At 46.0% G+C, this 57,671-nt stretch carries 38 protein-coding genes (2 of these 38 only partly in view); 31 read left to right on the forward strand and 7 right to left on the reverse strand.

Features of this window, described 5'->3' with window-relative positions; genetic code table 11:
• The 7 genes from AC58UX_RS03305 to AC58UX_RS03335 all read left to right on the forward strand — a co-directional run.
• Positions 1–1,635 carry the 3' portion of a sensor histidine kinase gene (locus AC58UX_RS03305; RefSeq protein ID WP_497249665.1) on the forward strand. The gene continues 102 nt to the left of window position 1, outside the view, so the window shows 1,635 of its 1,737 coding nt (coding positions 103–1,737); the start codon falls outside the window, past its left edge; the stop codon is at positions 1,633–1,635.
• Entirely contained in the window at positions 1,636–3,300 is a 1,665-nt protein-coding gene (locus AC58UX_RS03310) for a response regulator transcription factor (RefSeq protein ID WP_497249666.1), read from the forward strand.
• A gap of 106 nt (positions 3,301–3,406) precedes the next feature.
• Entirely contained in the window at positions 3,407–5,071 is a 1,665-nt protein-coding gene (locus tag AC58UX_RS03315) for an extracellular solute-binding protein (protein ID WP_497249667.1), read from the forward strand.
• A 103-nt stretch (positions 5,072–5,174) separates the two neighbouring features.
• Positions 5,175–6,068: an ABC transporter permease gene (locus AC58UX_RS03320; RefSeq protein WP_497249668.1), complete on the forward strand. Its 894-nt coding sequence runs from the start codon at positions 5,175–5,177 to the stop codon at positions 6,066–6,068.
• Positions 6,069–6,082: 14 nt separating this feature from the next.
• Complete coding sequence (locus AC58UX_RS03325; protein ID WP_497250040.1) at positions 6,083–6,964, forward strand: carbohydrate ABC transporter permease; 882 nt, start codon at positions 6,083–6,085, stop codon at positions 6,962–6,964.
• 49 nt (positions 6,965–7,013) lie between these two features.
• Positions 7,014–8,669 carry an MGH1-like glycoside hydrolase domain-containing protein gene (locus tag AC58UX_RS03330; protein ID WP_497249669.1) on the forward strand — a complete coding sequence of 552 codons (1,656 nt, stop codon included), beginning with the start codon at positions 7,014–7,016 and terminating at the stop codon, positions 8,667–8,669.
• A gap of 24 nt (positions 8,670–8,693) precedes the next feature.
• The gene (locus AC58UX_RS03335) at positions 8,694–9,584 is read left to right on the forward strand and encodes a glycoside hydrolase family 43 protein (RefSeq protein ID WP_497250042.1); all 891 of its coding nucleotides are present in this window, start codon (positions 8,694–8,696) and stop codon (positions 9,582–9,584) included.
• A gap of 909 nt (positions 9,585–10,493) precedes the next feature.
• Here the strand turns inward: AC58UX_RS03335 and gdhA are convergent.
• Positions 10,494–11,864 carry an NADP-specific glutamate dehydrogenase gene (gdhA, locus tag AC58UX_RS03340; RefSeq protein ID WP_497249670.1) on the reverse strand — a complete coding sequence of 457 codons (1,371 nt, stop codon included), beginning with the start codon at positions 11,862–11,864 and terminating at the stop codon, positions 10,494–10,496.
• 234 nt (positions 11,865–12,098) lie between these two features.
• On the opposite strand from gdhA, the gene AC58UX_RS03345 reads away from it, so the two are divergent.
• From AC58UX_RS03345 to AC58UX_RS03390, 10 genes are all read left to right on the forward strand, one after another.
• A complete protein-coding gene (locus AC58UX_RS03345; RefSeq protein ID WP_497249671.1) occupies positions 12,099–12,683 on the forward strand; it encodes a TetR/AcrR family transcriptional regulator in 585 nt (194 codons plus the stop codon).
• 146 nt (positions 12,684–12,829) lie between these two features.
• On the forward strand, positions 12,830–13,810 hold the full coding sequence (locus tag AC58UX_RS03350; protein ID WP_497249672.1) for an aldo/keto reductase: 981 nt from the start codon (positions 12,830–12,832) through the stop codon (positions 13,808–13,810).
• Positions 13,811–14,197, forward strand: a complete 387-nt coding sequence (locus tag AC58UX_RS03355; protein ID WP_497249673.1) for a MerR family transcriptional regulator — start codon at positions 13,811–13,813, stop codon at positions 14,195–14,197.
• Between the two features lie 207 nt (positions 14,198–14,404).
• A complete protein-coding gene (locus AC58UX_RS03360; protein ID WP_497249674.1) occupies positions 14,405–15,529 on the forward strand; it encodes a glycoside hydrolase family 88 protein in 1,125 nt (374 codons plus the stop codon).
• Entirely contained in the window at positions 15,502–15,846 is a 345-nt protein-coding gene (locus AC58UX_RS03365; protein ID WP_497249675.1) for a hypothetical protein, read from the forward strand. Before AC58UX_RS03360 ends, AC58UX_RS03365 begins: the two co-directional genes overlap by 28 nt.
• 173 nt (positions 15,847–16,019) lie before the next feature.
• Positions 16,020–16,346 (forward strand): hypothetical protein, encoded by a 327-nt coding sequence (locus AC58UX_RS03370; RefSeq protein ID WP_497249676.1) that lies wholly within the window; start codon positions 16,020–16,022, stop codon positions 16,344–16,346.
• Positions 16,347–16,663: 317 nt separating this feature from the next.
• Positions 16,664–17,650, forward strand: coding sequence for an ABC transporter permease (locus AC58UX_RS03375; RefSeq protein WP_497249677.1), 987 nt, complete (start codon positions 16,664–16,666; stop codon positions 17,648–17,650).
• Positions 17,651–17,703: 53 nt separating this feature from the next.
• A complete protein-coding gene (locus AC58UX_RS03380) occupies positions 17,704–18,579 on the forward strand; it encodes a carbohydrate ABC transporter permease (RefSeq protein WP_497249678.1) in 876 nt (291 codons plus the stop codon).
• Positions 18,580–18,703: 124 nt separating this feature from the next.
• Positions 18,704–20,377, forward strand: a complete 1,674-nt coding sequence (locus tag AC58UX_RS03385; protein ID WP_497249679.1) for an extracellular solute-binding protein — start codon at positions 18,704–18,706, stop codon at positions 20,375–20,377.
• 106 nt (positions 20,378–20,483) lie between these two features.
• Positions 20,484–24,047: a polysaccharide lyase 8 family protein gene (locus tag AC58UX_RS03390; protein WP_497249680.1), complete on the forward strand. Its 3,564-nt coding sequence runs from the start codon at positions 20,484–20,486 to the stop codon at positions 24,045–24,047.
• 61 nt (positions 24,048–24,108) lie between these two features.
• On the opposite strand, the gene AC58UX_RS03395 is transcribed toward AC58UX_RS03390, so the two are convergent.
• Both AC58UX_RS03395 and AC58UX_RS03400 read right to left on the reverse strand, forming a co-directional pair.
• The gene (locus AC58UX_RS03395) at positions 24,109–25,677 is read right to left on the reverse strand and encodes an MGH1-like glycoside hydrolase domain-containing protein (RefSeq protein WP_497249681.1); all 1,569 of its coding nucleotides are present in this window, start codon (positions 25,675–25,677) and stop codon (positions 24,109–24,111) included.
• 131 nt (positions 25,678–25,808) lie between these two features.
• On the reverse strand, positions 25,809–26,702 hold the full coding sequence (locus tag AC58UX_RS03400; protein WP_497249682.1) for a helix-turn-helix domain-containing protein: 894 nt from the start codon (positions 26,700–26,702) through the stop codon (positions 25,809–25,811).
• 128 nt (positions 26,703–26,830) lie between these two features.
• Here AC58UX_RS03400 and AC58UX_RS03405 point away from each other — a divergent pair, with 128 nt between their 5' ends.
• The 12 genes from AC58UX_RS03405 to AC58UX_RS03460 all read left to right on the forward strand — a co-directional run bounded on the left by AC58UX_RS03405 (position 26,831) and on the right by AC58UX_RS03460 (position 50,157).
• Complete coding sequence (locus tag AC58UX_RS03405; RefSeq protein ID WP_497249683.1) at positions 26,831–28,558, forward strand: FAD-dependent oxidoreductase; 1,728 nt, start codon at positions 26,831–26,833, stop codon at positions 28,556–28,558.
• Between the two features lie 139 nt (positions 28,559–28,697).
• Positions 28,698–29,732, forward strand: a complete 1,035-nt coding sequence (locus AC58UX_RS03410; RefSeq protein WP_497249684.1) for a GDSL-type esterase/lipase family protein — start codon at positions 28,698–28,700, stop codon at positions 29,730–29,732.
• Positions 29,733–29,811: 79 nt separating this feature from the next.
• A complete protein-coding gene (locus AC58UX_RS03415) occupies positions 29,812–31,602 on the forward strand; it encodes a cache domain-containing sensor histidine kinase (protein ID WP_497249685.1) in 1,791 nt (596 codons plus the stop codon).
• Complete coding sequence (locus tag AC58UX_RS03420; RefSeq protein WP_497249686.1) at positions 31,580–33,073, forward strand: response regulator; 1,494 nt, start codon at positions 31,580–31,582, stop codon at positions 33,071–33,073. Before AC58UX_RS03415 ends, AC58UX_RS03420 begins: the two co-directional genes overlap by 23 nt.
• Positions 33,074–33,564: 491 nt before the next feature.
• Positions 33,565–34,428, forward strand: a complete 864-nt coding sequence (locus AC58UX_RS03425) for an ABC transporter permease (protein WP_497249687.1) — start codon at positions 33,565–33,567, stop codon at positions 34,426–34,428.
• Positions 34,422–35,279, forward strand: coding sequence for a carbohydrate ABC transporter permease (locus tag AC58UX_RS03430; RefSeq protein ID WP_497249688.1), 858 nt, complete (start codon positions 34,422–34,424; stop codon positions 35,277–35,279). Before AC58UX_RS03425 ends, AC58UX_RS03430 begins: the two co-directional genes overlap by 7 nt.
• A gap of 61 nt (positions 35,280–35,340) precedes the next feature.
• Complete coding sequence (locus AC58UX_RS03435) at positions 35,341–36,888, forward strand: type 2 periplasmic-binding domain-containing protein (RefSeq protein ID WP_497249689.1); 1,548 nt, start codon at positions 35,341–35,343, stop codon at positions 36,886–36,888.
• 174 nt (positions 36,889–37,062) lie between these two features.
• The gene (locus AC58UX_RS03440) at positions 37,063–40,632 is read left to right on the forward strand and encodes a polysaccharide lyase 8 family protein (protein WP_497249690.1); all 3,570 of its coding nucleotides are present in this window, start codon (positions 37,063–37,065) and stop codon (positions 40,630–40,632) included.
• 142 nt (positions 40,633–40,774) lie between these two features.
• Complete coding sequence (locus tag AC58UX_RS03445; RefSeq protein WP_497249691.1) at positions 40,775–42,268, forward strand: glycoside hydrolase family 28 protein; 1,494 nt, start codon at positions 40,775–40,777, stop codon at positions 42,266–42,268.
• A complete protein-coding gene (locus AC58UX_RS03450; RefSeq protein ID WP_497249692.1) occupies positions 42,268–44,706 on the forward strand; it encodes an alpha-L-rhamnosidase-related protein in 2,439 nt (812 codons plus the stop codon). The genes AC58UX_RS03445 and AC58UX_RS03450 overlap by 1 nt, the downstream gene beginning before the upstream one ends.
• A gap of 155 nt (positions 44,707–44,861) precedes the next feature.
• Positions 44,862–47,075, forward strand: coding sequence for a helix-turn-helix domain-containing protein (locus AC58UX_RS03455; RefSeq protein WP_497249693.1), 2,214 nt, complete (start codon positions 44,862–44,864; stop codon positions 47,073–47,075).
• A 28-nt stretch (positions 47,076–47,103) separates the two neighbouring features.
• Positions 47,104–50,157, forward strand: a complete 3,054-nt coding sequence (locus AC58UX_RS03460) for a glycosyl hydrolase (protein ID WP_497249694.1) — start codon at positions 47,104–47,106, stop codon at positions 50,155–50,157.
• A gap of 44 nt (positions 50,158–50,201) precedes the next feature.
• Here AC58UX_RS03460 and AC58UX_RS03465 read toward each other — a convergent pair whose 3' ends face one another.
• Positions 50,202–51,023 carry a helix-turn-helix domain-containing protein gene (locus tag AC58UX_RS03465; protein ID WP_497249695.1) on the reverse strand — a complete coding sequence of 274 codons (822 nt, stop codon included), beginning with the start codon at positions 51,021–51,023 and terminating at the stop codon, positions 50,202–50,204.
• Positions 51,024–51,144: 121 nt separating this feature from the next.
• Between AC58UX_RS03465 and AC58UX_RS03470 the strand changes: the two genes are divergently transcribed.
• A complete protein-coding gene (locus AC58UX_RS03470) occupies positions 51,145–53,178 on the forward strand; it encodes a beta-galactosidase (protein WP_497249696.1) in 2,034 nt (677 codons plus the stop codon).
• Between the two features lie 64 nt (positions 53,179–53,242).
• On the opposite strand, the gene AC58UX_RS03475 is transcribed toward AC58UX_RS03470, so the two are convergent.
• From AC58UX_RS03475 to AC58UX_RS03485, 3 genes are all read right to left on the reverse strand, one after another.
• A complete protein-coding gene (locus tag AC58UX_RS03475; RefSeq protein ID WP_497249697.1) occupies positions 53,243–54,796 on the reverse strand; it encodes an ABC transporter substrate-binding protein in 1,554 nt (517 codons plus the stop codon).
• Positions 54,797–54,862: 66 nt separating this feature from the next.
• On the reverse strand, positions 54,863–55,744 hold the full coding sequence (locus AC58UX_RS03480; RefSeq protein WP_497249698.1) for a carbohydrate ABC transporter permease: 882 nt from the start codon (positions 55,742–55,744) through the stop codon (positions 54,863–54,865).
• A gap of 11 nt (positions 55,745–55,755) precedes the next feature.
• Positions 55,756–56,676: an ABC transporter permease gene (locus AC58UX_RS03485; protein WP_497249699.1), complete on the reverse strand. Its 921-nt coding sequence runs from the start codon at positions 56,674–56,676 to the stop codon at positions 55,756–55,758.
• A 217-nt stretch (positions 56,677–56,893) separates the two neighbouring features.
• Here AC58UX_RS03485 and AC58UX_RS03490 point away from each other — a divergent pair, with 217 nt between their 5' ends.
• Positions 56,894–57,671, forward strand: the beginning of a protein-coding gene (locus tag AC58UX_RS03490) for an AraC family transcriptional regulator (RefSeq protein ID WP_497249700.1). 1,478 nt of this gene lie beyond the right edge of the window; 778 of the gene's 2,256 nt are visible here — the first part of the coding sequence; its start codon is at positions 56,894–56,896; the stop codon falls past the right edge of the window.

The following is a 57,671-nucleotide window of genomic DNA, read 5'->3' on the forward strand; positions in this document are numbered from 1 at the left end:
TACAATTGGGGCATTCAAACGTTACAAGACGAAATATCCAAATCCATGATCTCGCAAGTATCGGGGTATTTTAGCGGATTGGAGGAGGAGTTCAAACGTATTCAAACGTTGCAGTACGATGTCTTAAGCGATGACAATTTAAACGCATTAGGAGCGATTCCAGATTCTTTGAATGAAATTGAGAAAATGCAAAGTATCCTAAGACTCCAGCAGCGGCTTAATGCCATTCGAAACAGCTCCACCTATATTAAGGATGTGTACGCTTACATCCCTGCGATCCAGAAAAACGTGTCCGCTTTGACGATTTCGGCTTTTAATCAGCAAGAATTTCAAGATTTGAGGAACATTCCGTTGACGCTGGATTCACAAGTGATGAACGTGAACGGCAGGATGATTCTAAGCGCAGTCTATCCATTCTCTACACCTAGCAGCAAAAGAGGACCATTATTCATCGTGGCGATCGAACTCTCTAAGGATAAGCTTGAAGAGCATTTGAAGTTGATGATTAATTCCCAGGAAGAGGGATTGATTTTTAATAGCTCCCAATTTGTCATTACAACGAGTCATGATGCATCTTTTGATAAAGAGATCACAGCCCATATGACCAATAGTTCAAATGCTGGCAACGCGCAAAAACTCGTGATCCATGGCAAGCATTATCTTGTCGTGTACACATCCTCTCATTTTTTTGGCGCCGTGCTAAGTAAATATGTGCCTGAAAATGCCGTGTTTCAACCGCTCCAAAAATATAGAAGTTGGTTCGTCTTACTAGCAGCCGTAGCCCTCATTATTATTGTTATCTATTCGCTATACGTCTATAAGTACATTCACAAACCGCTGGATAAGCTCGTCAAAGCGTTCCGTAAAATCGAATATGGCGATTTCGATGTACAGATCGAGCATACGATTAACGATGAGTTTCAGTACATTTATAAACGGTTCAATGTGATGCTCGGGAACTTGAATTCATTGATTGACCAGGTGTATAAGCAACAAATTTTGACCCAGAAGGCGGAGTTGAAGCAGCTGCAGTCGCAGATTAATCCGCATTTTCTGTACAATAATCTCTTTATTCTTAGCACGATGGCCCGTCTTGGCGATTATGAGAATCTCGAGCAATTTACGAATCAGCTGGGTGAATATTTCCAGTTTGTTACGCGGAATAGTTCGGATGAGGTACCGCTCTGGAAAGAAGTGAATCATGCCAAAGTGTATGCGGAAATTCAAGCTATGCGCTTCTCCAATCGACTGAAGGTTGAATTTGATGAGCTGCCAGAGCATATTGGGCATGTCATGGTGCCGCGGTTAATTTTACAGCCGATCATCGAGAATGCTTTCGAGCATGGACTGGAGCGGAAGCCTGCCAAAGGCATTTTACGTGTTCGACTTTTGAAGAATGCGAACGAGATTCAAATGATCGTGGAAGATAACGGTGAGGAGCTGGATGAAGCGCGCATCGAGAAGCTCCAAGACGCATTAACCGACCAAGAAGGGTTGGAGATGACTGGTGTTTTGAATATCCATCAACGGATTCGGTTGAAATTTGGACAGACCAGCGGTTTACATGTAGAACGAAGCGAATGGGGCGGCTTAAAGGCAACCATTTTAATTGATTTAACGAATGGAGGCGTATAAATGTACAGGGTTCTTGTCGTTGACGATGAGATGATTATTGCAGACGGGTTATATGAGGTGCTTCAAAATATTCCTGGGCTGGAGCTGGATGTGTACAAAGCTTATTCCGGCATGGAAGCGGTCAAGCAATTCGATCGGACTCGGTTTGATATCGTGCTCACAGATATTCGGATGCCAGGTCTCGATGGATTACAGCTGCTGGAGAAAATTCGCGAGAGATGGCCCCAGTGCAGGGTTATTTTCCTAACGGGCTACAATGAATTCTCCTATATTTATTCAGCGATCCAGTACGAAAGGGTCAGCTATTTACTAAAGACCGAAGGCTATGAGAAGGTCATCCAAATGGTTGAACATACCGTCTCTGAGATTGAAACGGAGTTAAAGGCGCAGTCATTGCTGAAGATCGCGCAAGAGCAGTTAGATGATATGCGGGGGATGCTGCAGAACGATTATATGAAGCAGATATTGAATGAGCAGCTCGACGTGCGCGAGATTAATCAAGAACAATTCGACGAGCTGGCTATTTCGCTTCGCGCGGATCGACCCGTACTTATCATGCTGGGGAGAATCAATAGCTTATCTAACAAAACGACATATTCCGAGAAGTCGCGGCAGCTATACAAAATTAAGCTCATCGCCGAGCAGTATATGTCTTCGCATGTTTCTTTTGTCGCTGCTGTTAATGAGCGTATGGACCTTATTTGGTTGATTCAGCCGCTTCAGGGTAACAACGAAACAGAGGGATGGGATCGAACCCTGACGTTTGTGAAAGGAAACTTAGAGTTGGTACAAGCTGCCTGCCGCGAGTCCGTCGGTGAGCTGCTTTCGTTCGTCTTAGATGACAGCACGGTGGCATGGGGAGAAGCTGCGGAGCGATTCGCTACGTTAACAATGCTGATGAATTATCGGATTGGACAAGGCAGCGGCATGCTGCTGTTAGATAAGCAAATGGTTGCGCAAGAGCTTCAGCAATCGGACGGGAGTCAGCGTGAGAAGTCGCACATTCGGCAGGCAAAATTGGATCAACTCGCCGATCAATTGGAGCACGGGCAGCGAGCGGAATTTAACCATACGTTGCGCACTTGTGCTGACTCGCTGAAGGATATTGACAGTATGCATGATGTACCTGCGCAAGAGCTGTATTATTCCATCGGGTTAGTATTCCTATCGTATATGAACCGCTGGAATTTAGTAGAGACGGTTGCGACGCAAATCGGCTTACACAAGCTTATGCAGCCAGGCGAGCATGAATCTTGGTCGTCCGCATTTGAGTATCTGGCACGTGTAGAGGAAATTCTGTTCAACCTTCAGAACCAAGAGGAAGAAAGAAGGGCAAATGCGATTATTTTCCTCATACAGAAGCATATTAAGGATCATCTTCACAACCCCGATGAGGTCTCGCTCGTCAGATTAGCGGAATTGGTCTATTTCAATCCATCGTATTTATCACGATTATTTAAACAGGTAACTGGAACTAATCTATCTGACTATATTTCCACGACACGCATGGCCAAAGCGAAAGCACTATTAGAAAATCCGAATATTAAAATCCAAGAGGTCGCCGAATTAGTCGGTTATGGGACAGCGACGAACTTTACGAGGTATTTCCGCAAGGTTGCGCACATGACGCCACTGGAGTATCGGACTTCGATATTCAACAAGTAAACAACTGATTCAAATGTAAAGACATGAATATTGAATGCCGGTTGGCTGAGAAGTACCATTAGAGATAGCAAAACTCTAATACATTCAGACTTTCGGGGAGGTTCACATGAGAAAAAGAGATAAAGCAAAATCAGCCGTTATTCTCTCAGCAGCAGGACTATTAGTGCTCTCGGCTTGTAGTTCAGAGGGTTCGAAAGACAGCGCATCAACGACGAAACCTGCGAGTTCATCCGTACCTGCAGCGAACTTGATGGCGAAGTACGAAAAACCTGTCGATATTACAGCTTGGCGCTTCACCGAATCTACCTATAAATACGAGAATGGCGATACGATTGAAAATAACATTTGGACAAAAGCGTATGCCAACGATCTTGGCATCAACCTGAAATATCAATGGGCTGTGCCTACCGAGCAGTTCGATCAAAAGCTCAATGTAGCGATTGCCGCGGGAGATTTACCGGATCTGATGTGGTTGAAAAACAAACAACTTACAGATTTGGCAGAAAATGATATGCTTTATGATTTGACAGAGCTGTATGAAAAGTATGCATCGCCGATTGCGAAAAGCATCCTGCAGCAGGATCAAAAAGCTTTCAACACAGCTAAAATCGGCGGCAAGCTGATGGCTATTCCACAAACAGCATCCGCTATTGATGGATTACCGCTCATGTATGTTCGCGCAGATTGGTTGGCCAAGCTGGGGCTTTCCGAGCCGAAGACGATGAAGGAAGCTCTTGCGGTTGCTGAAGCATTCACCAAGAAGGATCCGGATGGCAATGGGAAAGATGACACCTTCGGGATGGCATTTACGAAAACGTTCCTTGCCGATACGCAGTTTGGAACATCGGGCTTCTTCTCCGGTTACCATGCTTATGCACGTAAATGGGTGAAGGATGCATCCGGTAAAAACCTCGTTTATGGAAGCGTTCAGCCAGAAGTGAAAACAGCATTGAAGCAGCTTCAAGATATGTATGCGCAGGGTTTGATGGATAAGGAATTTGGCGTTAAAGATCGTGCTAAGGTGACGGAATCCGTCGTTGGCGGCAAAGTAGGCGTCTTCTTCGGTACGATGTCCGCTCCGCTGTCGATCATTCAGAAAAATATTGATAACGATCCGAAAGCAGATTGGAAAGCGATTCCGTTGGTATCGATCGACGAGAAAAAGGCAACACCAATCGGTATTATGCCAATTCAACGTTATTATGCGGTTAGCAAGAAGAGCAAGAATCCAGAAGCGATTATTAAGCTCCTTAACTACGCGATGGATGGGTATGACGAGAGCAAGAAGCCTAATCCTGAGATGAGCTTCAGCAAAACAAACGTTCCAGTTTACTTCTACAGCTACATGAATCCAGAGCCTGCGAACAAAAACCTAAACGCACATAACAATGCGCTTAGCGCGATTACTTCCAACGATCCGTCCAAGCTTACGACGGAAGAGAAGGGCTACTACGATAAAATTCTTGACTACCGCAAAGGCAACAATGCGAACTGGGGAACTGAGCGCGTATTCGGTACGCCGAGCAGCTTTGATGTGATCAGTAAATATGTGAAAGACGATAACTATTTGCTTGATGCTTTCTACGGTGCGGCGACTCCTGCTATGGTTGAGAAAAACGCCTCCCTGCAAAAATTGGAAGAAGAAGTATTTACGAAAATCATTATGGGACAATCCATTGATACCTTCGATAAGTTCGTTGAGGACTGGAAAAAGCTTGGTGGAGACCAAATTACGAAAGAAGTTAACGAGTGGTACGCGAAAAGTAAATAGGTTAGCAGACAGCTTATAAAGAGATTAGAGCCTAGGGGAAAGCGGTCGAACACTGCTTTCCCCTTTTATTCTTGAATGCAAACGGAGAGGAGTCAAAACAAAAATGAATAAAAAGCTGCAGGAAATTCCTTTGCATCTCATGTTGTTACCTGGTGTTATTCTTGCTCTCATTTTTAGCTATGTTCCCATCGCAGGGATCGTCATTGCGTTTCAAAAATTTGTCCCATCCAAAGGAATCTTCCATTCCAAATGGGTCGGCTTGGACAATTTCCGCTATATGCTGGAGATGCCCAATTTTACGAGTGTGCTCTGGAATACTGTTTTTATCGCGGTCATGAAGATCCTTGTGCACTTAATTGTTCCTGTTATTATTGCCTTGCTATTGAATGAGGTCTTACACACTGGCTTTAAACGGACCGTTCAAACGATCATTTATTTCCCTTACTTTTTGTCTTGGGTTATCTTGGGAGGCATTTTGATTGATATTCTCTCGCCTTCAAGCGGGATTGTGAATCAATTGCTTGGCTTTGTAGGTATTAAGCCTATTTTTTTCCTTGGCAACGAAAACTGGTTCCCTTTTACAATCGTCGCTTCCGACGCTTGGAAGGAGTTTGGATATAGCACGATCGTGTATATTGCTGCTTTGACGGCGATCGATCAAAGTTTGTACGAAGCTGCTGTCATGGACGGCGCGAATCGTTGGAAACAGACGCTTCATGTGACCATTCCCGGCATGCTCCCTATTGTCACGCTGATGACTGTTCTGAGCTTGGGAAATGTGTTGAACGCTGGTTTCGATCAGGTGTTCAATTTATACAGCCCAATGGTCTACAGCACAGGAGACATTATTGATACGATGGTTTACCGGATCGGTTTAGTGGATGCACAATACGGTGTTGCGACAGCGGTAGGATTGTTTAAGTCTGTCATTGCTCTCATCTTAATTGCCACGTCGAATAAGCTTGCCAATCGGTATACCGGCTATCGGATATTTTAGGGTAAGGGGGAAAAATCGTGCAAAAAGTTTCGATGAGCAGAAAAATATTTCTGTTAAGCAATTATATATTTTTAGCTTTGATGGCCTTCTTTTGTCTATTGCCGCTTATTAATGTGCTTGCGATATCATTTAGCTCCAGCAGCGCAGCGGCAGGGGGATTCGTAAAGCTTTGGCCTGTAGATTTCACCATTTCTTCGTATAAGCATGCTTTATCCAAGCCTGAGTTTGTGCAAGGGATGTTTGTTTCAGCGCAAAGAGTGGTGCTAGGTTATGTGATTAACATGGTGATCACCATTCTGATCGCGTATCCGCTATCTAAAGAAACGTCCGCACTTCGTGGCAGGAACGTGTATGCTTGGTTTTTTATCATTACGATGCTCTTCCATGGCGGGTTAATTCCTAGCTATATGACGATCAAAGCACTCGGTATGCTCGACACGATATGGGCCTTGGTACTCCCAGGAGCCGTTCATGTCTTTAATATGATTTTGCTGCTTAACTTTTTCCGTAATTTACCGAAGGAAATTGAAGAGGCTGCCTACATCGATGGAGCAAGTCATTGGCGTGTACTTTGGACCATGTACATTCCATTATCCAAGCCTGCGATTGCCACAATCACGCTATTTACAGTGGTTATGCATTGGAATTCCTGGTTTGACGGGTTAATTTATATGAGTTCGCCTTCGAATTATCCGCTGCAAAGTTACTTACAAACGCTGATTGTCAATACAGATTCCAGCACGGTGTCATCAACGGAGCTCTACATGACAGAGGTATCCGATCGCACCTTCAAGGCAGCGCAAGTATTCCTGGCGGCATTCCCAATTTTGGTCGTGTATCCATTCTTACAGAAATATTTCATGAAAGGCCTAGTGATGGGCAGTGTGAAAGGTTAACATATGGGGCTGCCTTAGGCAGTCCATTTCTTTTGAGGAGGCATTTACAATGAGTGACAACATCATAAATCGGCTTCGCGGAATGTCTGTGGAGGAGCAAGTAGGTCAGCTGAAAAAAGCAACAGATCACGATGTGCTGAAAGAGTGGCAGCAATCTGGCGTTAAGTTTACTTCGACGGGCGGTCGACTGGAGGAAACCTATTACTCTGCGCTTAGCAAGCTTTTCGATTGCATCGTACCTATGGTGGGGGAAGCACCCGTGCTTCAAGAGGGAGGCATTTATTTAGGCTGCTGGATGGAAAGCACAGGGACCATTAACAATGAACTACTGTCGCGTTTCTTGCCTACGGTATCAGAGGACACCTTTCAATTGTTCGCGGATTACCAGAAGGAAGACGGTCAGCTGCCCTATAAAGTGACAGAGAATGGACCTGCTTTTCGGCAGATTCAAATGGTTACCCCGCTTGCACGGAGCGTTTGGAATCATTATGTGTTGAATGGGCGGAACCAAGATTTTTTACGCAAAATGTACGATGCGATGACGGAGTATGACGAGTGGTTGACGACGTATCGGGATACGCGTGGCACGGGCTGTGTCGAGGCGTTTTGCACGTTTGATACCGGGCATGACTTGTCCCCACGATTCTGGCACGTGCCGGATTCCGCACATCTGGACGATGCACGGGAATATAATCCTGATTCACCGACTTTGCCCTTCTTAGCCCCGGATCTGACGGCGAATGTGTACTGTCAGCGTCTTTACTTATCGCGCATGGCGCAGGAGCTAGGGGATAAGGTAGCTGTGAAGGCTTGGATGGAAAAGGCAGAACAATCCCTGGACAGCTTGTTTGTCCATTGCTTTGATGAAACGGATGCTTTCTTCTATGATGTGGATCGGAACGACGAGTTTGTCCGTATCCAGTCTGATGTTCTATTACGCGTGCTGGCCTGTGAGGTAGGCGATGCGGAGTTCTTCGCAGATTCGTTGCGTAAATATTTACTGAACACAAGTAAGTTTTTCGCCAAGTATCCGTTTACGTCGGTCGCTATGGATGATCCGCGGTTTGATCCGTTCTCCAACTACAATTCATGGGCAGGGACGTCGAATTTCTTGAGCTTGATTCGGACGCCGCATGCCTTCGAGCATCATCATCGTTATGTGGAACTGACTTGGGTGCTGAATCCGATCATTACGGCGTTAGCGCAAATGACTCGGTTTGCCCAAACGGTAAGTCCGTGGACAGGGAAAGAAGGCTATACGGAGTCCTATTCGCCGGCCATTTTATGCCTGCTTGACTTCGTCGAGCGGCTGTGTGGAATTTTGCCTAGGCCAGATGGGGAGCTATGGTTCACTTCATTAATCCCGTATCCGCAAGATCACGGTGAGGTGATGGCTGCAGAAACGGGCTACAGTCGCATCGTTGATGGGGTTACGTTTGAATTCGTCACGACGAGAGACGGAAGTACTGCGTATCGAAATGGCGAGGCTTATTTGCGGATCCCATTTGGCACTAGAGCGGTAACAGACCGCAACGGGGTACTGAAAGCCATCATCGGGATGAGCGTTCGGACCATTGAGGGGACCGTGTGGTATGAAGGTCAAGAGATTCCTCTAGTTGTGAAGGGGAATGAGCAGGTGGAACTTTTTGAAGGCAAATTTATAAGTGTGCGCGAGCTTGGCATTATATATCCAACGTATCGGTAATGGGGGAGGCAGCTAGGTATGGCAATGATAAAAAATAGTGATCTGCAAATCCGGGACCCGTTCGTTGTTCGGGTTGATGATGAGGGATTGTATTATTTGTTTGGCAGCACGGACACGAATATTTGGGGCAAAGGGACTGGATTTGACGTCTATGTTGGACGAGACTTGCAAGAGTGGGAAGGTCCGCATACGGTGTTTCGACCAGACGCGGACTTCTATGCCGAGAACAATTTCTGGGCACCGGAAGTGTACAAGTACGAGGAGCGCTACTACATGTTCGCGACCTTCCGCCGGAATGACAATAACCTGCTCGGCACGGCTGTTTTGGTAAGTGATAGTCTGTTAGGGCCTTTTGCACCTCACAGTGACGGACCTGTCACACCAAAGGATTGGTGTTGTTTAGACGGTACCCTGTTTCTCGATGAGGAGGGGCTGCCTTGGATCGTATTTTGCCGGGAATGGCAGCAGGTACGGGATGGTCAGGTTTGTGCAGTGAGATTGACCGCAGATTTAAAAGAAGCGATCGGGGAGCCAGTTGTATTGTTTACAGCGTCTGAGGCCAAATGGCCGACATCCTTCCAGCATCCTCGTTATCCTGGGCAAGACAATTATGTGACAGATGGGCCATCCCTGTATCGCACAGCGGAGGGCGAGCTGCTGATGCTATGGGCTAGCTTCATTAATAACACGTACGCGCTAGGAGTAGCCAAGTCTGCCACCGGGAACGTGTTAGGTCCGTGGGTGCAGGAGGAGGAAGCACTCTTCCAGAGTGACGGAGGACATGCGATGCTGTTCCATGCGTTCGATGGAACGTTGATGCTGGCGATCCACTCGCCGAATCAGACGCCGAATGAGCGACCTCTTTTCCTCCCTATCGATGAGATCGCGGGGAAATTGCGGGTGCGGGGAGAATAGCGCGTTGAGCGTGAAGAGCTGCCGTGAGGCGGCTCTTTTTTTGTGGGATTGGGGGTGCGAGCTGGAGGCGCATTCAAAGGCTATTGACGCACATGGGGCTGATTACTCGTTATGCGGCTATTAGTCCGAAATTGCCGAACTAATCTCAATGATCAAGACAATAAATCTTAAATAGTCCTAATTAGCCGAACTAAATCGCCTCAAACAACCCTCGCTCACGAAAAATGGCTATATAGTTCGGCAGAATCGGACTATTGGCCATTTATTAGAAGTAATCCTTGCTTTAGTTCGGAAATATCGAACTGCTGGGTAATTCGGGAGAGGGGAGAGTAGTAGCGGAGGTGGAGTTAGTTGAAAAAGTCGAATAATTCGGGATTGGGAGAGTAGCAGGAGATAGAGATAGTCGGAAAAGTCGAGTAACTGGGGAGCGGGAGAGTAGCTCCAGGGACGAACACAGGATACGCTATAGGACTAAATTCTGCAGATTATCTAGGATAACGTACAAGGTGGTAGTTATTCCACTGAAATCTGTCTATATTACCGTCTTTTAGCCAGAAAAACGTCTGTGATGTCCGTTAGCTCCTCGCAAGCTTATTTCTATCGTGATTAACGTCCGCTGTGTCCGTTAGTGGGGGAGCGGATGACCAGTAGCAAGTAAGCATTCATGTCATGAAAAAAAGCAGAGCATCCTTTAGGGATCCTCTGCTTTTTACTGATGTTAACATTCGAATGTGAAAACACAATTCGAGGTTAAAATATTCCGTGATTTTTGACTAGTTATGATAGCAATTGAACGCTAGAGAGAATATAGTCGAACTATTGTTGGAAACTAACTTACATGAGTAGTGGATACCAACCATACGTAGACACTATATCTCCCTAGCGATGTCAACTATTAACCAAATCGTCTTAGATAACACCTTGTGCGATCATCGCGTCGGCCACTTTGGTAAAGCCTGCAATGTTGGCGCCAACGACGAGATTGCCTGGGTGGCCATATTCCTCGGCAGCTTGGACTGCGCTTCTGTAAATGTTTTTCATAATCGCATGCAGCTTATCGTCCACTTCGTGGAACTGCCAGGAGTATCTCATGCTGTTTTGGGACATTTCTAGCGCGGATACGGCAACGCCGCCTGCATTTGCTGCCTTAGCCGGTCCAAATAGTACGCCAGCTTGTAGGAAGACGTCAATCGCTTCTAGGGTAGATGGCATGTTCGCACCTTCACCTACGGCTTTTACCCCGTTGCTAACAAGGAGCTTTGCTGCATCCTCATTAATCTCGTTCTGTGTGGCGCTAGGAAGCGCGATATCGCACGGAATGGACCAAATGCCGTTACAGCCTTCATGGTAAGTTGCCGTAGGGTGAGACTTAACGTACTCGCTGATGCGCGTTCTCTCAACTTCCTTCAAGCGACGAACAGTCTCTAGGGAAATTCCGTTTTTGTCATAAATGTAACCGTTGGAGTCGCTGCAAGCCACAACCTTGGCGCCTAGCTGGATTGCTTTTTCGATGGAATAGATCGCCACGTTACCAGATCCGGAAACGACGACGGTGCTTCCCTCGAAGCTAAGGCCTTTGGATTTTAGCATCTCATTGACAAAGTAAACACACCCATACCCAGTAGCTTCTGTACGTCCTAAGCTTCCGCCGTAAATGATCCCTTTGCCTGTCAGTACGCCAGCCTCGTAAGTCCCGCTAATTCTCTTATATTGTCCAAACATATAGCCAATTTCGCGCGCGCCTACACCGATATCGCCAGCAGGTACGTCAGCATCCTGACCAATATATTTATAAAGTTCTGTCATGAAGCTTTGGGTGAAACGCATGATTTCGTTATCGGACTTTCCTTTTGGATCAAAATCAGATCCGCCTTTACCGCCGCCGATAGACTGGCCTGTTAGGGAGTTTTTGAATGTTTGCTCAAATCCAAGAAATTTAATGATACTCGCGTTAACGGAAGGATGGAAACGCAAACCGCCTTTGTAAGGCCCGATTGCACTGTTGAATTGCACGCGGAAACCGCGATTTACTTGCGTTTTTCCTTGGTCATCGACCCATGGGACACGGAAAGTGATTAAACGCTCTGGCTCTACAAGACGCTCAAGGATACCATGTTTGATGTACTTCGGTTGCTTGGCTAGAACTGGAATTAAGGATTCAATAATTTCTTTGACTGCTTGATGGAACTCAGTTTCATTCGGATTACGTTTAACTACGGTTTCGTAAATACCAGCTACATATTCCTTTGCAGCTACTTCATTGTCTACTTGAACTAACACAACGTCATCCACCTTCGCATTTATAAATATAGTAAAAAGTTATTAGTATAGTTTTACCTTATTCGCGCCAATAGGGCAACTATAAATTACATGTCATGTAAGCTACTTAGTTATGTAAACAAAGCGTCCATAGATAAACTTTACAGCTTGTAGTATAATTTACATGTTTTGAGCAAAGTGATGAGTAGAATAATGACTAGATGTATATAATGTAAAAGTAAAGGGAAATATGACATGGAAAATAAAACAACACGGACAGATCCGCGCATCCTTCGAACTCGTCAATTGCTTAAAGATGCTTTTGTCGAGCTGCTGCAGGAAATGGATATTGAGAAAATTTCGGTGAATCGGATTGCAGAGCGCGCTACGATTAATCGTGTTACCTTTTATCTTCATTATAAAGACATTCCAGATATGATGGAGAAGATGGCGGATGACATGATTGAGGACATTCGTCGCATTTTGAATATGAGCACAGAGAAGCATGATCCCTCAGAAGATGAGGATTGGCCTAACCTAGTAAACTTGCTTGAACACTTTGTGGAACATGCCAAGTTTTATAAAGTTGTACTTGCTTCGAGACGTACGCCAGTCTTTACAGAACGCATATTAAGGCTGTTAACAGAATTGATTACCGAAAGAGTTGAGAGAAAAGGGGACGAAGCCACACTTGCTGCGCTAGGCATTCAAAAAGACATTGCCATATGGTACGGCTCTTCAGCCTTAATCGGTACCATCGTGGCTTGGCTGCGGAAGGATGTGCCGTATACGCCGGTGTTTCTTGCCAAACAATTTATGTTGATACGAACCCTTTCCTAAAAAAAGGAGCACAAGACCTGCTGATGAGCATGATCATGCAGGTTTTTTCATTTAATGTTAGGCACACCGCTTGACTTGGAGCTAACTCCAAGAGGTACACTATAGAAGATGAGCACGCTATCTGATAGAAGTGAGGAGACAATCAAATGGACTATATGAAACTAGGAAATACGGGTTTGGACGTATCGCGAATTAGCCTCGGTTGTATGAGCTTTGGTGTAGCAGAGCGGTGGACACATCCATGGGTACTAAATGAAGAGAACAGTCGTCCTATTATAAAAAAAGCGCTGGAGCTAGGGATTAATTTTTTTGATACGGCAAATATATATTCAGATGGAACAAGTGAGGAAATTGTTGGGCGGGCACTCAAGGATTATGCGAATCGTGACGAAGTTGTCCTCGCGACAAAAGTTCATTTTCGAATGCATCATGGACCGAATGGGGCTGGCTTATCCCGGAAGGCAATTTTGAGCGAGATTGATAAAAGTCTCAAGCGCTTGGGAACAGATTATGTCGATCTCTATCAAATCCACCGCTGGGATTACAATACGCCCATCGAAGAAACGATGGAAGCTCTGCATGATGTGGTGAAAGCTGGAAAGGCAAGATACATTGGTGCTTCTGCGATGTACGCTTGGCAGTTCCTTAAGGCCCTACATGTTGCTGAAAAAAATGGGTGGACTCGCTTTGTGTCGATGCAGAATCATCTAAACCTCATCTATCGGGAAGAGGAGCGGGAGATGATGCCGCTTTGTAAAGATCAAAAAATTGGCGTGATTCCATACAGCCCATTGGCTTCCGGAAGATTAACGCGTGATTGGTCGGAAACGACGTATCGTTCTGAAACCGATCAAGCTCAGAAGATGAAATATGATGCTTTTGCGAGCAAGGATCGTTCGATTGTAGATCGGCTTGCAGCCATCTCAGAACAACGTGGTATACCGCGCGCACAGATCGCGCTTGCTTGGTTGCTTCAGAAAGAATCCGTAACAGCACCGATTATTGGTGTTACGAAACAAGCTCATCTCAACGATGCTGTTGCAGCTCTTTCCGTTACGTTAACCCCTGAAGAAATTGCCTCACTTGAAGAGTCGTATATTCCTCATCGAGTTGTGGGAGCGGTCTAAATGCTGATCGCAGAGGTAAGTTCCAAGTATGAGTTAACACAGGATACACTCCGTTATTATGAACGTATCGGATTGATTCCACGGGTGAATCGTAATAAGAGCGGCATCCGGGATTATACGGAAGAAGACTGCAGGTGGGTTGAATTTATCAAATGCATGCGAGGCGTAGGTCTTCCCGTTGAAACGCTGATTGAATATGTGGGGTTGTTCCAGCAGGGTGATCAAACATTAGAAGCCAGAAAAGAACTCCTGATCGAGCAGCGTAAACAGCTTATGACTAGAATGGAAGAAATGAAAAACGTGTTTGAACGGCTGGATACTAAAATTTCCAGGTATGAACAGACGATTGGTGAAAAAGAAAAAACGCTTAGAGCGCCACAAGATTAGTCATTGGGATTGGGAAATATACATTATTACGGAATATACAAAAGTCGGCTAAGGCTCCTCACGGATTAACACCCGTGTAGGCAGCCTTTTTTTAGTTGCAGCCAACACTCAGAACCATCGTGTTAACTCTACGAAAACATGTATATTGAGTGAGTTGCTTGATCTAGATATGCTAGGAACATTCAATGGATGGGGAGTGTACAGTAGATGACAACAGAACAGTGGGTATCGGCAGCCTGGGAACAAGGCGTCCGCAAAGTAAAGAACACAAGCCGCCGAGTAGGCGCATCATTTCCGCACGGTTCGTTAGAGGGACAATTTCAATTGACTAAACCGCAATACTGGACGGCTGGCTTCTGGCCAGGACTATTATGGCTCATTTATCAAGATCAACAAGATGAAGCATTGCGCGAGCTCGCTGAAAGCTGTGAATCACAGATGGATGAAGTAATCGAGGCGTATGAGCCGCTTGACCATGATATGGGCTTCATGTGGACGCTAACTTCGATAGCCAACTGGCACCTCACAGGCAACGAGCAGTCCAAACGCCGAGCATTAAAGATTGCCAGCCATTTGGCGGCGCGCTTCAATATTAAAGGAAGCTTCATTCGCGCGTGGAACAGCCCCGAGCGAGTCGGATGGGCGATCATCGATTGCATGATGAATTTGCCGCTTCTTTATTGGGCATCGCAACAAACCGACGATCCGCGCTTTAAGCATATCGCAGAGGCGCACGCAGGAATGGCTGCGAAGCGATTTATTCGCAATGATGGCTCCGCGTATCATATCGTTTGCTTCGACCCCGAGACAGGTGAACGCACCGGTGCGCTCGGCGGCCAAGGCTATGCGGAAGAGTCCGCATGGGCACGGGGGTCGGCATGGTCGATCTATGGCTCGGTGCTCAGCTACCGCCATACCGGACGTGCCGATCTCTTAGCAGCAGCGGAGCATGCTGCCGGCTTCTTTCTCTCACACTTACCTGAGGATAAGGTGCCGTACTGGGACTTCCGCCTGCCATCCTTCGAGGCAGCATCGCGTGATACGAGTGCCGCAGCGATTGCGGCAAGCGGACTTCTCGATCTAGCCAAAGTATGCGTAGGCGATCGGGCACTTTTTTATAAGGAACAAGCGTGTGCGATCTTGGAATCATTATTTCAGCATTATTCCGCAGATGATTCTGAGGAAGCAATCCTGCTCTCAGGGACTGGCAACGTGCCGATGAATCAAAATATAAACAAGCCGCTCATCTACGGTGATTACTATTACATGGAAGCATTGGCGAAGCTGCAGGGACATCCCTCTTTTTGGGAAATAGGAGCAGCAGGTATGTAGATATACTTCCAGCGGTGATCAAACTGCCTAGACGATATTGCTTCCGCTATATGAAGGTGATGGTGCTGGATACTTCTCCGAAATATAAGGTGGCATTTACGGAGATTAGTTGTACGACTGTAACTTCTGCGGATGTCACTAGGCTAATGCCTTTGCCGGATCACGTGAGTTTGGAATTGAAGAAATTGGATCATATTGGCATTCGGACACTTGCGGATTGCATGCAAACTGTTTTCGAAGACGATCCTAAGCGTGATCGCAGACTTTGGATAGGAGATTTGCGGCTGCAAGCGTTAGCTAATTATGAGACTTTTTGAAATAACGATCTCGTTAAACGCTGCTTATATTTATTTGCTGGGATGAGACTGGATGGAGGCGAGGTTGGCGCCTGTGTGTTCGAGAAGCCGCATCCGCATGTGGATGACACACTTCTGTATGATTATTTATTAGTGGAAGTGACGCTCAAGTCTCGTGGGCTTCACAGATCTGGATGGTCCTTGCTGAGGTGCATAGCCAAGAGAAGAATGCGGCATTGCTGGAAAACATGTATAAGTTGCCAACCGCAATTCCGATTAACACACCATATATGTACCATCATCTCATTGAGGCGTTGATCACGAGTGGCAATAGAGAACGAGCATTAGAACGAATGAGTTACTATTGGGGAGGTATGATCGAGGATGGAGCGGACTGCTTCTGGGAGTTGTATAATCCTTCGGATAAATCATTTTCTCCTTATGGAAGCAATTTGATCAATAGTTATTGCCATGCTTGGAGCTGCACACCCTCGTATTTTGTAAGAAAATATTTTGTGTGACGATGAATGAAAGCCAGGAATCCAATGGCTCATTTATCAAGATCGCCAAGATGAGCAACTACGCCAACTCTCGGAGAGCTGTGAAGCGCAGATGGATGCTGTGATCGAAGCTTACATCCCTCATTCTGGGAAATAGGAGCAACCAAAGCCTAATATATCAAGCATTTCACGCATGTATATCCCAAGAAGAAGTGTATATCAGACAGCAAAAAACCGCGATATATAAGCCTGTTAACTGATCGAAATCATGTATATTGTATGGATGACGGCATAGCAGGTACGATGAGTTCAAATTACAGAGCAGGGAAGTGACACCGATGAGTCAAGCGAACCCGCCTTCAACATCCGCAATGGTTAATCAGAAGGCGAGCCCAGTAAAAACTAAAAGTAACTGGTTGGTTAGGAAGTATGGCAAACGCATACTAAAACAGAACATTCCGTTGTACATCATGTTTGTGCCAATTATCGCTTTCTTCCTGATATTTAAATATTACCCGATGACAGGATTGGTCATTGCCTTTAAAAAGTACAGCTTCATTAAAGGAATCTGGGGCAGCCCTTGGGCAGGTTTCGATAACTTTAAAATGATCTTTCAGACGAAACAAATTTTCAGTATCGTGTGGAACACCTTGAAATTGAGTGGGTTAAGCATCGTTATTGGTTTCCCGGTTCCTATCATACTAGCGCTGCTGCTTAATGAAGTAAGGAAGATGGCTTTTAAGCGAGTTGTACAGACGCTGGTTTATCTGCCGCATTTTCTCAACTGGGTTATCGTCGGTGGTATCGTCGTTACAGTCTTTTCACAAAGTACAGGAACACTCAGTCACTTAATTGAAAATATGTTTGGCGAATCGTACCCGTTCTTATATAAAGAAGGTTCCTGGATTTCCATCTTTCTAACAGCGGGTATTTGGAAGGAAGCGGGATGGAATGCAATTATTTATCTCGCAGCACTTACTTCCATTGACCAAAGCCTATATGAAGCATCAAGCATCGACGGCGCGAATAAATGGCAGCAAACGATACGAATTACATTGCCTGCGATTATGCCAACGATCATCATTATGTTAATCCTGAAAATCGGACATTTGATGGAATTAGGCTTCGATCAAGTGTATGTCCTGCAAAATAATGCCGTCCTTGATATATCCGAGGTCATTAGTACCTTCATGTACAAAATCGGTATTCAGCAAGCGAATTTCAGCCTTGCGACTGCAATGGGATTGTTTGAATCTCTAGTAGGTCTGATCTTGGTGCTTGCAGCTAACCGCATTGCACGCCGCTTCGGTCAAGGTTTATGGTAGGCGGATTCGCAGTTCGCTGATAACGCATTGAATACGTTTAGAAGGAGAAGCTTATGAAACATACACGAGGAGAAAAGGTTTTTTACGCCCTCAACTATATGTGGTTATCCATCATTGGTCTTAGCTGCTTGTTGCCAATTGTGCATATATTTGCGCTGTCGCTCAGTGATAAGCATGCGTTAATGTCCGGAACGGTCAGCTTTTGGCCAGTTGATTTTAGTTTAGATGGCTATAGAGCACTATTCAAGGAAAGTCCCATCATTACGGATTTTAGAAATAGTGTCATTATTACAGTGGTAGGCACCTGCTTGAACATGGTGTTCACGATCTTGGCTGCATACCCCTTGTCGAAACGTTATTTTATCGGACGTAAATTCTATTCCTTCGCGATCATTTTCACCATGTTATTCTCAGCGGGTCTCATTCCAACTTATCTATTAATTCAAAAATTGGGACTCATCAATAGTTACGGCGCTCTGTGGTTGCCTGGTTTGATCACCGTGTATAATCTCTTGGTTTTGAGAAGCTTTTTCGAAGGATTGCCGGAAGAATTGGAGGAGGCTTCGCGTATTGATGGCTGCTCCGAATGGCGCTTAATTATTCAAATCGTATTGCCGTTGTCATTACCAGTCCTAGCAGCGTTAACTTTATTCTATGGGGTTGCCCACTGGAACGCGTTTATGAATGTACTGATTTTCATTAATGATTCCAGCAAGTTGAATTTAGCCGTACTGGTTCAACAAATGATTCAGAATCAAAGTTTAATGCAAGAGCTGACCAATACACAGCCAGAAATGGCCGCATTGATTACGCCGGAAGGTGTGAAAGCGTCAGGTGTCGTTGTGATGACATTACCGATGTTGATTGTTTATCCATTCTTGCAACGGTTTTTCGTCAAAGGTGTCATGATTGGTGCTGTAAAAGGATAATGGTAATTGTTTGAAAGGGGTGATGTGCAGCGCTAAACATGGTAGGCTTAGCTGTACAAGGATATGAAAATATTGGGGTTATCTAAAAATTGCACGTACATATCATGAGGGGTGACGTATTCATATGAAGAAAATCAGCAAAATGAAAGCAACGTCCGTATCTTTAGCTCTAGTACTCTCAAGCACAGCACTTCTAACAGCTTGTGCATCCGATAAGAAGACAGATACCGCAACTACGACGCCAGGCGCTGCAAGCACAGCTGCGGCAAGTGCAAAACCGGCTGGTCCTAAACCGAAAATTACGGTTTCGATTTATGATCGTAACAATGTACCTGAAGGTGAAGGTTCAATTACAAATAACCGTTGGACGAAGTGGATCAATGAGAATGCGCCTGTGCAAGTTGAGTTTATTCCTGTACCACGTACGAACTCTTCGGAGAAATGGAACGTCTTGTTCGCTGCGGGGCAAGCACCTGACTTAATCATGGAATTCTCGAATCCTTACATGAGGGATTTGGCGTCCAAAGGGCAAATTATCCCGCTTGATGACGCGATTGCGAAGTATTCCACGAATTACAAAAAGATGATTGCTGGCAATGAGTCTTTACAAAAATTAACACGATATAACGGTAAAACGTTCTTTATGGGTCGTACATTGCCATTCTCAGCCAACCATTATGTGATGATTCGCCAAGATTGGTTGGATAAATTGAAGCTTCCAATGCCAAAAACGACAGAAGAGTATCTCAAAGTTGCTAAAGCATTCACAGAGCAAGATCCAGATGGTAATGGCAAGAAGGATACACTTGGTTCAACTTTCTGGGATGTTGACTATATGTACCAACTAGGGCAAGCGAGTGATGAAACATTGCCGATGGTTACATCTTATCACCTCATCAATGATCAATATGTGCGTACATGGGATCGTCCAAAAGCAGATTTAGCATTCAGAAAGGCTCTTTATGATGCTGGCACTGTTGATAAAGATACGTTCACAGATAAAAACATGGAGAAAGCAAAGCAAGATTGGGTAAACGGCAAGCTTGGTATTTATGGTTCCGATGTGTTGGAAGGCGCTAAAGGTTACGACGTCTACAATACGTTGATGAAAAATAACCCAGATGCGAAAGTAACCATTCTACCGCTTCCTAAGTCTGAAATCGGTCAATTCTCCCCTGCTGGTGCTGTACCAATGCAATTTACGACCGCTATTAATGCAACTGCGAAAAACGTAGAAGCTGTTGTTCAATATGTTGACTGGTTGATGAAACCAGAGGTTCAACAGACGTTAATGTATGGTATGGAAGGCGTCCACTATAAAATGGTAGATGGTTGCCCGAAACCAATTGATGCTGAGAAAAACAAGAAAGAATTAAATTGGAACGGCGATTTCCAAATGATGTCTCAAACGGGCACGATGGGCAAATGTGTGGATTACACGAACCAATTGGATCCTTCCAAACCGAATGATAAAGCGTATATCGACTTGATCAAGCAAGGTAGAGAAGCTTATATCACACCAGATCGTCCAATAACGTCCGAGATCGTATTGCCAGTAACATTGCCAGATGATTTGACAGTTGTGAAGAACACATTGAAGAATACACTAATCAACATTTATACAAAAGCAGTTGTTGGTGGAGCAAGCTACACCGTTGATCAAGCGATGAAAGATGCGCAAGATGCTTGGGAAAAAGGCGGCGGTAAAAAAGTCGATGACTTCTTAACAAAAGCCTACACAGATAACAAGAAAGACGTTATCTATACAAAAGATTACTTTAAATTGTTGACGAAGTAAGAAATAAGAAACAAAGAAGTTCAACACAGTAGTTCATCATGCGCTTCCTTCCTGCAGCAAATTTGTTCGGGAAGGAAGCATTTTTATAATAGAAAGGGGATTATTAATGATTAAATCGCGTTTATTGAAAGCGCTTTTATTGGTACTGGCTTTAATTGTCAACCTTGTGGCACTTCCAGTGAACCCTGCCTATGCGGCAGATGAGTATGACACGTTACGAGCAAAGATTTTTGATTTTACGACTGGAGGCCCGACATTTGATCCGGCTGATCCAGACATTAGCGGCAAGATTACTAATATTTCGACCCTTGCACAGACAAACTGGGACACGATGAATAAGAGCGCAGGGAGATCCTACCTGTGGAGCGATATGGCAACGACGACGGAATCGGAGCATGTTTCAGGAAGCTACCAACGTTTAGAAGCGATGACGCTAGCATATGTGACTAGAGGCTCAACGCTTCAAAATAACACGACTTTGCTGGCGGATATTATAAGTGCGATGGATTGGATGTACACGAACAGATATAACACTAGTGTACCGTTTAGAGGCTATGACAATTGGTTTGACTGGCAGATCTCCTCGCCACTCAGCATCAATAATATTACGACTTGGATTTATTCGAGCTTAACCTCGACGCAAATTAACAATTGGCATGCTGTCATTGACTACCAAGCGCTTACTTGGGGAGCAGGCTTGACTGGAGCTAATCGCGTATGGGCTTGTAACATTAAAATTACGAGCGGGATTATCGTGAAGAACAGTGCCAAAATCATCGTGGGCAGAGACCAGCTTAGTTCGGTATTCGATTATGTGACTTCCGGTGAAGGCATGTATAGCGATGGTTCGTTTCTTCAACATACCGCACTCATTCCCTACAATGGCGGATATGGCGTAAGTTTAATTGATAATTTGACGAAAGTCATGTATATCGTAGCAGGTTCTACATGGGATATTACAGATCCAGATGTCGATAACATTTATCAATGGGTTTACAATGCCTTTGAACCGTTATTTTATAATACCTCCATGGTGGATATGGTTAGAGGACGTAACATTGCAAGAAAAGCCAGCGATGATTTGGGCTTAACATCGATGGGGGCGCTTGGAGCTTCTGTGGCAAGAATGGCTGTGTCCGCTCCTTCCGCCGACGATCGTGCAGCATATAAATCGATGGTTAAAAAGTGGATGACGGAGGCTACGTCTCCTACCAAGTATGCTGATTTGGTTATGATTAGCTCCATCGTGCAAGCAAAGCAAATCATGAGCGATCCATCTGTTACCGTTAGAGATGCGCTTGTGATGAACAAACAATATCCGAACATGGCTAGAGCGATCCACCATAGACCGGGCTTCGCTTTTGGATTCAGTATGTCTTCCAATCGAATCGGGAATTTTGAAATTGTTAATAATGAGAATTTGAAGGGCTGGCATACCGGGGACGGGATGACCTATCTCTATGATTCTGATTTGACGCAGTATAAGGATAATTACTGGCCTACCGTAAATAGCTATCGCTTACCTGGCACGACTGTCAATCAGAACACAACGGCAGCAGCGAATGCGAAAAATCCAAACTCTTGGGTTGGAGGTACGGAGATTTCAGGGCAATATGGGATTACAGGCATGCAGTACACGGCCAATGGCTACAATCTCACAGCGAAGAAATCTTGGTTTATGTTTGATGACGAAATCGTGAGTCTAGGTGCAGGCATTACGTCTACAGACAACAAGGTTGTGGAATCGATTGTTGAAAATCGCAAGTTGAACAGCAGTGGCAATAATGCGCTTACTGTCAATGGTACTTCAAAATCAACCACGCTAGGTTGGAGTGAAACCATGACCGGTGTGAACAAAGTTCATTTGTCCGGGAATGTGGCAGGATCAGATGTTGGTTACTATTTCCCGACAGCTGTGACACTCAAGGGTGTGCGCGAGGCACGAACAGCTCCATGGTCGAGCGTTAATACGTACTACACAGGCGCGGAATACACGACGAACTATACTCGCAACTTCCTGAATATGTGGTTCGATCACGGCACGAATCCGACAAACGCTGGGTATGCTTACGTGACGCTGCCAGGCAAGTCCAGCGGGCAGTTGGACACGTATGTTGCAAATCCGGACATCACAGTCGTTGAGAACTCGGCAGATGCACAGGCTGTGAAGGAAAATGCGCTAGGCATTCTAGGTATCAACTTCTGGAATGATGCTTCAAAAACAGTTAGCGGTGTCACCAGCAACAAAAAGGCATCCGTCATGGTCCGCACAGGCGAGAATGGAACGGAGGTTTCCGTTTCCGACCCAACACTGGCTAATACGGGCACGATTCAACTTACGCTTACACAACCTTTGGGGCCAGTGGCTTATAAGGATTCGCGGATTACAACCAGCACTGTCGGCGGTACGACCACTCTCACTGTCAATGTGAACGGTGCAGGCGGCAAAAGCATCAAGGCATTCTTTGCAACGCCGACTAGCGTTCCGATTGCCGGCTATACGGTGAATGAAGATTTTGACGACATGCTGCCTGGCGATCTAACGGGCCAAAACGGTTGGATTTTCAATAACGCAGGTGTGACTACGAATACAGTAGTTGTACAGAAGGACAATGGCTCTAACACGGATAAATTACTGAAAGTAACGACTGCATCAACAAGTGGAAGTGCAGAAGCTTATCGACTGTTTAATGCTCCTCAAGACGGCTACATCACTGCTGAAGCGACCGTAACGGCGGATGACACGAATTGGAAAAATGCCCTCATCATTTCCGACAATAGCCTGACTTCCAATAACGTTGCCACGCAGCTGGTTATGCAAAGCGGCAAAATTTGGGGGTACAACGGAAGCACCAAAACCGATGTGTTAACGGGGATTACGACTGGCCAGCCGTACCGCTTGAAGGTCGTCATTAATGCGTCAACGAAAAAATACGACGTCTACGTCAACGATGCGCTGCTCGCTTCGGGCTGGAATTATCGCTTCTCGGGCGTGACCGCGCTCGACAAAGTTTCTACTTCCATTGCTGGCAACGCTAGCTCGATGAGTGTGGACGATGTGAAAGTAGCGTATAAACCGCTAACTTTAACAAGTCTCTTTGATGAGAGCTTTAACGGCATGACGCTCGGCAATTTGAACGGGCAAGGCGGTTGGGTGTTTGATAACGGAGGCATCTCTGGAAATACAGGTGTGGTTCAGACGGTGAGCGGATCGGATAAATCCGTCAAATTAACAACAACCTCCACTTCCGGCAAAGCCGAAGCGTATCACGCCTTTACCGCACCAGCAAACAGTACGGTTATCGCAGAAGCGACAATCATCGCCGATGACAACAACTGGAAAAATGCTTTGGTCATATCGGACAGCAGTCTCACTTCGAGCAACATTGTCGCCCATCTTATTATGCAGAACGGCAGAATCTGGGGCTACAATGGTGGTACCCAAACGAACGTGCTGACCTCGATCACGAACGGCCAACCCTACCGTCTAAAAGTCATTATCAACACAGCAACGAAGAAGTTCGATGTTTACGTGAATGGCGAGCTGCGAGGCTCGCAGTGGAACTATCGCTATTCTGGTTTGACCAAGGTTGATAGGCTGGGTTCAGCCATTGGCGGCAACGCCAGCTCGATGAGCGTAGATGATGCTAAGGTGAGTTATATTCCATAAGGCTTAATAGAAGTTAAAAAGGCTGTCTAGGACATCGTAACATGTCCAGACAGCCTTCTAATTATGACGCAGTTGAACCCGTCGGCGTATAATCAAAAGCTACTTGCTTGATTCGAATTATGCTTCCGTTCTCGATACTATAAACATCGTTGGGCCTGATCGTAAAATCATAGCTTTGATCTGCTATCGTCAGCTGGATGGCTACCGGTTCCGGATTGATGCCAATAATTGCTTGGATGCGACCCTGCAAATCGGTGACGATTCTGACTCCGTGGCTAGCACGAAACACTTGTTTGTCATTAATATAGCCATATAAGAAGCCGTTGCGGCTCTCGAGCGTATAACGATCTTGGTCCCATCTTTGCGTATAGGTTCGTTCATAATTTCCGTCCTGAAGCCCGCCCCAAAACACTTCCTCGCAGCTGATCGATACCCCATACAGGCGTGCAAGGTATTCCAAAACCGAGAGAATGGAAGGACCATACCCATCCTTGGCTTCGCTGGGTTCTGTCGTAAATGGATCAAATTGCTGCGGGAAGAAGGAAGCCTTCCCCATGACGCTCACATAGATTTTGCCTAGAAGGGTTATTTCCGCAACATGTCCGTAGTTTTCCAGCGCCTGAATGGCTCGTTGGTAGGTCAAGCTTTGCGGCTGTCCGCTCCAATTATTACTCGCAATATTACGGAATAGAGGATCATTGACAGCGATGGAGGGCAGCGGCATTGGCGTCCAGAACTCTTTTGGATTTAACATATGATCGGCGATAAATTGGTCTGCCATCTCCTGTGTGAAACCGCCATAATACATGACTCGCAGATTATTGTGCACCAAAACATCCATAAATTCGTTGTTGCAATCCCGGTCATAACAAGCATGCTTCTCAGGACGCCATAGATAGGAATGTATCTTGGCACGCACTTCATTTGCTTTTTCCAGCCAATAGCGCTCGTTTCCGTTCCCTAACTCTTTGGATATGAGGGCAAGTACATCTCTCCCGTTGCAGGAAAAGCCCATGACGTCCATGGATGCGTAAGGAACTTTGCCAAAGCCATGCGGCGGGGTGTCCCCACCCCAAGAATCTGGTGCACCCTCAAGACGTGTGCAGTGATCTTCACCGGTATCCCACACGCACCAGGTTTCCAGACAGCCATCGCCATCTGAATCCCGAGTTTTCCATAGATAGCTGTCGAATGCCTCCAAGACCTCGTACAGCGTTTGAAGATAGCCCCGATTCTTCTTTATCCAGTAGTACATCTTGAAAGCCGGAACAGGGAAACAGTAGCCCTGGAACCAGGCATAATCCGGATGTATTTTCCCATCCACCATAGAAATCATCCCCGGTAATCTGCCATCCGCTCGTTGATGTTCCATGAAGATGAGTTGGTTATTGAGAGCAATCTCCATATTGCGTTTCGCAAACATTTCCCCGCCCATAGGCTGGGTTTCCAACCATACATTTGGATAGTAGGAGCCTTCGACAAGTACTTTTTTGTTCAAAAATGAGGTGATATTCTTTGCTATCATTTCTTCACAACGGTCAAACAGACTTTGCAAAGAAGTGTTATTTGTAGCGTAAATCACTTGGGTTTCAGGCAAATGGGTATAATCGATGTTCACTTTTCTGCTCATGTGGTTTCCCTCACTCAATCATAGTATAGATCGAATTATATAACAGGAAATCCTATGGTTCCCTTGAATAATCAGCATATGAACTTGAAAATTATGCAAAAAAATAACCTGCTAAGCGGCAGCAAGTTAGTTTAGGCTTTATTTCTATATTGCGTGGGGGAGCATCCCGACAGGTCATTAAATACTTTACTAAAATAATTAGGATCATTAAAACCAATATTCATAGCAATCTCTTTTACTGGCGCATCGGTTTCTATTAGGTATTTCTTTGCACGGTCAATTCTTAATTGATTCATGTAGTGGTTTAGGGTTACGCCCATCTTATTCTTAAACATATGGTTGATGTAAGATTCACTACAGTGGCAGTGTTCGGAGATTTGGGCAACAAAAATTTGCTCACAGTAATTGTTATGTATGAATTCCAAGGCATGGATTAAAATATGATCCGAATTTGTATTCTTTTTCGTGTTGACACTGCTTAGTGGGAATTCACTTATAGCATCTGTAAAAATATATCTCAGATATTGCGCAGCAATCGATAATAGAGAGTTGACCAGTTCCGGTTGGACGGCCTCCGGAGATAACGATGAATAATAATGCTCGAGCATGGTCTCGTAGCTTAAGTTGTGTGCTTTAGCGATTTTCTTCATTCGATATAGGGCTGTTTTTTGACGTGTACGAAAAGCACCGGCAAAAATGGTAAGCACCAATTCATCATGATGAAAGATGGGAACGACGAATTCTTCCACCCCCGCGTAACACATACCATAGAAAGGTTGTTTGAGCTTTTCGCCTTTCTCCGCAACATCTTTTCTGCACAAACATCGGTCAAAAAGACGTTTATTAGACTGTTTAATATATAAGCAATAAGGATTGCGATGGAGTAAAAAAGGGTGCAGCATATTGGCAAACTCATGATCCCTGGTGGTCACGCCTTGATAATCAAGGATGCAAATTTGCAATTGATAATGCTGACTGATATGTGTCAAATAGTCGAAAAGTGCTTTATACTTGGGGTTTTCCATCATAACCACCGCCTTTCATACGAATTCTATACCGCATGTACCGATATTTCAAGAGTATTTTGCAGAAATTTCAAGGTAATTCTCCTCTGGTCTGCAATAGAATGTAGTCAAAAGGAGCGTGCTTACGTATGAGAGATAGATTTCACAAAACCGATTTGTGCATTATTGGCGGGGGAATATCAGGTATGTGTGCGGCTATTGCCGCTGCAAGGCATGGGGTTAAAGTCGTTTTGATACAGGATCGTCCGGTGCTAGGGGGCAACGCTTCTTCCGAGATCCGCATGAATATCGGCGGTGCCCTAGGGCTTAATAATCGTGAAACAGGCTTGCTGGAAGAATTCGAAATGGAGAATCTCTCGCGGAATCCCACAGCAAACTATTCGATCTGGGACAGTGTGCTGTACGAAAAAGTGCGTTTTGAAGAGAATATTACCCTATTGCTAAACTGCAGCTGTATGAAAGCGGAAATGAATGGGGATAACATCAAGTCCGTCACGGGCTGGCAAATGACAACGGAAACGTGGCATACGATTCAAGCGGATTACTTTGCAGACTGTTCAGGAGACGGTATTCTGGCACCTCTGACCGGCGCGGAGTATCGAATTGGAAGGGAAGCGGCAAGCGAGTTCAATGAATCGATTGAGCCTGAGCTGGCGGATAGCATGACCATGGGGTTAAGCTGTCTGTTTCAAATACGGGAAACGGATAAGCCGCAGCCGTTCACCCCGCCTTCATGGGCGAATACCTACACCAGTGATGAAGATCTGCCCCATAGACAACACGATAAACGAACGAATTTCTGGTGGATTGAGCTTGGAGGAGATCGCGATTCCATTCATGATGCGGAAGAAATCAAGGATGAGCTCTTGAAGATTGTGTTCGGCGTATGGGATCATATGAAAAATCATGGCGATCACGGCGTGGAAAACTGGGTAATCGATTGGATCAGTTTCGTACCAGGCAAACGGGAAAGCCGCCGTTATATCGGTGATTATATGCTGACGCAGAATGATATTGAAGCTGAAGGGAAATTTGACGACTTGGTGGCTTACGGCGGCTGGAGTATGGATGATCACTTCCCTGCCGGCTTCCACTATAAGGACGGTCATCCGACCATTTACCATCGAGCTCCATCTCCGTACGGCATTCCTTACCGGTGCTTGTATTCCAGGAATATCGGCAACTTATTTTTTGCAGGCAGAAATATTAGTGCAACGCATGCTGCATTGAGCTCCACCCGAGTTATGGGGACTTGTTCCCTGTTAGGACAAGCGATCGGAACTGCGGCAGCTATTGCAGTCAAGGACAAGCTGATGCCAAGGGAAATCTACCGCCAGAAAATACGGGAACTGCAGGACATGCTGATGGAAGATGATTGCTATCTGCCTTGGCACCGTAGAACCCCGTCCTTGCTGACACAGAAAGCCAGTTTAACCGCATCCAACGGGAATGCTGAGATGCTAAGAAATGGATATGACCGGACGATCGGCGAGGCGGATAACGGATGGACCGGTAGAGTAGAGGACTGGATCGAATACCGTTTCGAACAACCTCAATCGATCGGTGAATTACGTTTGGTTTTGGACAGCAATCTGAACCGGAAAATACGTAACATGCCCAACAGCTATCCGCTGAACAATACTTCCTATCATGTTCCCCAATCGATGTTAAAGGATTTTAGGGTAGAAGTCCTGGACAACGACGGCAGCTGGAGGGAACTGCTAACAGTAACTCATAATTATCAGAGGCTTCGGAAACTGAAAGTGGAAATTACAACAAGTGCCATACGGCTAATCCCTTTATGTACATGGGGGTCCGAGCAGGTCCACATTTTCTCGTGGGAGATTAGATCGTAACCATACTAGTCCCGTGTGTCTAATTGGCACACGGGATTGTGTTTTGAAAGGGCATAATTTTGTGGAGTCCGATCATAAATTTGTTCATTTTTGCGGATTCGGCGATTGTGTACAATGGAACAAAAAGGATGAGTTAATTATGATTTTGCAACAAGTCATGCTTCACAATTTTGAAGAGGCAGTTCCCGTTCCAGGAAGCTCCTCCTTCATGCTGGAGAGGATCCCTCGCAGCGTTGCCTTGCAGCTTCGAGAGACGACACAGAGTGAATATAAGAGGGCGGGATGCAGTGAGATCCGCTTCGTCAGTGAGGATAGCAGCTCCGTTGATGTCACCTTGTCGAGCCCGGACGGTCCGTGCCAAGCGTACCTGTATTTCGGGGACTTTCCATGCGGATTCGTAACACTAACTCCCGAACCGACCGTCGTCCGAATGGAGCCGAAGTTTCCCTATCTGCTGACCCATCAGGCTATTCAACCTGGTACTCTTCGTTACCCACGGCATGTCTGGAGAATCCTTCTCCACGATACCCGGATTTGCTTTCACGGCATCGAGGGGAAAGACGTCCGTCCCCCGTCACGGGAAGAGCTGCCCGAGCTTAGGTACCTAGCCTACGGCACCTCGATTACCTACGGGGGGCATGCTTTTGTGCCCGATGTAACCTATGTCATGCAAACCGCAACGAACCTAGGAATGGATTTGTTGAATTTAGGCGCTGCGGGTTCGGCTCATTGCGAGCCGGCTCTGGCCGATTATTTCGCTGACCGGAAGGATTGGGACATCGCCTCACTTTGTATTTCCGTCAACATGCTGAACCAGGGGGTATCCGCAGCGGAGTATAAAGAGAGGGCGGCCTATATGGCGTATACGGTGGCTGGACGAAACCCCGGCAAGTCGGTTATTTGTATCGGATTATTTCCCAGCTTCAGTGACTTTGGCCTTGCATGGCCAGAACGCAACCCGCTGTCCACGCCGCAGGAGTATCGAGAGACATTACACCAAGTTGTAGCTGAATCGGGTTTGTCCAATCTATATTACGTTGACGGTACCAAGCTTTTGACCCAATGGAACGGACTGTCCCACGATCTATTGCATCCGAACCACCAAGGCATGATCGAGATCGGAAGCCGATTAGCGGAGCAAATGCGTCCTATGCTGGGCAACCGTTTATTTTAACCACATATACCTTGATTGAAGTTTTTCTCATTGCGGAAGCGCCTTCTTTTTTCTATATTGGTGTAAGGGGGAATGCAAAATGAAGAAAGCTTGGAACGCCATACTCCGCTGGGCACCAGCCCGGCTTAGAAACAGGTTGCTGCTGTCGTTCGCGCTTTTGATCTTGATTCCTTACACCATTCTTCAGATCTGGAACTATTCCGAAATCGAAAATCTGATTAAGAGTAAGATTGGTGTCCAGAACCAAGCACAAGTGGACAACCTTGCCCAAGAGTACGAAACGATGCGCACTACACTCGTTTTGTCAGCCTTGCAAATGGAGAATAACGAACGAGTTTGGAAATTGCTAAGCAGTCCTTTGCCGGATACTAAGCAGAACGAGGAGGAAGCCAGCGGCATTTTTAATACGATTCTAGCTTTATTTCCCAAGGCCGGCGGCTATATCAATCTTACGTTTATCGATAACAGCGGGAATCTCTATACGTCTTTCGCTGCACGTTCCAATCGTAAGGCGGCGGATGTCGCAAGTGAGGAAGGTTTTCGCAAACTGACGGATATGCCTAATCAAACTGTTTGGGAGATTCATCCTTATGCCGATTTAGGCAAAGTCAATGCCGATTCCTCCAGTAAGGTGGCTAGCATCTATATGGTCATCCACGATGGGAAGGGCCGCCCCGCAGGGAAGCTTCGGTTCAGTATCGAATTCGAGAATTGGCTACGTACGAGTATTCGGACGTTCCCTATTTTGCAGGATTACTACATCTTGGATTCCACAGGCCAACCGGTCTTTCAGACCTCTGGCAAGGAGCTGGGGGTTCATGATCCAGCGCTGCTTAACCGTAAGGAAGGCTATATTAACCAATCGGGATCTTCTATTTTGAATGCGGCAACGATCCGGTCGATGGATTGGATCATTGTGAGTAAGTTTCCTCTGAATATCTTCTTTGGAGATCTATCTGCTTTGAAGAACCGATTTCTGGTGTCGTTCCTGCTCATTACCGCCACCTTTATTGTGATTACGTTCTTCATTCTGTCCACCATCACACGACCGCTAAACCAGCTCGAGCAGAAGATGAAAGATACGGTCCGTCGCAATTTAAATGTTCAGATTCCCGAGGAGCAGCACCGTGGGGAGCTGTTGTCACTGGCCCAAAGCTTCAACCAGATGATTCATGAGATGGGAGATATGGTGCGGAAGTTAAAAGTAGAAGAGCGGCAGCGGGAAGCGCTGCGCTTCCAAATGCTATTAGCACAGATGAATCCCCATTTTCTTCTCAATACACTTAATACAATGAAATGGACTGCACATGAAGGCAATGCACAAGCCGTTGAGGAGATGTGCGTCTCCTTGTGCCTGCTTCTGGAATCCAGTCTCCGTTCAGATGTGGAAATGATTTATCTGAAGGACGAACTTGAGTTGTTGGAGGCCTATCTCTATATCCAAAATGTACGGTTTGAGGGTAAATTCCAGGTAAACTACAGCGTCGAGGACGGGCTAGAATATGCATTGGTTCCAAAGCTCTCTCTGCAGCCTTTGGCGGAAAACGCCATTCAGCATGGCCTTGCGCCGAGATCCGGAGACGGGAACTTAAAGGTTCTTGTCCGCTCAGAGGAAAAGCGCCTGATTTTGACCATCGAGGATAACGGAGTGGGTCTGGAGCAGGCGCGAAAGGTGGCTTCGTCCCGCAAACGCAAAGGAATCGGTTTAAGCAATCTGAAAGAACGGCTCCAGCTTCTGTTCCGGGAGCAGGGAGGTCTGGAGATTGCCCCTGTCAAAGGGGGGACCAGGGTCGCCATGACCCTGCCTTTGCTGCTTTCTAATCCATTGATGCATGGAGGTGAAAATGATGTGGAAGATTCTGCTGGTTGAGGATGAAACCTTCGCAAGAAAGGCCTTGCGTCAGACGATTGAATGGGAGGCCCATGGGTTCTCCATTATGGGCGAAGCCAGCAATGGGGAAGAGGCACTGGTTCTCATGAAGGACCTCCGGCCAGATCTCGTAATCAGCGACATTTCCATGCCTGCGATGGACGGAATTGAGCTCCTCTCCCATGTAAGGCAGGAGGGGTTGGATACGGAATTCATTATGCTGACCTGCTTTAGCGAATTCGAATACGCCCGCCATTCCCTTGAACTTGGGGCGCTGCAATATATACTCAAAGGCTCAATGAAAGCGTCCACTTTGGAGGAATCGCTGCAAAAAGCAGCCAGGGTGCTCTCCAGGAAGGCGGACCAGCGGAGGAACCAAGAACGGCTTCAGCTGCACGAACACCGGCACTTATACGGACGAATATGGGAACTGTTTCATAGCTACTTCGAATCCGAACGCGATCGGGAGCGGGCTTTGGAAGAAGTTCATTTGTTGGACTTCACCCCGTCAGCTTTGGGTTCTCTCGAGCTTTACATGACCTGGCAGGAAGGCGGAAATACGGATTCGTCCTGGCTGCAAACTCACTTAGACGAACAGGTGGAAGGAGCCGAGATCCATTCCTTCATCCGGTCGGGGATACTGACTGTATTCGTATGGGGAGGAAGGCTGAGTATTGGCAAGAAGGATGCTTGGCCTCGAAACCGCCCCGTTGTCCTTCGGAACAGTCACCAATCGGGAACTTCGGTGATGGAAACCTGGGGGGAGCTGCTTCAGAAGTGGGATAACCAGTGGTACAGCGACAGTTCATCTTCCAAGCGTCCACAAGCCCCGACGGACCGTCTTCTTTCAGCCATGGGGTTGGAATGGAGCCAAGAGCGGGAGTTTATCCGGAGCTTTGAGATGTCGAAGATCGACGGGGCCATTGGCATGCTCCGGGACATTTGGGAGCGGATGGCGGAGAGAAGGCTGCCCGCCGCCGTTGTCCTCGAGACAGCTAAGCGTCTCGATCTCATTATGTCCCGCATAACCGCCCGTCCCGCTGGAAGTCAGGGAGTCGTACCTCCCTCCCACAGCCATATGGCCTTGCTGGAGAACATGATACTCCGAATCCGAATGTACCATGAACAATGGCAGCAGGATCTGACTAAACTGACGGATCATTCCGAGATTAATCGAATTCTCAAGTACATTCGGGATCATTTTACCGAGGACATTACCCTGAAGAGTTTGGCTCAATTTGTAAACATGGATGAACATTACGTTAGCGCCCTCTTTAAGAAGAAGATTGGCGAGACGTTGATTCATTATATTCAGCGAACGCGCATTGAGCAGTCTAAGTTTTATTTGAAGGAGACGGACCTTCCAGTAGGCGAAATCTGTTCGCGGGTCGGCTTCGCCAACGAGAACTATTTCTTCAAAATGTTCAAACGCTGGACCGGAAGTACGCCAAATGATTTCCGGAGTCAATGATATAGACGGTCCACAAAGCCGGTCTGGGTGTCGAGAGACATCCTGGACCGGCTTTGTTTGCTTTGGGGGAGAGAATAGCGTTCGTGCATATCTGTATGGCCTCGACATGGAGCAAAGCTAGTTCGCAAAAATAGCGTTATGAAAACATCCTATTTGCGCGTCTGGTAGAGAATTCCGAAGAATAGCCTTTTGGCAGAGCCTTATTTGAAATCACATGTGCCCGCACCTTTGCAAGGGGACAACAGCCGCTGAATTTCGGAGTAATAAGCGGAGAAAGAGTGATCTTATGAAAACGCATAATTCTGTAGAGTCGAACCACAAATATGTTCATTCTTGGCGTTCAATGGAGCGTGTAAGATGAGTATATAGTCAATCGAGAGAAAGAGGTGATCGGCATGATCCCCAAACAATCGGAATTCACCACCACCGCCGAGACCGCTGCGCCGTCCTCCAAGCTGTGGCGCTCTATACTGAAGGCCAGGGCCTTCTACATGATGATGCTTCCCGGGCTTGCTTGGTACGTTATCTTCAAGTACCTGCCTATGTATGGCTTGGTGATATCCTTCAAAGACTACGACATCGTTGGCGGAATCATGAACAGTCCATGGGCTGATCCTTGGTACAAGCATTTCCAATATTTTTTTGATTCGCCATACTTCACCCAACTTATCGCGAACACGTTTCTAATCAGCATTTACAAAATGGCGTTCGGTCTGGTGCCGCCGGTAATCCTGGCCATCCTGTTGCACGAATGTCGGATTCCCTGGTTCACACGGTTCATACAGACCTTGAGTTATATGCCGCATTTCCTTTCTTGGGTCATCATCTACGGCATATCGCTCGCGCTCTTCTCGGAGACGACAGGATTAATCAACCGCCTGATCGTGGATTACGGGGGCAAGGCTATCCCCTTTTTAACCTCTAATGAGTGGTTCCGCAGTGTCCTTGTCACAACGGATATCTGGCAGAATCTGGGGTGGGGAGCCATCATCTATCTTGCCGCCATAGCGGGCATCGACCCAACGCTGTATGAAGCAGCTAAGGTGGACGGAGCTGGCCGGTTACGAATGATCTGGCACATCACCTTGCCGGGAATCCGAACGGTGTTCATCCTGCTGCTGATTATGAGACTGGGATACATTTTCGACGCGGGGTTCGAGCAGATCTACATTATGTACAACGTGCAGGTGTACGAAGTAGCGGACATCATTGATACCTGGGTATTCCGGACGGGGTTGGAACAGATGAACTACAGCGTGGCGTCGGCAGTCGGATTGTTCAAGTCGGTTATCGGTTTCACCCTTGTCATACTAGCCAACAAGATTGCGAAGAAAGGAGGCGGCAGCATATGGTAAGAAGCTGGAAAGACAACACGTTCGACACGATCATTCTGATTCCGCTCTTGTTAGTGGGCTTGGCCGCCTTGTTCCCAATACTATACGTGATATCTGTGTCGCTCACCCCCTATGAAGAAGTGATGAAACACGGTTACATGGTCATCCCGCGATCCATTACCTTTGAAGCGTACAAGACGCTGCTGAAGGAATCTATGCTGCACCGAGCCTTCTTGAATACCATCTTTATTTCGGTAGTCGGCACGGCAGTCAACTTGATCCTAACCACGCTGCTGGCGTATCCACTAAGCCGCAAAAACGTGCCAGGGCGATCCATCATCCTGCTGGCTATCATTTTCACTATGATCTTCAACGGGGGAATTATCCCTACATATTTGGTAGTCAAAAGTTTAGGATTGCTAAATTCCCTCTGGGCAATGATCATTCCAAATGCGATCTGGACCTTCAACGTCCTCATTATGAAGAGTTTCTTCGAGAGTTTGCCGGAAGAACTGTTTGAATCCGCGAGAATAGATGGAGCAAAGGAATGGCGCGTGCTGTTGCAGATTGTTGTACCCCTATCACTGCCTTCCATGATGACCGTTGGTCTGTTCTATCTGGTGGGCCACTGGAATGAGATCTTTCAAGCCATCATGTATGTGACGAAAAAAAATCTGCAGCCGCTCCAAGTCATTGTACGGGAGATGCTGCTTAGCTCGCAGAATGTCAGCGCCCAATCGGAAGTCACCATCCCCACCGTCAGCTTGCAGATGGCCGTTGTGATGACGGCCAGTCTGCCCATCATCGCGATTTACCCGTTCATCCAAAAATATTTTACAAAAGGCATGCTTTTGGGCTCCATCAAAGGTTAAATATCCGGCTCAAAGTCCGGTATTTATAGTACAATTTGATTGAAAGGGGATTCATATGAACATGAAAAAGAGTACAGCCATCAGCTTGTCCGCAGTCCTAACCGCAGGAGCACTCCTCGCAGGATGTGGCAATGACAGTAACAAAGCTGCAGATTCTTCTGCGGCTCCAACCCAAGGAGCGGCGGCATCAGCAGCGCCAACCAAAGCTCCCGCGAAGGTGAAATTGGAAGTCATGAAGGTAGGCTGGGGGAACAAGATGCCTGATCCAGCAGCGGACTATGTCAAGACAGATCTGGATAAGAAGCTGAATATTGATCTCGTTCTGAATTTACCTGCGAATACCGATGATTTGAGGAACAATCTCAATACTCGGATTGCTGCCGCCGATTACCCGGACATCATGGAATTGAATGATCGCAACCATCTGCAGCAGTATGCGGAGAAGGGGCTCCTTTTGGATCTAACACCGTACATGGATAAACTTGGCGACGTGAAGAAGTTCCTAGGCGACGATGCATTCAAGAAGGGGACCATTAACGGCAAAGTATACGGCTTCTCCAAAGCCCCGAACCTCGCAGCAGATGTATTCTATATTCGTAAGGACTGGTTAGACAAACTGAGCCTGAAAATGCCATCCACATTGGATGAGCTTTATGACACGGCCAAAGCCTTTGTTGAGAAGGATCCTGACGGCAACGGTAAGAAGGATACCATTGGCATCACCGGCCACGGTGTTCCTGCATTGGCCCCAATCTTTGGTGCATTTGGCATCCCCGGTCCGAAGAATTTCTTCGCCAAGGACGGTCAATTAGTTAACTCCTTATATGCCCCAGGCATGAAGGATGCCATCCAGGCAGTACAGAAGTTTGCCAATGGTGGCGTGATGGATCCAGAATTTTATACGAACAAGGCGCAGACCGCGCAGGAGAAAGCATTCAAAGGCATGGCAGGCGTCATTTATACCGCATGGTCTGGCATTATGAAAGAAGAGTTCCAGAAGCAGATCAAAGCTGCTAACCCGAATGCGGAATGGGTGCAGATTCCGGCTTTGAAAGGTCCTGGAGGGGCCTTCGACGGTGTCGAAGATATCGGTGCTACTTCCGGACTTGTAGCCATCCCTAAAACGATGGAGAAGGATAAAGATAAGTTACAGCGTATTTTCGACCTCTTGAACTATGTTTCCACGACCGAAGGCGGTCGGTTGGTGCAGTACGGTCTGAACGGCAAGCATTACAATGTGACCGGCGACAAGGTCGTTCCGACGGACTTAATGGCAACAGAAGCAGCCTATGTTTGGGTTTATCAGTTCACAGGACGCCCGGAACAGCAATATTTGTCCACGAAGTTTGCTAAGCAGGCTCAAGACATCGCTGGCAATGCGGCTGCTCCTCGCATCAAGGTGTTGAACGGGTTCATCGATTTACCGACAGGCTACAATAAGGCGGATGCTGAGCGCTTCATCGATGAGGAATTTGTGAAGTTCTTGTACGGCAAGACCCCAATTAGCGAGTATGACAGCTTCCTGAAAAAGCTGGAGGACACCTTCAAATACAAGCTGCTCATGGATCAGGCAGCCAAGCAATTGAAGGAATTGGGTTATGTGAAGTAGCTTAAAATAGACAACCTCTGGGAAATTCCCCAGGGGTTGTTTCAATTTATGCCGAAAACGAATACGTTTTGATACCTGTTAACTAATCGACAGGAATCTTGTATATTGTTCTACCGTTAAATAACCACTTATAATCAGAGCGGATAGACAATTTATTTATGAGAGGAGTTAATAATGTTAAAAGCTAAAGGACTATATTTGAAAGCGCTTGTATTGGTGCTGGCTCTGGTAATCAACGTAGTGTCAATACCAGTAAAACCTGCCTATGCGGCAGACGAGTATGACACCTTGCGCACGAAAATGTACGATTTTACAACAGGAGGATCTACGTACAATACGGCTGATCCGGACATCAGCGTCAAGATCACGAATATTACGACCCAAGCACAGAACTACTGGGATTGGATGAATAAGAGTACAGATAGAACTTATCTGTGGAGTGTCTTGGCAACGACAACGGAGTCGGAGCACGTTTCCCAAAGCTACCAACGGTTAGAAGCGATGACGCTGGCTTATGTAACTAGAGGTTCAACGCTTCGAAACAATGCAACTTTGCTGGCGGATATTATTAGTGCGATGGATTGGATGTATACGAACAGATACAATACAAGCATACCTAAAAGAGGGTACGACAATTGGTTTGACTGGCAGGTTACTTCACCGCTAGCTATCAATAACATCACGACGTGGTTGTATGACAGTTTAACCCCTACGCAAATAAGTAATTGGCATGCCGTTATCGATTGGCAAGCGCTTGCATGGGGAGCCGGCTTAACGGGAGCCAATCGCGTGTGGGCTTGCTACATTAAAATTCAAAGCGGGATTATCGTCAAGAACAGCGCCAAAATTATTGAGGGCAGAGACCAGCTTAGCCCCGTATTTGATTATGTGACTTCCGGAGAAGGCGTGTACAGCGATGGTTCCTTTATTCAGCATACCGCACTCATTCCTTACAACGGGGGATATGGCACAGCTTTGCTCGATAATTTGACAAAATTGATGTATGTCGTAGCTGGGTCCACATGGGATATCGTAGATTCGGATGTGAATAACATATATCAATGGATTTATACGGCTTTCGAACCGCTATACTATAATAACTCCATGTTCGATAGTGTCAGAGGAAGAGGTATCGCTGGTTTTAGTGACGATGATAAAGGATTAACTTCGATAAAAGCGATTGGTCCTGCCGTGGTTCGGATGGCACTGTCCGCACCAAATGCCAGTGATCGTGCCGCCTATAAATCGATGGTCAGAAAATGGTTGCTGGAGGCCACTTCGCCTACGAAGTATGCGGATTTGGTCATGATGAGCGATATCGTCCAAGCGAAGCTAATCGAGGGTGATACTTCCGTTACCCCAAGAGCACCGCTGATCATGAACAAACAATACCCGAGTATGGCTAGAGCTGTACACCATCGACCGGGATTTGCCTTTGGCATCAGCATGTCCTCCAATCGAATTGGGAATTATGAAATGGTCAATAATGTCAATTTAAGAGGCTGGCATACCGGAGACGGGATGACTTACCTGAATAATTCGGACCTAACACAATACAAAGATTCCTTCTGGCCTACCGTCAATAGTTATCGCATGCCAGGTACAACCGTTAATCAGAATACCACGGCTGCTGCCAATGTCAAAAATCCGAATAGTTGGGTTGGAGGCACAGAAGTTGCAGGCTTGTACGGAGCTACAGGCATGCAATACACGGCCAATGGCTACAATTTAACAGCGAAGAAATCCTGGTTTATGTTTGATGATGAGATCGTGAATTTAGGTTCCGGCATTACGTCTACGGACAACAAAGTTGTCGAAACCATCGTCGATAACCGCAAGTTGAACAGCAGTGGAAACAATGCTCTCACGGTCAACGGTGCAGCTAAATCGACAGCACTTGGGTGGAGCGAGACGATGACTGGCGTAAATCGCATTCATTTGGCCGGGAGTGTGGCCGGTTCGGATGTCGGTTACTACTTCCCTACGACAACTACGATCAAGGGATTGCGTGAAGAGCGAACAGACCAATGGTCGAGTATTAATACGTACAATCTTGGCACCGATTATACGACGAATATTACACGCAACTACATGAATCTATGGTTCGATCACGGCACAAATCCGACAAATGGCGGGTATGCTTATGTACTTCTGCCAGGGAAGACCAGCGGGCAGGTGGACACATATGCCGCAAATCCTGACATCACGGTAGTTGAGAATTCTACAGATGCACAGGCTGTGAAGGAAAATTCACTGGGCGTTCTAGGCATTAACTTCTGGAATGATGCTTCTAAAACAGTGAGCGGTGTCACCAGCAACAAAAAGGCGTCCGTCATGGTGCACACAACCGAGAACGGAACTGAAGTTTCCGTATCGGATCCAACGCTTTCCAATACGGGCACGATTCAAGTGACGATTGCGCAAATTCTGGGACCTGTTGTGTATAAGGATTCACGGGTCACAACGAGCACCAGCGGAGGTACGACTACACTTACCATTAATGTGAACGGTGCTGGGGGCAAAAGCATCAAGGCGTATTTTGCAACGCCTACTGGTGTACCGATTACCGGTTATACGGTAAACGAAGATTTCAATGACATGCTGCCAGGTTCACTGACTGGGCAAAATGGCTGGATTTTTAACAACGCTGGCGTTGCTGCGAATACCGTTGTTGTACAACCGACCAACGCAGATAACACGGAAAAATCGCTGAAAGTAACAACTGGCTCAACAAGCGGAAGTGCCGAAGCGTATCGTCTGTTTAATGCCCCACAAAACGGCTACATCACAGCGGAAGCAACAGTAATAGCCGATGATGCCAATTGGAAAAATGCACTTATTATCGCGGACAGCAGTTTAGCGACCAATAACAATGCCGCTCAGCTCGTAATGCAAGCCGGCAAAATTTGGGGTTACAACGGCAGCACCAAAACCGATGTGTTAACGGGGATCACGAATGGCCAGCCATATCGTCTGAAGGTCGTGATCAACGCGTCAACGAAAAAAATCGACGTTTACGTCAACGATACGCTGCTCGCCACGGGCTGGGATTACCGCTATACGGGCTTGACTGCACTAGACAAAATTTCCTCATCCATCGCTGGCAACGCCAGCTCGATGAGCGTGGACGATGTGAAAGTATCGTATAAGCCGCTTACATTAACATCGCTCATTGATGAAGATTTTGACGGTCTGGCGCTCGGCAATTTGAACGGGCAAGGCGGTTGGGTGTTTGATAACGGAGGCACTGCTGGAAACACCGGAGTGGTACAGACAGTGAGCGGATCGAACAAATCCGCCAAATTGACGACCACCTCCACTAGCGGTAAAGCCGAAGCGCATAAGGTGTTTACCGCACCGGCTAACAGCACGGTTATCGCAGAAGCGACAGTTACTGCTGATGATGACAACTGGAAAAATGCGCTGGTTGTCTCAGACAGCAGCCTCACCTCGAACAATAGTGCTGCTCATCTCATTATGCAAGCGGGCAGAATTTGGGGCTACAACGGTGGCACTCAAACGAATATACAGACCTCGACCACGAACGGAGAACCGTACCATCTCAAAGTCATCATCAACACGACAACGAAAAAGTTCGATGTCTATGTGAATGGCGAGCTGCGAGGCTCACAGTGGAACTATCGTTATGCTGGAGTGACCAAGGTCGACAAGCTAGGTTCATTGATCGGTGGCAACGCTAGCTCGATGCGCGTGGATGATGCCAAGGTGACCTACATACCATAATCGTAAGCAAAGAAGCCTGAGGATGTCTCGGGTTTCTTTACTTCTCTAGCAGCATGTTAATCCTGCAAAGAAATGTAGATTGCTGAGCGATAGCGAAGTCGGTATGTTAAACCTAGCAGTTATGAAGCATAGGAGGATTAGTATGCCTGCAACGATTGAGACCTATTCCGTACCTTCCATTTACTCGGAATCTACGTATTATTCGGTAAAAGCCGATCAGGTCGGCGTACCTGTGATTTCTTTTTTGACGGATCGTGATTATGATTACGCTCATTTTTCTTATTCCGGCTCGACGTCTATAACCATTACGGTGTGCGAGCCGATTGATACGTATGCGATAAGTCCGTTAGCGTTCGAGATTCAGGGAACGGCAGCTGGGAATCAGCTGACCTTCGATCTGAATGAGTCGCGCTATCTCATTGTAAAAATCAATAATTTAAAGGAGCTCGTCCTCATCGCAGATCCTTTAGAAGTGAGTGCGCCACTTTCATCTGGCGACGGCATCTATCATGTGGTCAACGATTATGGTGCTGACCGCACAGGAAAAACGATGGCGACCTCAGCGATCCAGGATGCCATTAATGCCGCAAACTCAGCTGGCGGAGGCATTGTCTATGTTCCTGAAGGCATATTCCTGATTGGCAATCTAATCCTGAAAAGCCACGTGACCCTCTATCTGCAAGGAGGAGCCGTGCTTAGGGCGACCGATCAAAAAGAAGATTACCGTGTCGATTTTCATAAAGATAGTTTACATCTGGACGGCACCTGGTTCATTCAAACAGAAGCCAATTCTACCAACATCGCGATCACAGGGAGAGGGACAATTGATGGAAACGGTTCCTGGCTGAGAGCGAATCAAAGCTTTGTTAGCAATCTAATTGTTCCGATAGCTACGTCCAACTTTACGATCGATGGTATTATTGGCCGTGATGCGGGGCTCTGGGCGCTCATTCCGACTCGCTCTAATCATATCAAGATTGCGAATTATAAGGGTTTTCAATCGCTGGTCGATTATGAGGATGATGCCATTGATATCGTAGAGTGCCAGCACGTGCTTGTAACACATACGATTGCGATTTCGGAGGACGACCCGTTTTCGACCAAGACTTGGAATGAAGCAACAGATATTGCGAAAAATTGGCCAGGATCGCCTCAAGTGCTTGAAAACGTAACGTTCGACGATGTGATCGCATGGACTTGCTGTGCGGCTTTTAAGGTCGGGATGGGTGTAGAGCAAGTGCAAAGGAATGTCGTTTTTAAAAATGGATACGTCTATCAAGCTAGCCGTGCTTTAGCGATTCACCACCGTTTTGGTACGTTCCCTGCTGAATATATCACCTTTGAGAACATCGATATTGAACAAGTCATCCACACAAGAAATGGCCCATATTGGCTGCATTTAGAAATCGAAGACAGTGGAAGAGGGATTGGACCGGTCAACCAAGTAGTCTTGAAAAATATTAAGGTGCGTGATCAAGGTCAACTCCCATCCATGCTGCGTGGAACGGCTCCTTTTCTAATTGAGGGTGTTACCTTTGATCAGATCTATATGAAGGGCAGCGAGAAGCCCGCAACTACAATGGAAGAGATGAATATTCGTAATGTCGAACTATACGTTTTACATGATATCCGATAATGAAGGAAGTGTTTGGATTGCGCGTATTGCTGACTGATTTACCCTATAGTGAACAAATCAAACAAAATCAATCCCAAAAGCCTTGGGAACAGGCCACGGGTTGGCCAAGCCGTTGGGTGACATGTGCAGAGGCTGACAAACCGCCTTATGTCATCGTTTACCGTTGCAAGTTCTCTCTACAAGAAGGTCTTCGTGTAAGGGTACACGTATCGGGCGACGAAAGATATGAGCTGTATCTGGATCATAAAAGAATAGGCCGAGGCAGCGAACGCGGAGACCGCACCAATTGGTTTTATGAGACGTATGAGGTTGAGATTCCGGCAGGCGAACATCAATGGATTGCTCGCTGCTGGTCGATTGGCAAGCATAAGCCATGGGCGCAGGTCAGCGTACAGCCAGGCTTTCTGCTAAGCCCGGATGATGAATCACTCGCACCTTTAATGGGGACTGGCGTTGCTCAGTGGGAAGCGAAGCCAATGCCGGGCTATCGGTTTATTCCAACGCACTCCGGCATCGGCACAGGCGCTAAGTTGGATATAGACGGCGCAAGCTTTGACTGGGATGCTATGTCCGGGGGAGGCGAAGGGTGGCTCCCCGTGCAAACGAGTGAGAAAGTCTACCACAGGACGGATAATTATCATTTTACGTCGGTACAGCGACTTATGAGCCCTGCTACCTTGCCTGCAATGCAAGAGGTTCGTTTTACGCCGCAAGCTGTTCGTTTTGTTGAACAAGCTGGCATCCTAGAATCAGAAGGACAACCGATCGACGCAAATCACGATCTTCTAGATGAGCATGACAGTTGGCATGATTTACTTACCGGACAACCGATGTACGTTCCAGCTTTTACCCGAAGACGCGTCATTATTGATTTAGGTAACTATTATTGTTTCTATCCTGAGCTTGTTGTATCGGGAGGGAAAGGTTCTGTCATTCGACTTCATTGGGAGGAATCTTTGTATGATGAAGCACAAGGCGGACGCAAGACGAATCGGAACGAGATTGAAGGCAAATGGTTCAAAGGGATCGGCGAAACGTTTCGTCCGGATGGCGGATTTGGCCGAAGCTTCGATACGCTGTGGTGGCATGCGGGTCGATATGGCGAGCTGATCGTGGAAACGGAAGGCGAAGTGCTATACATTAATGAATTCAGACTGCTGGAAACGCGATATCCATTGGAAATGGAAGGCTCAATTCATAGTAGTGATGAACGCTTAAATCAAATCGTTACCCCGTCTTTCAGGACGCTGCAAATGTGTGCACACGAAACGTACATGGATTGCCCTTATTGGGAGCAGCTCATGTATGTGGGGGACACCCGCATTCAGTCGCTCATTACTTATGTGAGTACGCTCGATGATCGGTTACCTCGTAAAGCGCTGGACATGTTCCGAGCTTCCCGTAACAACCATCTTGGAATTGTGAATTGTGCTTACCCAGATCAAGGTGGAAAACATATTTCCTCCTTCTCCTTGTGGTGGGTGGCGATGGTCTACGATTATGCCTTGTGGAGAGGTGATTCTGCGTGGGTTCGTTCCACGATGAGCAGTGTCCGGGATGAGTTGGATCGGCTATTGCTCCACCGTTCATCGAATGGGGCGGTAAAGCTGCCGATTTCGTGGAATTTCATGGACTGGCAGACATCGCCTTCAGAGGCATGGAGCCATGGTGTGCCACCCCATGGAGAGGATCGTTTGAATGCGGCTTATAATTTGCAGATGATTCATACGTTGGAGCTGGTCGCTAAGTTAGAAGCTTACTTAGGTGAAACAGAGCTGGAAGCACGAGCAAAGCGGCAGGCGAAAGAACTTGGCAGTGTGGTCGAGCAGTTGTTCTGGAATGAGGAGCGAGGGCTGTTTGCCGATGATACCGGACATCTGAATTATTCGGAGCACGCTCAGGTGCTTTCATTCTTATGCGAGTCGATTTCACCTGAAGTAAATCGTCTCCTTGTACCTAAAATGCTGAAAACTGATGACGACTTGATGCGTACAAGTGTTTATTTCGATCATTATACGTTCGAAGTGTTACTCACCTCTGGTCATGTTGAAGCGATGCTGGGTCGACTCGAGCCATGGTTTGGTATGGAGGCGAATGGTCTTAAGACGACGCCGGAAATCTTCCAAGACTCGACTCGCTCGGACTGTCATGCTTGGGGAGCTCACCCGATCTACCATCTTTACACCAATTTGCTTGGCATTCGCCCGGCAGCGATGGGCTTTTCATCGGTCGTGATTCGTCCGCAGCTAGGCCCCTTAACAAGTCTGAGTGGCAAGCTTCCGCACCCGAAAGGCTTCATAGAAGCGAAAGTAGAGCGCCAAGAAAGCGATTGGCTAGTGGAAGTTTCATTGCCGCAAGATTTGCCTGGCACGTTGGTTTGGGGCGATGAAAGTTATATTTTGAAAGCGGGGCAGAATGAGTTCAGATTTGCGTTGTGAAGCGAAAATGAAGCTTGCTGCTAGGAGATAGTCTATAAAATCGCCTCAGTAAGCACCAATGTTAACTCCGCGAAAGGTTGTATATTGCTCCATCATCATATCGGGGATAGAATGGGAAGATAGAAACCCTTATATGATGAAGGAGAGAGCCCAACTTGAGAAGAAATTGGTTCCATCGCTTGCTACTTTCCTATGTCCCTGTGCTTATACTACTCGTTTGTTTATTCGTATTTATCGGGGTCGTTCAGCTTAATGATTTGTCCCGCAAAGAAGCGCTGAAATCCAGTGGCGTATATGTGCAAAATATTCAGAGCAGCATCGACATGTCGCTGAACTCCATTGAAATGATGATGCTGGAATCGATAACTCGTAATATTAACATAACAACCTTCGCTGGGATGCAAAGTGATACTAACTTTTTCATTGAGCTTTCCAGGCTGCTTCAGAGCCTAACAGCGACCAATCCGTGGATTGATTCTGTCTATTTGTATCGGGCAGGTGATGGGACGGTTATTAGTGATAAAACAAAGCTGAATGTCGAGCAATTTGGAGATAAAGCTTTCATAGAAAGTCATTTAGATCATCCTGAATTAAATAGCTGGAGTCTGCCCCGTGCTTATCGATCGGTAAAAGATGGGAATTTGGAAGGTACAGTTATTTCCTTGTCCCAAGGTGTTCCCCTGCAAAGTAAAGGGATCGCGATGATGGTCGTTAATGTGAAAGTGGGAGCTATACAAGAGTTTCTAAGCAAATACGGCATATCTGAAGTGAATCAGATTGCGCTCAAAGACAGTCAAGGGAAGTTGATTTTCGAGCAAAAAGGCAAAGATTCCAAGGTTGATGATATTACGATTATATCCAACTATACAGGTTGGACCTATACAAGCTCGCTAAAGAAGGAAGAGCTGGGCAATATTTTTAACTATATGAAGAGCGGTTGGTTTATTGTTGGCTTCGTCGGACTACTGCTAGCTATAGGTTGGATTGTGTATATTACCCGCAAAAACTACAAGCCGATCGAAACGATCATGTCCCGAATTGAGAAATACAATCAGGTACATAAAGAGCATCCGATTCAAGGGCCTACGGTGGATGAGCTTAGTTATATTGATTACACGCTCGGCAGCATCATTGAGGTCAGCGAGGAGTATCAGAATCAGAGTCTCGTGAATCAAAAGTATCGTCGCGTCCAGTTATTTCATGAAATCGTGGATGGCAATCGTTCGATTGATAAGTCCGAGTGGAACAATGAGATGGCGGAGCTCGGCATGAAGCAATTAGGCGGTGCGGCTGTTAGTATCGTCGAAATTGATAAATATATTGAGTTTATTAGCGGGCATTCACGTGAAGATCAGGGGCTATTTAAGTATATTTTGAAAAAAGTCGTGGAAGAGACGGCGGAAGCTCGCGGGTTACGTATCTGGCAGGAATGGGTCACCAACCATCGGTTGTGTATGATTGTTCTGGAGGAACAGTATGAGACTCGCATGGAGTCTACGCTGGTAACGCTGACGGATCAGGTTCGTCAATGGTTGCAGGATAATTTGAAATTAACCGTGACTTTTGGGTTGGGGTCTACTGTGACCGATGTGCAATCGATATCCCAATCCTATGAATTAGCGGCAAGGGCGCTGGATTATAAGTCTGCACTTGGCAGTAATCGGGTCATCGGCCATTGGGAAATTGAACTGTTGTCGCACGATGATCTTTACGTGTACCTTCAGTATGTACGGACAATTGCGCAAGCCTTCCGGGTTGCTAATGAGGGGTGGCAGGAGCAGCTGAAGCTGCTTTTTGAAGGATTGCGTAGACTGATGCTTCCCAAAGAAGAGATCAGCGGTATTCTCAGCTATATGAACTATTATTTCTATCGGGAAATGATGGAGCTGCCTCCTGAATATCAAGAATTATGGAATCGGGAATTTCGGACACCTTGGGATGAAAATATGGAAACGCTCGAAACGCTGGATGAGCTGGAGTACTTTTATTTGGAGTCGATTTCTTCCTGTGCGAAAAAGATGGAAGCCATTCGTGAGAGCAAGGGCAATCACGGTGTGGTGCAAAAGGTTAGAGATTACATTGAAGCGAATTTCAGCGATCCCGATCTCTCTCTATCGAGTCTAAGCGAACAATTCAACATGAATTCGTCCAGCTTGAGCACGCTATTTAAAGAAGATTTTGGCGAGAAGTTCGTCGTCTATCTGTGCCAAATACGGATGGAGCATGCGAAGGAGCTGCTAAGAAGCACCTCCCTGCCTATCCAAGAAATTTCGGAGCGAGTCGGATATCTGCATCAGATGTCATTTATTCGAGCGTTCAAAAAAATGATTGGCACAACGCCAGGTGATTATCGAAAAGTACATCAATAGGCTCGATATGCATGTCGGAGGTTTATATATGTCAAATATATGGGGACAGTTACTGCATCCACCTAATGAATATCGAACGATCCCATTTTGGTCGTGGAATGATAAGTTGGAGGTCGCTGAATTAGAGCGGCAAATCGAAGAGATGCATAAAGCGGGCATCGGCGGATTTTTTATGCATGCTAGAGGTGGACTTTTAACCCCTTACATGGGTGAGGAATGGATGGGGGCGATTCAAGCCTGCATTAAAAAAGGTAAAGAATTAGGCATGTCTCCCTGGCTTTATGATGAAAACGGATGGCCCAGCGGATTCGCGGATGGACAGGTGCCTGCCAAAGGGTTAGCCTATCAGCAGAAAAAGCTCTTAGTTGAGCATGCTCCTTTTCAAAGTCCAGCGGAACATACCATTGCATACTACGAACAGACGGAGAGCGGGTATAGGCTGCTTGGTCAGAATGTGGAAGAGAAGGCTCAGCTCCGCATTTACTATGAAGTGAATCCTTACTATATTGATACGTTAAGTGCGATGGCGGTTCAAGCGTTCATTGACTCTACCTATGAAGCATATTGGGAGCGCTTCGGCGAGCAGTTCGGTGATGTAATTAAGGGATTTTTTACAGATGAACCGCAGTTTGCGCGTGGGCATTTGCCGTGGTCGTTTGAATTAGAAGCAGCTTTTCAAAGTGCTAACGGATATGCATTAAAAGAAGCGCTGCCTGCCTTATTTTTACAAGTAGATGGCTATGCAAAAGCAAGATACGACTACTGGGCGTGTGTAACCGCCATGTTTACGAACGCCTATGCCAAGCAAATCGGCGATTGGTGTGAAAGCAAGGGCTGGTCATTCACTGGACATGTCGTTGATGAGCAAGCGCTAATGATTCAAGTAACATCGGTCGGAGATCCGATGGCCTTTTACGAACATCTGCATATGCCAGGCTGTGATTGGCTTGGACGTTTTATTGGCGACGAGCCGATAGTTCCGAAGCAGGTCGGATCGGTGGCTCATCAGCTTGGGAAAAAGCAAACGATCACCGAAACCTTCGGCTGCTCCGGTTGGGATATTAGCTTCGAAGACTTGAAGCGAATAGGTGAATGGCAGTTCGTCCATGGCATTACGATGATTTGCCAGCATCTGCAGAGCTATAGCTTGAAAGGCCTGCGGAAGCGGGACTATCCGCCATCTCTGTTCGTCCAACAGCCTTGGTGGGAAGAGTATAAAACCTTTAATGATTATTTCGCTAGATTGTCGCTGCTGCTCACAGAGGGGACAAGACAAGTCGAGGTGCTGCTCTTGCACCCAATTCGCAGTGCCTGGACCTTGCAGCGCGGTGTAGATCGCACAGAAATCACGCCGTTCCACACATCGTTCGCTCAGCTATCCCGCTGGATGTGCCAAGCCTTTGTCGAGCATGATTACGGCAGTGAGAGTATCATCGAGGGGCACGGTCTGGTAAAAGATGGCCAATTCGTCATCGGCGAAGCGGCTTATCGTGTCGTTGTGCTGCCGCCAAGTGTGACGATTAGCCGAACGACCTTGACGCTTCTTCAATCGTTCGTCGAGCAAGGCGGGCAATTGATTGCTTGCTCACCGTACCCTCAGCTTGTGGATGGTGTGCCAGACAATGAACTTGCACATTTGCTCGCGCAAGCAAACAAGCCGGAATGGTCGTCAGAAGCCATCGTCGGCGCGATTACGAAGGTGAGTGCCCCTTCGATTCGGATGACGGACGAGAAGGGTGCCGCCATCGCAGCTGACACCGTCAACGTGCAGACGCTGGAGCTCGAGGGTTCACGCTTGTACTATATCGTGAATTCTGGCATCGAACGGTATGCTCTCGTTGAGATTGAGCTGCTTCACAAAGGACAAGTGAACATGATTGACCTTGCGAGCGGAGAGGTTGGCCGCCTAGAACAGGGAGAAACGGTCGATGGCATCCGGGTTCAGCTTCCGCTTTATCCAGGGCAATCCTATATGTTGAAGGTAGAACCGCTTGTTGGCAAGACTTCGGAGAGACTCATGCAAGCTGTTGATGCGCGGGAGACTCAGTTTACACCCTTGTGTACGCTTAGCTCCAATTGGCAAGTGGTGTCGATAACGCCAAACAGCCTAACCTTAGACACATGCCGCTTGCGTGTGGAGGATGGGGACTGGTCACAGCCACAGCCTGTCATTCTTTTGCAAGAACAATTGCTGGCGCTAGGTCGCCCTGTTCAAATCGAACTAGAATTTCCATTCCAGGTAGGCTGGGAAAGCGGCTTTGACCGCGAATTGCATATTGTGATGGAAAGACCAGAGCTTTTCACCATTGAAGTGAACGGCACGGCTGTATCCTCGGTAAGCTGCGGCACGTGGCGAGATGTTGCTTTCCACAAAATTGACATTAGCGGCAAGGTTCACAAAGGGGAGAACCACATTCGTTTGCGAACCCTGTTCGATAATTCACCGGAAATTTATCAAGCGATTGAAAATGCCAAGCATTTTGAATCAGAAGGTAATAAATTAACCTTTGATATGGAAATCGAGAGTATTTACCTACTGGGTGAGTTTGGTGTGGCATCCACTTCCACCTATGCTTATGGTGAACGCAATGCCGTTCATACGGAGGGGCCATTTGTGCTCGCGGAGCTGCCTTCTGTTGTATATACAAGTGATTTGGCTCAGCAAGGCCTACCTTTCTTCGCAGGCACGCTTCGTTTACAGCAGCAAGTTGTGTTGGATTGGAACGAGGGGGCAAGTGCAACGTGGAGGTTTGGAGAAGCTCCTCATGCCGCCGTCAGCAAGCTGTGGATTAATGGGCACGAGGTTCGAGCTTTTCTATGGGAACCCTATGAGGCAGATATTAGCAAATGGCTGGTTAATGGAAAAAATACGATCGAGCTGGAGCTTACGAATAGCTGCCGGAATTTGCTTGGTCCTCATCATCATATCCATGGTGAGATTTACAAAGTCGGTCCTTCCAGCTTCACGAATACACCAGGATGGACGGATAAAGGGATTCCGCAAGGCGTCTCGATGTATGTCGACCGTTATACATTTGTTCGTTTCGGCCTAAGGATGCTGCCTAGCATTGTAACCGAATAATTATTGGGGTGAGCGAAGCTCACCCCTTTTTGCCATAGCTGTGCCTAATTCATTTCTCTAAACCGCTCCGGCGTAAACCCGATCTGCTTGCGGAAGCTGGCAATAAAATGGCTGGCATCACGAAAGCCTACTTGCGCAGCGATCTCTTTAATTGCTTGCGCTCTGTCGCGGAGCAGCATTTCTTTGGATTTTCGCAGTCGCATCATAATGAGGTACGCGTAAGGGGAAAGGCCAAAAGCATGCTGAAACAAGGTGTTCATATGTCTCGGTGTGACCCCAAGTACAGCAGCCATTTGTTCGATGCCGGTATCCGGATTGGCGTAGTGGGCTTCTAACCATTCTGTTAAGGGCTGTAATTGCAGCATCTGATTGCCAATTGAGGTGCGGTTATTGATTTGGGCGTGCTTTTTGAGTTGGATCAAGAAGTGATACATATCTGCAGAAGCATCGTAGCCAGAGTAATCGGCTTTAGTCTCGAGGTTATGGATCATATCGCCAAGCGCATATCTAAAAGGACCTTCAGCATCCCATCGGAAAACGGCAGACTCCAGCATTTCTAACGTACTTAAGATGGCATGCGCACAGTTGCCTCCGAACGTGACATATTGAGTGCACCACGTATCCGTAACGGCGTAATAAGCATGGGGAACGCCAGGGAGCAAAAGCACACCGCTCCCTTTCGGTAAACGAACCTTTCGGTTGTCCATCTCAAACTCCCCTTCGCCCTCAAAGGTTTGCAGCCAATGATAGTAAGGGAAACCTTGCTTCCGATTTAGTCTCTCCTGATCTTCATGATGACCAATGCTATCGATAAAAAGGGGGTACGGTTGGGCAGAGGTTGGTGTTAACAAAAATCGCGTGTGCATATCGATTCATCCTGTTCCATTTTCTTATATAGGGATGCAAATATATTATATTTTAACATGAATATAAATCCAATATAATGTATTTATTCTTATATGAAATCTAATCGAAGAGGTGCGAAGCGTGATACATACGAAGCTGCCAAAGATCTGGTACGGCGGGGATTACAACCCTGAGCAATGGGATAAAGAGGTTATGAATGAAGATTTACGGATGTTCAAACTTGCCGGTATTGATGTGGCGACGATCAATGTTTTTTCGTGGGCGCTCTCACAACCGAATGAAGATACGTACGATTTTACTTGGCTGGATGAGACCATTGATCGACTCCATGCCGGTGGAGTTTATATATGTTTAGCTACGAGTACAGGTGCTCACCCTGCGTGGATGGCAAGGAAATATCCAGATGTGTGTCGTGTAGATTTTGAAGGACGCAAGCATAAATTCGGTAAGAGACATAATTCTTGTCCTAATAGTCCAACTTATCGTACGTATTCGGAGCGAATTGCAGAGAAATTAGCGGAACGCTACAAGGATCATGAGGCTGTGCTCATTTGGCACGTCTCCAATGAATACGGCGGGTATTGCTACTGCGATAACTGCGCAGCTGCCTTCCGCACATGGCTGCAAGCACGATATACCACATTGGATGAGTTAAACAAAGCATGGTATACAGGGTTCTGGGGTCATACGTTCTATGACTGGGATGACATTGTTCCACCTAATGCACTTTCAGAAGAAGAGCCTGGCGATCGTTCTTTCTTTCAATCGACTTCCTTAGATTATCGTAGATTTATGTCCGACAGCTTACTCGACTGCTACAAACTGGAATATAACGTAATCAGACGTCATTGCCCGGATACACCAATTACAACGAATTTAATGGGGCTTTACAAGCCATTAGACTATTTCAAATGGGCGCCATACTTGGATGTCGTTTCCTGGGACAATTACCCGTCCTTGAATACGCCGGTCAGTCTGACTTCCATGACGCACGATCTGATGCGTGGGTTGAAAGACGGTCAGCCGTTCATGCTCATGGAGCAAACACCAAGTCAGCAGAATTGGCAGAAGTATAACTCGCTGAAACGACCTGGCGTTATGAAGCTATGGAGCTATCAAGCGGTTGCGCGTGGCGCGGATACGGTGTTATTTTTCCAGCTTCGCCGATCGGCAGGTGCTTGTGAGAAATTCCATGGTGCGGTCATTGAGCATGTTGGAAATGAACATACCCGCGTATTCCGAGAATGCGCTGAGCTAGGGCATGAGTTGGAGCGACTAGGTGATAAAGTGCTGGACGCAAGAGTGAAGGCGCGTGTCGCCATCGTGTTCGATTGGGAAAACCGCTGGGCAGTTGGACTCTCGAGCGGTCCAACAATCGATCTTGATTATGTAAAAGAAGTACACAAATATTATGACGCACTGTTCCAACAAAACATTCAAGTTGATCTCATCGGCACCCATAAGGACCTCACGGGATATGATATTGTTATTGCACCTGTGCTCTATATGGTAAAAGGTGGATACTCCAAGCGCGTAGAAGAATTCGTTCATGCTGGCGGCACATTCCTTACTACTTTCTTCAGCGGCATTGTCAATGAGTCTGATCGCGTAACACTTGGCGGTTATCCAGGTGAATTGCGGAAGGTACTCGGGATTTGGGCAGAAGAAATCGATGCGCTATTCCCGGATCAGAGCAACCAAATCCAGTTGACTGAGCAATGGGGTGGGCTTGAAGGCAGTTACCAATGCGGCATTCTCTGTGATTTAATCCATGGGGAAGGCGCAGAAGTGAAAGCCGTGTATGGGAAGGATTTCTATCAAGGTATGCCTGCGCTGACAGTTAATCAATTCGGGGCGGGTCAAGCTTGGTATGTGGCTTCGAGTCCAGAACCAGCATTTTTACAAGGCTTGCTAGGCAATTTGTGCCAAGATAAAGGCATTACAGCACCAATTGCACCTGTACCTGGGGTTGAGGTTTCCATCAGAACTAGCCCTACGGATGATTCATTCGTGTTTATTTTAAATCATAATGATCAAGCTACTTCGATCTCGTTAGGCGCATTACAAGGAAAAGATTTAATTTCAGGCAAAATGATGGTTCAGGCAGTTACATTAGCACCTAAGCAAGTTCTTATTATTGAGAAGGAAGTATAGTCAGTAAATCTAAATAGAGCATCATGGGGTAAGTGACCCAGGATGCTCTATTTGCGCTGAACGGTTACTTCGTAGCTTTCCAAGCATCAATTTGCTTTTGCATTTCAGCAATGATCTTATCGGATCCAGCCGTTTTAAGTTTCGCTACAAATTCGTTGTACTTCTCTTCTGTTGTTACACCTAAGTCAATCGCTCTCGCATACTCGTCAAACACTGCGCTAGTTTTTCCGATTTCAGCTTTAACGGGCTCAGCATCAAAGGAGAATCCTAACAACTTGGAAGGGACGGCTGAAGCATTTACTTTTTTCGTATCTTCCCAGACTGTTTTAGGCATCCCTTTTTCAACATTAGCTAGATAATTGGAAGCGAACATCCAGGGTACATTCGGGTTATATCCCTTTTGGCCATCTCCTGGAATCATGAAGCCATCCGCATCGATTTTGAAGTGTTTATCTTTTACACCGAAGTTCAAGAGATTGTAGAGATCCTTATCTGTGTTCAAAAGCTCAAGCAGCATCATGGCTCTTTCTGGGTTCTTAGAATTTCTATTGATAGCATGCATAGTTGCGATGATTCCGCCTGTTGTCAGATGTGCGGTTCCGGCAGGCACTTCAACATAAGGTTCTCCACCTAATGAACTGCTAAGGTTTTCACCGCCAGGCTTAAAGGCTCCCCCGATATTCAATACCCATTTGCCCGCTTTGCCATCCGTCCAATCATCCGTTTTCTTGGAAATCCGCTCTTTGGAGTTCAAATATCCTTTTGCATTCCAATCTCTCATCGTAGCTGCGAACTTTTTCACTTGAGCGCTTTCGAACTGATTGATGACTTTAAGATTGGCATCAGAATATTCTACAGCACCAGGAACGTTGATACCTGCGATGGTTTCAAAGGTAAAAGCATCCGTGAATTGCACCATACCTGAAATAAATGATTTCTGCGGATTGTCTTTAATGACACTTTGAATGAATGGCTCTAAAAGGTTTAAAGAGTCAGCATTAATTTTTCCACTGATGGCATTGAGATCAAGCTTATATTTATCGGCGAGTGCTTTCGGGATCATGACAGATGGTGTTCTGGCAGAAATTTGTTCATTTACAAATCCGTAAATTTTTCCTTTTACTTTTGTTGCATCCCAGAATGTCTTCGGTACAGAAGCGAATGATTTCGGCGCATATTTAGCGAGCAAGTCATCAAGAGGTAAAAATGCCCCTTTGGCTACGTTTTGCGTATAATTGTTAATCCAGTTTGCAGTAAATGCAAGATCGTAGGGCTCGCCTGAAGCAATAACGACTTGCATTTTTTGATCATACTCACCGAAACCTATTGGTTTAAAATCAACCGTCGCATTGATCTTTGATTTCAAAACTTTATTCACTTCAGCAAAAACTTGATCCTGTTCAGCTTGCGGAAAATTGCCTGGGAAATACCATGTTAGTTTAACCTCGGGAAGGGCAGCGGGTGTAGTTGCAGTTGCAGCAGTAGTCCCGGTTGGTGTCACCGATGGGCTTGCAGATGGTGTGGGGCTGCTTCCACAAGCGGTTACCAGCATGCTGGATATGAGAAGGATCGAGCTAACGGTCATGCCTGCTTTTCCTAATCTGAATCCTTTTAACATGTCTTAAATCCTCCCTTTTCGTAAAGCTTTGTTATATCTTAAAATGGACTTGGATCCATGTTTAAGCTATCCTTTGACTGCACCAACCGTGAGGCCCTTTACAAAGTACTTTTGAAAAAAAGGAAAGACAACAAGCATAGGACCAGCCGCTAATATAGCCATAGCCATACGGGCTGATTCGGAGGGAAGAACCGTGTTCTTAACCCCCGGAGGAATCTGGTTGGTTGAATTTGTAAGGAATTGAATATTGTTCATCATTCTATAAAGCATGAATTGTAAGGGAACTAAACTTTCTTTCTCGATATAAAGTAGGCTTAGCCACCAGTCATTCCAATAGTGCAGCAGCATGAATAGCGCTACTGTGGCAAGACCTGGTTTGGAAAGCGGGAGTATAATTTGAATGAAAATACGCAGTTCACTAGCGCCGTCGATCATGCAGGATTCGATTAGGCTATGGGGGATCTTTTGCATAAATGAACGTAAAATTAAGATGAACCAGGGAATGGCCAAGTAAGGGAGAATTAATACCCAGACCGTATTTTTTAAATGCAAATAGTTGGACATTAAAATGTAAGTAGGAACTAAACCGCCATTGAACAGCATGGTGAAAAACACATAAAAGCTAAGTGAGTTTTTGAACTTATAATCTTCTCGTGACAACACGTAGGAGATACCTGCCATCACCATTATTGAAATAAATGTACCGAAGAAGCTGACAAATAAGGAGATTTTAAAAGCATTTAACAGTTGTTTTGGTTGATAGAGAATATATTGATAAGCTGTTATATCAAAGATCTTGGGGATTAAGCGATAGCCATTCTTGATGATGTCAACTTCACTGCTCAGTGAAACTGAGATGATGGAAATCAGAGGGATTATACAGCAGAGACCAAATAATACGAATAAGGAGTTGATCAGGATTTGCGGTAAAATTTTCTTAAGTAACAACAGCTCACCTCCTAGAATAGTTTGTTTTCGTCATTAACTCGTCTAACAATATAATTACTCAATAAGACGATAGCGAATCCCATTGTGGATTGAAACAGACCTACTGCAGAAGACATTCCGATATCACCGGAAACCTTGAGCATGCGATAGACATACGTATCAATAACTTGCGTAACGGGAAATAGCTGACCAATTTCTCGAGGTATGAAGAAGAATAATCCGAAATCAGAGTAAAATATTTTCCCAATGGAAAGCAACGTCATGATCGTGATTAAGGGCATTAGCAAAGGAATTGTGATGTTGCGAATCATTTGGTATTTGGATGCGCCATCAATGGCTGCAGCTTCAAAATACTCTTGTGATATCCCTAAAATACCAGCGTAAAAAATAATACTGACATAGCCAATGCCTTTCCAAATATTAATGAGTGTTAATAGGAAAGGCCAAACCCATGTATGGGTGTAAAAATCAAAGCTGCCAAGTCCTGTTTTCTCCATCCAAGATGTAATAACACCGTAGGGTCCAATAAATGAATAGGTCATGTAAGCTACAATGATCCAAGAGAAGAAATAGGGGAAGAAAAAGATAGTTTGATACGTTTTTAACAACGTTCGGCTTATGACTTCATTTAAGAGAATAGCGAACACAACAGAAAGGAAAGTACCAACGGCAATAAACACGATATTGTAAGCCAGTGTATTTCGCACAACAAGCCATGCGTCATTAGATGTAAAGAAGAATTTGAAATTGTCAAACCCAACCCAAGGACTGTGGAAGATGCCATCTATATAATTGATGTTCTTAAAAGCAATAAAGATGCCACCCATGGGAAGATAGGAAAAGACGAAGATAATAAGGATAGCTGGAAGCGCTAACAAAGTGAGATGGAAATTCTTTTTAAAATGGCGAGAAGGTGCAATTTTTTTGCTCATTTAGGATGAACTCCTTTGACCAGATTCGATACCTTAATCGTAACATTGACATGAAAAAGTACAATTTCTTATATGATTTATGAGTACGATTTGGAGCAAATGAGAAGTTCTCAATTCATGTTTTTGTTCTGAAAATGGGCAATTTATTCAGTCATACGTTTTGATGGATTCGTTTTCATTTGATTTGTGTTACTCTTTGGGTAGAGGAGTTGTTGAAATGCTCAAGACATTTATTCTAAAAAATCCGTTTCAGCTTTTCCTAACGATTCTTTTACCCTTCTTATTAAGCACATTGGTGCTTCTTTTTGTACAATCCTCCTTCTTAAGCCGGAACTTCGAGAATTTCGCTCTGGATATGGTCTATAATCAACAAAAAACAGACCTCCAAAACACGAGTAGAAATGTAAGCGTTATCGCTCAATCGGCCAAGTCCGTCTCAACTACCGCTTTTTTCGATGATACCATTAAAGACCTCCTATATTCGGATGTTCCTTCTGATGGTTTTGCTAAATATCAGCTCAAATTGGAAGCGTATAAAAATATATATCCCTTTCTTAAATCTATTTATATTTATAATGGCAAAAGAATGCATGCGATTCCAAGCACCGGTTTTATTTATGATCGCTCCACCTTTATGGATAAAGGGATATTTCCTATTCTAGATGACATAGAGCATCATAAATCGCATAGCATGGTGCTGAGGCGAATTCCTAACGTCCTATATGGGATAGCCTCTGATGAGAAAGAAATTTATGTGTATTCGTATCTCTTCTTTGACTCTCAAGTCTCAAGCGGAAAAGTAAGCGAAGCCATCATTCTTAATATTTCGGAAGAAGCGGTTAGTAAAAGTATTAACTCTTCGGATCATAAAAATGAAAATCGTATTTTTATCGTTAATCGGGATGGGCAGCTGATGTCCAAAGATCATAAACATCCATTGCTTAGTGACCTTAATGGCGATGACTATATTAAAATCATTAATTCCTCGAGGGAAC

Source organism: Paenibacillus sp. J22P90, from assembly GCF_059692195.1.

What these genes read in the sequence shown, in the direction of transcription:
- AC58UX_RS03310 (WP_497249666.1), top strand. Translation starts at nt 1,636, where the DNA reads ATGTACAGGGTTCTTGTCGTTGACGATGAGATGATTATTGCAGACGGG.
- AC58UX_RS03315 (WP_497249667.1), top strand. Translation starts at nt 3,407, where the DNA reads ATGAGAAAAAGAGATAAAGCAAAATCAGCCGTTATTCTCTCAGCAGCA.
- AC58UX_RS03320 (WP_497249668.1), top strand. Translation starts at nt 5,175, where the DNA reads ATGAATAAAAAGCTGCAGGAAATTCCTTTGCATCTCATGTTGTTACCT.
- AC58UX_RS03330 (WP_497249669.1), top strand. Translation starts at nt 7,014, where the DNA reads ATGAGTGACAACATCATAAATCGGCTTCGCGGAATGTCTGTGGAGGAG.
- AC58UX_RS03335 (WP_497250042.1), top strand. Translation starts at nt 8,694, where the DNA reads ATGATAAAAAATAGTGATCTGCAAATCCGGGACCCGTTCGTTGTTCGG.
- AC58UX_RS03345 (WP_497249671.1), top strand. Translation starts at nt 12,099, where the DNA reads ATGGAAAATAAAACAACACGGACAGATCCGCGCATCCTTCGAACTCGT.
- AC58UX_RS03350 (WP_497249672.1), top strand. Translation starts at nt 12,830, where the DNA reads ATGGACTATATGAAACTAGGAAATACGGGTTTGGACGTATCGCGAATT.
- AC58UX_RS03355 (WP_497249673.1), top strand. Translation starts at nt 13,811, where the DNA reads ATGCTGATCGCAGAGGTAAGTTCCAAGTATGAGTTAACACAGGATACA.
- AC58UX_RS03360 (WP_497249674.1), top strand. Translation starts at nt 14,405, where the DNA reads ATGACAACAGAACAGTGGGTATCGGCAGCCTGGGAACAAGGCGTCCGC.
- AC58UX_RS03370 (WP_497249676.1), top strand. Translation starts at nt 16,020, where the DNA reads ATGGTCCTTGCTGAGGTGCATAGCCAAGAGAAGAATGCGGCATTGCTG.
- AC58UX_RS03375 (WP_497249677.1), top strand. Translation starts at nt 16,664, where the DNA reads ATGAGTCAAGCGAACCCGCCTTCAACATCCGCAATGGTTAATCAGAAG.
- AC58UX_RS03380 (WP_497249678.1), top strand. Translation starts at nt 17,704, where the DNA reads ATGAAACATACACGAGGAGAAAAGGTTTTTTACGCCCTCAACTATATG.
- AC58UX_RS03385 (WP_497249679.1), top strand. Translation starts at nt 18,704, where the DNA reads ATGAAGAAAATCAGCAAAATGAAAGCAACGTCCGTATCTTTAGCTCTA.
- AC58UX_RS03390 (WP_497249680.1), top strand. Translation starts at nt 20,484, where the DNA reads ATGATTAAATCGCGTTTATTGAAAGCGCTTTTATTGGTACTGGCTTTA.
- AC58UX_RS03395 (WP_497249681.1), bottom strand. Translation starts at nt 25,677, where the DNA reads ATGAGCAGAAAAGTGAACATCGATTATACCCATTTGCCTGAAACCCAA.
- AC58UX_RS03400 (WP_497249682.1), bottom strand. Translation starts at nt 26,702, where the DNA reads ATGGAAAACCCCAAGTATAAAGCACTTTTCGACTATTTGACACATATC.
- AC58UX_RS03405 (WP_497249683.1), top strand. Translation starts at nt 26,831, where the DNA reads ATGAGAGATAGATTTCACAAAACCGATTTGTGCATTATTGGCGGGGGA.
- AC58UX_RS03410 (WP_497249684.1), top strand. Translation starts at nt 28,698, where the DNA reads ATGATTTTGCAACAAGTCATGCTTCACAATTTTGAAGAGGCAGTTCCC.
- AC58UX_RS03415 (WP_497249685.1), top strand. Translation starts at nt 29,812, where the DNA reads ATGAAGAAAGCTTGGAACGCCATACTCCGCTGGGCACCAGCCCGGCTT.
- AC58UX_RS03420 (WP_497249686.1), top strand. Translation starts at nt 31,580, where the DNA reads ATGTGGAAGATTCTGCTGGTTGAGGATGAAACCTTCGCAAGAAAGGCC.
- AC58UX_RS03425 (WP_497249687.1), top strand. Translation starts at nt 33,565, where the DNA reads ATGATGATGCTTCCCGGGCTTGCTTGGTACGTTATCTTCAAGTACCTG.
- AC58UX_RS03430 (WP_497249688.1), top strand. Translation starts at nt 34,422, where the DNA reads ATGGTAAGAAGCTGGAAAGACAACACGTTCGACACGATCATTCTGATT.
- AC58UX_RS03435 (WP_497249689.1), top strand. Translation starts at nt 35,341, where the DNA reads ATGAAAAAGAGTACAGCCATCAGCTTGTCCGCAGTCCTAACCGCAGGA.
- AC58UX_RS03440 (WP_497249690.1), top strand. Translation starts at nt 37,063, where the DNA reads ATGTTAAAAGCTAAAGGACTATATTTGAAAGCGCTTGTATTGGTGCTG.
- AC58UX_RS03445 (WP_497249691.1), top strand. Translation starts at nt 40,775, where the DNA reads ATGCCTGCAACGATTGAGACCTATTCCGTACCTTCCATTTACTCGGAA.
- AC58UX_RS03450 (WP_497249692.1), top strand. Translation starts at nt 42,268, where the DNA reads ATGAAGGAAGTGTTTGGATTGCGCGTATTGCTGACTGATTTACCCTAT.
- AC58UX_RS03460 (WP_497249694.1), top strand. Translation starts at nt 47,104, where the DNA reads ATGTCAAATATATGGGGACAGTTACTGCATCCACCTAATGAATATCGA.
- AC58UX_RS03465 (WP_497249695.1), bottom strand. Translation starts at nt 51,023, where the DNA reads ATGCACACGCGATTTTTGTTAACACCAACCTCTGCCCAACCGTACCCC.
- AC58UX_RS03475 (WP_497249697.1), bottom strand. Translation starts at nt 54,796, where the DNA reads ATGTTAAAAGGATTCAGATTAGGAAAAGCAGGCATGACCGTTAGCTCG.
- AC58UX_RS03485 (WP_497249699.1), bottom strand. Translation starts at nt 56,676, where the DNA reads ATGAGCAAAAAAATTGCACCTTCTCGCCATTTTAAAAAGAATTTCCAT.